The 54,890-nt window shown below is 68.8% G+C and carries 53 protein-coding genes and 1 pseudogene (1 of these 54 running past the window's edge); 25 read left to right on the plus strand and 29 right to left on the minus strand.

All coding sequences use genetic code 11. The annotated features are described in order from the left end of the window. Positions 1 to 4,323, plus strand: a 4,323-nt coding sequence (locus EJP67_RS26910) for a non-ribosomal peptide synthetase (RefSeq protein WP_126024806.1), incomplete at its 5' end; no start/stop codon positions are given. Positions 4,324 to 4,413: 90 nt separating this feature from the next. On the opposite strand, the gene EJP67_RS26915 is transcribed toward EJP67_RS26910, so the two are convergent. The 7 genes and pseudogenes from EJP67_RS26915 to fhuF all read right to left on the minus strand — a co-directional run bounded on the left by EJP67_RS26915 (position 4,414) and on the right by fhuF (position 13,106). Next, positions 4,414 to 6,852: a TonB-dependent siderophore receptor gene (locus tag EJP67_RS26915; RefSeq protein ID WP_126024807.1), complete on the minus strand. Its 2,439-nt coding sequence runs from the start codon at positions 6,850 to 6,852 to the stop codon at positions 4,414 to 4,416. Between the two features lie 167 nt (positions 6,853 to 7,019). Then, a complete protein-coding gene (locus EJP67_RS26920) occupies positions 7,020 to 8,063 on the minus strand; it encodes a FecR family protein (RefSeq protein ID WP_240650795.1) in 1,044 nt (347 codons plus the stop codon). 8 nt (positions 8,064 to 8,071) lie between these two features. Next, positions 8,072 to 8,695, minus strand: coding sequence for an RNA polymerase sigma factor (locus EJP67_RS26925; RefSeq protein WP_126024808.1), 624 nt, complete (start codon positions 8,693 to 8,695; stop codon positions 8,072 to 8,074). Between the two features lie 196 nt (positions 8,696 to 8,891). Continuing rightward, positions 8,892 to 10,211 (minus strand): lysine N(6)-hydroxylase/L-ornithine N(5)-oxygenase family protein, encoded by a 1,320-nt coding sequence (locus EJP67_RS26930; RefSeq protein WP_126024809.1) that lies wholly within the window; start codon positions 10,209 to 10,211, stop codon positions 8,892 to 8,894. After that, positions 10,198 to 10,890 carry a GNAT family N-acetyltransferase gene (locus EJP67_RS34235; protein ID WP_420824284.1) on the minus strand — a complete coding sequence of 231 codons (693 nt, stop codon included), beginning with the start codon at positions 10,888 to 10,890 and terminating at the stop codon, positions 10,198 to 10,200. Before EJP67_RS34235 ends, EJP67_RS26930 begins: the two co-directional genes overlap by 14 nt. A 423-nt stretch (positions 10,891 to 11,313) precedes the next feature. Further along, positions 11,314 to 12,279 (minus strand): annotated as a pseudogene (locus EJP67_RS34240) (alpha/beta hydrolase); the annotation flags it as partial. A 68-nt stretch (positions 12,280 to 12,347) separates the two neighbouring features. Continuing rightward, on the minus strand, positions 12,348 to 13,106 hold the full coding sequence (gene fhuF / locus EJP67_RS26940; protein WP_126024810.1) for a siderophore-iron reductase FhuF: 759 nt from the start codon (positions 13,104 to 13,106) through the stop codon (positions 12,348 to 12,350). A gap of 185 nt (positions 13,107 to 13,291) precedes the next feature. On the opposite strand from fhuF, the gene EJP67_RS26945 reads away from it, so the two are divergent. The 3 genes from EJP67_RS26945 to EJP67_RS26955 all read left to right on the plus strand — a co-directional run bounded on the left by EJP67_RS26945 (position 13,292) and on the right by EJP67_RS26955 (position 15,870). After that, positions 13,292 to 13,531: a hypothetical protein gene (locus tag EJP67_RS26945; protein WP_126024811.1), complete on the plus strand. Its 240-nt coding sequence runs from the start codon at positions 13,292 to 13,294 to the stop codon at positions 13,529 to 13,531. A 60-nt stretch (positions 13,532 to 13,591) separates the two neighbouring features. After that, on the plus strand, positions 13,592 to 15,271 hold the full coding sequence (locus EJP67_RS26950) for a cyclic peptide export ABC transporter (protein WP_126024812.1): 1,680 nt from the start codon (positions 13,592 to 13,594) through the stop codon (positions 15,269 to 15,271). Positions 15,272 to 15,366: 95 nt separating this feature from the next. Continuing rightward, on the plus strand, positions 15,367 to 15,870 hold the full coding sequence (locus tag EJP67_RS26955) for a Fur family transcriptional regulator (RefSeq protein ID WP_165909712.1): 504 nt from the start codon (positions 15,367 to 15,369) through the stop codon (positions 15,868 to 15,870). Positions 15,871 to 15,876: 6 nt separating this feature from the next. Here EJP67_RS26955 and EJP67_RS26960 read toward each other — a convergent pair whose 3' ends face one another. Both EJP67_RS26960 and EJP67_RS26965 read right to left on the minus strand, forming a co-directional pair. Further along, a complete protein-coding gene (locus tag EJP67_RS26960; protein ID WP_126024814.1) occupies positions 15,877 to 17,304 on the minus strand; it encodes an FAD-binding oxidoreductase in 1,428 nt (475 codons plus the stop codon). Then, positions 17,301 to 17,744 carry a DUF2069 domain-containing protein gene (locus EJP67_RS26965; RefSeq protein WP_126024815.1) on the minus strand — a complete coding sequence of 148 codons (444 nt, stop codon included), beginning with the start codon at positions 17,742 to 17,744 and terminating at the stop codon, positions 17,301 to 17,303. The genes EJP67_RS26960 and EJP67_RS26965 overlap by 4 nt, the downstream gene beginning before the upstream one ends. Here EJP67_RS26965 and EJP67_RS26970 point away from each other — a divergent pair. Continuing rightward, positions 17,743 to 18,954, plus strand: coding sequence for a YihY family inner membrane protein (locus tag EJP67_RS26970; protein ID WP_126024816.1), 1,212 nt, complete (start codon positions 17,743 to 17,745; stop codon positions 18,952 to 18,954). The two genes, EJP67_RS26965 and EJP67_RS26970, sit on opposite strands and share 2 nt — an antisense overlap. Here EJP67_RS26970 and EJP67_RS26975 read toward each other — a convergent pair. Beyond that, positions 18,951 to 19,289: an Mpo1-like protein gene (locus tag EJP67_RS26975; RefSeq protein WP_126024817.1), complete on the minus strand. Its 339-nt coding sequence runs from the start codon at positions 19,287 to 19,289 to the stop codon at positions 18,951 to 18,953. The genes EJP67_RS26970 and EJP67_RS26975 overlap by 4 nt on opposite strands. A 102-nt stretch (positions 19,290 to 19,391) precedes the next feature. Here EJP67_RS26975 and EJP67_RS26980 point away from each other — a divergent pair, with 102 nt between their 5' ends. Both EJP67_RS26980 and EJP67_RS26985 read left to right on the plus strand, forming a co-directional pair. After that, on the plus strand, positions 19,392 to 19,784 hold the full coding sequence (locus tag EJP67_RS26980) for a thioredoxin family protein (protein WP_126024818.1): 393 nt from the start codon (positions 19,392 to 19,394) through the stop codon (positions 19,782 to 19,784). 13 nt (positions 19,785 to 19,797) lie between these two features. After that, positions 19,798 to 20,460 (plus strand): NAD-dependent epimerase/dehydratase family protein, encoded by a 663-nt coding sequence (locus tag EJP67_RS26985; RefSeq protein ID WP_126024819.1) that lies wholly within the window; start codon positions 19,798 to 19,800, stop codon positions 20,458 to 20,460. Here the strand turns inward: EJP67_RS26985 and EJP67_RS26990 are convergent. Continuing rightward, a complete protein-coding gene (locus EJP67_RS26990) occupies positions 20,444 to 21,415 on the minus strand; it encodes a LysR family transcriptional regulator (protein ID WP_126024820.1) in 972 nt (323 codons plus the stop codon). The genes EJP67_RS26985 and EJP67_RS26990 overlap by 17 nt on opposite strands. Positions 21,416 to 21,541: 126 nt before the next feature. On the opposite strand from EJP67_RS26990, the gene EJP67_RS26995 reads away from it, so the two are divergent. Together EJP67_RS26995 and EJP67_RS27000 are read left to right on the plus strand one after the other, a co-directional pair. Further along, positions 21,542 to 22,969: a M20 family metallopeptidase gene (locus EJP67_RS26995; RefSeq protein ID WP_126024821.1), complete on the plus strand. Its 1,428-nt coding sequence runs from the start codon at positions 21,542 to 21,544 to the stop codon at positions 22,967 to 22,969. Between the two features lie 8 nt (positions 22,970 to 22,977). Further along, positions 22,978 to 23,967, plus strand: coding sequence for a Bug family tripartite tricarboxylate transporter substrate binding protein (locus EJP67_RS27000; protein ID WP_126024822.1), 990 nt, complete (start codon positions 22,978 to 22,980; stop codon positions 23,965 to 23,967). A 4-nt stretch (positions 23,968 to 23,971) separates the two neighbouring features. On the opposite strand, the gene EJP67_RS27005 is transcribed toward EJP67_RS27000, so the two are convergent. Both EJP67_RS27005 and EJP67_RS27010 read right to left on the minus strand, forming a co-directional pair. Further along, positions 23,972 to 24,778 (minus strand): alpha/beta fold hydrolase, encoded by an 807-nt coding sequence (locus EJP67_RS27005; protein WP_126024823.1) that lies wholly within the window; start codon positions 24,776 to 24,778, stop codon positions 23,972 to 23,974. 1 nt (position 24,779) lies between these two features. Further along, positions 24,780 to 26,090: an O-acetylhomoserine aminocarboxypropyltransferase gene (locus EJP67_RS27010; protein ID WP_093209576.1), complete on the minus strand. Its 1,311-nt coding sequence runs from the start codon at positions 26,088 to 26,090 to the stop codon at positions 24,780 to 24,782. A gap of 167 nt (positions 26,091 to 26,257) precedes the next feature. Here EJP67_RS27010 and EJP67_RS27015 point away from each other — a divergent pair, with 167 nt between their 5' ends. Continuing rightward, complete coding sequence (locus EJP67_RS27015; protein ID WP_126024824.1) at positions 26,258 to 26,710, plus strand: CBS domain-containing protein; 453 nt, start codon at positions 26,258 to 26,260, stop codon at positions 26,708 to 26,710. 134 nt (positions 26,711 to 26,844) lie between these two features. Here the strand turns inward: EJP67_RS27015 and EJP67_RS27020 are convergent, their stop codons facing one another. Further along, positions 26,845 to 27,825 carry a Bug family tripartite tricarboxylate transporter substrate binding protein gene (locus EJP67_RS27020; RefSeq protein ID WP_240650797.1) on the minus strand — a complete coding sequence of 327 codons (981 nt, stop codon included), beginning with the start codon at positions 27,823 to 27,825 and terminating at the stop codon, positions 26,845 to 26,847. Between the two features lie 8 nt (positions 27,826 to 27,833). Then, positions 27,834 to 28,943, minus strand: coding sequence for an adenosine deaminase family protein (locus EJP67_RS27025; protein ID WP_126024826.1), 1,110 nt, complete (start codon positions 28,941 to 28,943; stop codon positions 27,834 to 27,836). An 85-nt stretch (positions 28,944 to 29,028) separates the two neighbouring features. Between EJP67_RS27025 and EJP67_RS27030 the strand changes: the two genes are divergently transcribed. After that, on the plus strand, positions 29,029 to 29,985 hold the full coding sequence (locus tag EJP67_RS27030) for a LysR family transcriptional regulator (RefSeq protein ID WP_126024827.1): 957 nt from the start codon (positions 29,029 to 29,031) through the stop codon (positions 29,983 to 29,985). Here EJP67_RS27030 and EJP67_RS27035 read toward each other — a convergent pair. The 3 genes from EJP67_RS27035 to EJP67_RS27045 form a co-directional block, all read right to left on the minus strand. Next, on the minus strand, positions 29,982 to 30,608 hold the full coding sequence (locus EJP67_RS27035; protein WP_126024828.1) for a GNAT family N-acetyltransferase: 627 nt from the start codon (positions 30,606 to 30,608) through the stop codon (positions 29,982 to 29,984). The genes EJP67_RS27030 and EJP67_RS27035 overlap by 4 nt on opposite strands. Beyond that, the gene (locus EJP67_RS27040; RefSeq protein ID WP_126024829.1) at positions 30,605 to 31,492 is read right to left on the minus strand and encodes a universal stress protein; all 888 of its coding nucleotides are present in this window, start codon (positions 31,490 to 31,492) and stop codon (positions 30,605 to 30,607) included. The genes EJP67_RS27035 and EJP67_RS27040 overlap by 4 nt, the downstream gene beginning before the upstream one ends. Positions 31,493 to 31,850: 358 nt before the next feature. Next, the gene (locus tag EJP67_RS27045) at positions 31,851 to 33,071 is read right to left on the minus strand and encodes a polyhydroxyalkanoate depolymerase (RefSeq protein ID WP_126024952.1); all 1,221 of its coding nucleotides are present in this window, start codon (positions 33,069 to 33,071) and stop codon (positions 31,851 to 31,853) included. 92 nt (positions 33,072 to 33,163) lie between these two features. Between EJP67_RS27045 and EJP67_RS27050 the strand changes: the two genes are divergently transcribed. Next, positions 33,164 to 33,820, plus strand: coding sequence for a glutathione S-transferase (locus EJP67_RS27050; protein ID WP_126024830.1), 657 nt, complete (start codon positions 33,164 to 33,166; stop codon positions 33,818 to 33,820). Between the two features lie 21 nt (positions 33,821 to 33,841). Here the strand turns inward: EJP67_RS27050 and EJP67_RS27055 are convergent, their stop codons facing one another. Then, positions 33,842 to 34,672 carry a helix-turn-helix domain-containing protein gene (locus EJP67_RS27055; RefSeq protein ID WP_126024831.1) on the minus strand — a complete coding sequence of 277 codons (831 nt, stop codon included), beginning with the start codon at positions 34,670 to 34,672 and terminating at the stop codon, positions 33,842 to 33,844. 111 nt (positions 34,673 to 34,783) lie between these two features. Here EJP67_RS27055 and EJP67_RS27060 point away from each other — a divergent pair, with 111 nt between their 5' ends. Together EJP67_RS27060 and EJP67_RS27065 are read left to right on the plus strand one after the other, a co-directional pair. After that, a complete protein-coding gene (locus EJP67_RS27060; protein WP_126024832.1) occupies positions 34,784 to 35,770 on the plus strand; it encodes a tripartite tricarboxylate transporter substrate binding protein in 987 nt (328 codons plus the stop codon). A 25-nt stretch (positions 35,771 to 35,795) separates the two neighbouring features. Continuing rightward, positions 35,796 to 37,112: an aromatic ring-hydroxylating oxygenase subunit alpha gene (locus EJP67_RS27065; RefSeq protein ID WP_126024833.1), complete on the plus strand. Its 1,317-nt coding sequence runs from the start codon at positions 35,796 to 35,798 to the stop codon at positions 37,110 to 37,112. Here the strand turns inward: EJP67_RS27065 and EJP67_RS27070 are convergent. The 6 genes from EJP67_RS27070 to EJP67_RS27095 are packed head-to-tail and all read right to left on the minus strand — an operon-like array spanning position 37,109 to position 41,217. After that, positions 37,109 to 37,456, minus strand: a complete 348-nt coding sequence (locus tag EJP67_RS27070) for a DOPA 4,5-dioxygenase family protein (protein ID WP_126024834.1) — start codon at positions 37,454 to 37,456, stop codon at positions 37,109 to 37,111. The genes EJP67_RS27065 and EJP67_RS27070 overlap by 4 nt on opposite strands. 7 nt (positions 37,457 to 37,463) lie before the next feature. Beyond that, a complete protein-coding gene (locus EJP67_RS27075) occupies positions 37,464 to 38,087 on the minus strand; it encodes a DUF4166 domain-containing protein (protein ID WP_240650798.1) in 624 nt (207 codons plus the stop codon). A 5-nt stretch (positions 38,088 to 38,092) separates the two neighbouring features. Further along, on the minus strand, positions 38,093 to 39,142 hold the full coding sequence (locus tag EJP67_RS27080; protein WP_126024836.1) for an SRPBCC family protein: 1,050 nt from the start codon (positions 39,140 to 39,142) through the stop codon (positions 38,093 to 38,095). Positions 39,143 to 39,184: 42 nt separating this feature from the next. Continuing rightward, complete coding sequence (locus tag EJP67_RS27085; RefSeq protein ID WP_126024837.1) at positions 39,185 to 40,111, minus strand: SAM-dependent methyltransferase; 927 nt, start codon at positions 40,109 to 40,111, stop codon at positions 39,185 to 39,187. 30 nt (positions 40,112 to 40,141) lie between these two features. After that, positions 40,142 to 40,564, minus strand: a complete 423-nt coding sequence (locus tag EJP67_RS27090; protein ID WP_126024838.1) for a thiol-disulfide oxidoreductase DCC family protein — start codon at positions 40,562 to 40,564, stop codon at positions 40,142 to 40,144. Positions 40,565 to 40,623: 59 nt separating this feature from the next. Next, the gene (locus EJP67_RS27095) at positions 40,624 to 41,217 is read right to left on the minus strand and encodes a GbsR/MarR family transcriptional regulator (protein ID WP_126024839.1); all 594 of its coding nucleotides are present in this window, start codon (positions 41,215 to 41,217) and stop codon (positions 40,624 to 40,626) included. Between the two features lie 124 nt (positions 41,218 to 41,341). Between EJP67_RS27095 and EJP67_RS27100 the strand changes: the two genes are divergently transcribed. Next, a complete protein-coding gene (locus EJP67_RS27100; RefSeq protein WP_126024840.1) occupies positions 41,342 to 42,436 on the plus strand; it encodes a PA0069 family radical SAM protein in 1,095 nt (364 codons plus the stop codon). Here the strand turns inward: EJP67_RS27100 and EJP67_RS27105 are convergent, their stop codons facing one another. Then, positions 42,437 to 43,336: a LysR family transcriptional regulator gene (locus EJP67_RS27105; RefSeq protein ID WP_126024841.1), complete on the minus strand. Its 900-nt coding sequence runs from the start codon at positions 43,334 to 43,336 to the stop codon at positions 42,437 to 42,439. Between the two features lie 69 nt (positions 43,337 to 43,405). Between EJP67_RS27105 and EJP67_RS27110 the strand changes: the two genes are divergently transcribed. From EJP67_RS27110 to EJP67_RS27125, 4 genes are all read left to right on the plus strand, one after another. Further along, entirely contained in the window at positions 43,406 to 44,857 is a 1,452-nt protein-coding gene (locus EJP67_RS27110) for an amidase (RefSeq protein WP_126024842.1), read from the plus strand. Positions 44,858 to 44,899: 42 nt separating this feature from the next. Continuing rightward, positions 44,900 to 45,871, plus strand: coding sequence for a tripartite tricarboxylate transporter substrate-binding protein (locus EJP67_RS27115; RefSeq protein ID WP_126024843.1), 972 nt, complete (start codon positions 44,900 to 44,902; stop codon positions 45,869 to 45,871). A 6-nt stretch (positions 45,872 to 45,877) separates the two neighbouring features. Continuing rightward, complete coding sequence (locus tag EJP67_RS27120; RefSeq protein ID WP_240650799.1) at positions 45,878 to 47,341, plus strand: MFS transporter; 1,464 nt, start codon at positions 45,878 to 45,880, stop codon at positions 47,339 to 47,341. 113 nt (positions 47,342 to 47,454) lie between these two features. Then, entirely contained in the window at positions 47,455 to 48,504 is a 1,050-nt protein-coding gene (locus tag EJP67_RS27125; protein ID WP_126024844.1) for an RNA methyltransferase, read from the plus strand. Here EJP67_RS27125 and EJP67_RS27130 read toward each other — a convergent pair. The 3 genes from EJP67_RS27130 to EJP67_RS27140 form a co-directional block, all read right to left on the minus strand. Beyond that, complete coding sequence (locus tag EJP67_RS27130) at positions 48,497 to 49,249, minus strand: alpha/beta fold hydrolase (RefSeq protein WP_126024845.1); 753 nt, start codon at positions 49,247 to 49,249, stop codon at positions 48,497 to 48,499. The two genes, EJP67_RS27125 and EJP67_RS27130, sit on opposite strands and share 8 nt — an antisense overlap. A gap of 180 nt (positions 49,250 to 49,429) precedes the next feature. Next, complete coding sequence (locus EJP67_RS27135; RefSeq protein ID WP_126024846.1) at positions 49,430 to 50,008, minus strand: DUF1569 domain-containing protein; 579 nt, start codon at positions 50,006 to 50,008, stop codon at positions 49,430 to 49,432. Positions 50,009 to 50,071: 63 nt separating this feature from the next. Beyond that, entirely contained in the window at positions 50,072 to 50,617 is a 546-nt protein-coding gene (locus EJP67_RS27140; protein WP_126024847.1) for a MarR family winged helix-turn-helix transcriptional regulator, read from the minus strand. A 327-nt stretch (positions 50,618 to 50,944) separates the two neighbouring features. Here EJP67_RS27140 and EJP67_RS27145 point away from each other — a divergent pair, with 327 nt between their 5' ends. The 6 genes from EJP67_RS27145 to EJP67_RS27170 all read left to right on the plus strand — a co-directional run. Further along, positions 50,945 to 51,913, plus strand: a complete 969-nt coding sequence (locus tag EJP67_RS27145) for a LysR family transcriptional regulator (RefSeq protein WP_126024848.1) — start codon at positions 50,945 to 50,947, stop codon at positions 51,911 to 51,913. A 669-nt stretch (positions 51,914 to 52,582) separates the two neighbouring features. Next, on the plus strand, positions 52,583 to 53,230 hold the full coding sequence (locus EJP67_RS27150) for a hypothetical protein (protein WP_240650800.1): 648 nt from the start codon (positions 52,583 to 52,585) through the stop codon (positions 53,228 to 53,230). Further along, positions 53,227 to 53,769 (plus strand): GTP-binding protein, encoded by a 543-nt coding sequence (locus EJP67_RS27155; protein WP_126024849.1) that lies wholly within the window; start codon positions 53,227 to 53,229, stop codon positions 53,767 to 53,769. The genes EJP67_RS27150 and EJP67_RS27155 overlap by 4 nt, the downstream gene beginning before the upstream one ends. Next, entirely contained in the window at positions 53,766 to 54,161 is a 396-nt protein-coding gene (locus EJP67_RS27160) for a roadblock/LC7 domain-containing protein (protein ID WP_126024850.1), read from the plus strand. The genes EJP67_RS27155 and EJP67_RS27160 overlap by 4 nt, the downstream gene beginning before the upstream one ends. A 97-nt stretch (positions 54,162 to 54,258) precedes the next feature. Further along, positions 54,259 to 54,618 carry a hypothetical protein gene (locus EJP67_RS27165; protein WP_126024851.1) on the plus strand — a complete coding sequence of 120 codons (360 nt, stop codon included), beginning with the start codon at positions 54,259 to 54,261 and terminating at the stop codon, positions 54,616 to 54,618. A gap of 21 nt (positions 54,619 to 54,639) precedes the next feature. Continuing rightward, positions 54,640 to 54,890, plus strand: the start of a protein-coding gene (locus EJP67_RS27170) for a LysR family transcriptional regulator (RefSeq protein ID WP_126024852.1). 682 nt of this gene lie beyond the right edge of the window; 251 of the gene's 933 nt are visible here — the first part of the coding sequence; its start codon is at positions 54,640 to 54,642; its stop codon lies beyond the right edge, outside the window.

The raw sequence follows: 54,890 nt of genomic DNA on the forward strand, positions 1-54,890 counted from the left end.
AGTGCGTGGCAGCAGGTGGTGCAGCGCCATGACGTGCTGCGCACGGGCTTCCTGAGCATGGCCCAGCCTCCGCTTCAGTGGGTGGCCAGGCAGGTGGAACTGCCGATGGCCGTGCACGACTGGCGCGGGCGAGCCGACCAGGCGCAGGCGATCGAGGCGCTGGCACTGGAGCAGCAGGCCGCCTTCGACCTTGCGGCGCCGCCGCTGATGCGGCTTGCCGCGATCCGCATCGACGACCAGCGCCATCGCTTCATCTGGAGCTGTCACCACCTGCTGCTGGACGGCTGGAGCATGTCTCGCCTGTTCGGCGAGGTGCTGCAGGCCTACGACGGCGTGGCGACGGAAGAGCCGGCGTGCAGCTACCGCGACTACATCGCCTGGCTGGCCGCGCGTCCGGCGAAGGAGGGCGAGGCCTACTGGCGCGGCCGGCTGCAGAAGATCGATGCGCCGACGCTGCTCGGCACGGCTCTCGAGCCGCCAGCCAACGGCGAAGGCCACGGCGAAGTCGGTGCCGCGCTGGATGCGGCAGGCACGCAGGCCCTGCAGGCCTTCGCCCGCCGCGAGCGCGTGACGCTGAACACGCTCGTGCAGGGCGCATGGTCGCTGCTGCTGTCGCGCTACGCCGCACAGCAAACGGTCGTCTTCGGTGCCACGGTGGCGGGCCGGCCCGCGGGGCTGGTGGGGGCCGACCGGATGCTGGGCCTCTTCATCAACACGCTGCCCGTGGTCGTCGACGCCGCGCCGGCGCAGCGGCTGGGGGACTGGCTGCGCGAACTGCAGGCGCAGAACCTGGCCTCGCGCGAGCACGAGTACACGCCGCTGCACGAGATCCAGCGCTGGGCCGGGCAGGGCGGCGGACAGGGGCTGTTCGACAGCATCGTCGTGTTCGAGAACTACCCGATCGACCAGACGCTCGCCGGCCGCGCGGACCAGGGCCTGAAGTTCGAGCAGGCCGAGTCGGTCGACGTCACCCACTATCCGATGGACGTGGAAGTCCACTTGGGCGAGGTGCTGACGATCAAGCTCAAGTATCTGCGCGAGCGATTCAAGGAAGCGGACGTGCAGGCCCTCTCGCAGCAGCTCTTCGGCCTGATGGACAGGATGAGCCAGGACAGCTCGCAGGCGTTGCGCGACCTCGACACGCTGACCTCGGCGCAGCAGTCCGAGATCGCGCGCCTGGGCCGCAGCGGGCGCCACGGTTTCCTGCGCACGCCGGTGCACCAGCTCATCGAGCAGCAGGCGCGCCTGCAGCCCGAGGCGATCGCGCTGCTGATGGGCGATGCCGAGCTGAGCTATGCGGATCTCAATGCACGCGCGAATCGCCTGGCGCACGCGCTGATCGAGCGCGGCGTGCGTGGCAATGCGGTCGTTGCGGTGTCGCTGCAGCGTTCGCTGGAGACCATCGTCGCGCTGCTCGCCGTGCTCAAGGCTGGCGCCGCGTACCTGCCGCTCGACCCTGACTATCCGCAGGACCGCCTGCATTTCATGTGCAAGGACAGCGGTGCGCGGCTGATGCTCACGCAGCGCGCCGTGCTGCCGCGCCTGCCCTCGATGGCCGACACGCTGGTGCTGGACGAAGCGGAGCTGGCCGGCTGGCCCGCTCACGATCCGGAGGTCGCGGTTCATCAGGACCAGCTGGCCTACGTGATCTACACCTCCGGCTCGACGGGCCAGCCCAAGGGCGTGGCGGTGTCGCACGGGCCGCTCAGCATGCATTGCCAGGCCACGGCGGAGATCTACGGCATGGTGGCGCGCTCCTGCGAGCTGCACTTCATGTCCTTCTCGTTCGACGGGGCCCATGAGCGATGGCTGACGGCGCTCACCGTGGGCGCGAGCCTGGCGCTGCGCGACAACGAGCTGTGGACGGCGGAGCAGACCTGCGACGCGCTGTATCGCTACGGCGTGACCAACGCGGCTTTCCCGCCGGCCTACCTGAGCCAGTTGGCCGACTGGGCGCAGGCGCTGGGCGAGGCACCTCCGGTGGAGCTGTACGTGTTCGGCGGCGAGGCGATGCCCCGGGCCGCCTACGACAAGGTGCGCCAGTCGCTGCGGCCGCGCACGCTCATCAACGGCTACGGGCCGACGGAAACCGTGGTCACGCCGCTGATCTGGAAGACCAGCGCGGACCGTGGCTTCGAGGAGGCCTATGCGCCCATCGGGCGGCCGGTGGGCGAACGCACGGTCCATGTGCTCGATGCGCAGCTGCGGCCGGTTGCGCGCGGCAGCGTCGGCGAGCTTTACATCGGCGGCTACGGCCTGGCGCGCGGCTATCTGGGGCGCAGCGCACTGACGGCGGAGCGCTTCGTCGCCGACCCCTTCGACAACACGGGCAGCGGCGGCCGCCTGTACCGCACCGGCGACCTGGTGCGGTGGCGCGAGGACGGAAACATCGCCTACATCGGGCGCGCCGACCAGCAGGTGAAGATCCGCGGCTTCCGCATCGAGCTGGGCGAGATCGAAGCGCAGCTGCGCGAGGTTCCGGGCGTACTGGAGGCCGCGGTGCAGCTGCACGAAGGGCCCTCGGGCCGACAGCTCGTCGGCTACATCGCGCCCATGCCGAGCGGGCCGCGCTCGCAGCTGTCGCAACAGGCCCTGCAGCAACTGCGCCGGCGCCTGCCGGAGCACATGGTGCCCGCGCACCTGATCGTGCTGGATGCGCTGCCGCGGCTGATCAGCGGCAAGCTGGACCGCCACGCGTTGCCCGAGCCGGGTGTGGACGCGCAGCGCGAGATCAAGGCGCCGCGCAACGACAGGGAGCGCAGGCTCGCCGCCATCTGGGCCGAGGTGCTGGGCGTGGAGTCGGTGGGCATCTCGGACAACTTCTTCGAGCTGGGTGGCGACTCGATCCTGAGCCTGCAGGTGATCTCCAAGGTGCGGCAGGCCGATCTGGGGTTCCAGCTGCGCCTGCGCGACCTGATGCGCCATCCGACCATCGAGGCGCTGGTGGAGCAGCTTGCCGATGCCGCGCTCGTGCAGCCGACAGAGCCGGCACAGGCCGTGGTCGAGGCACAGGGCACGCTGCCGCTCACTCCGATCCAGGCCTGGTTCTTCGACACGCCCATTCCGCGGCGCCATCACTTCAACCAGGCGCTGATGCTGGAGGCGGCGAAGCCGCTGGACGAATCGTTGCTGCTGAACGCGCTCGATGCCCTGGCAGCACATCACGACGCGCTGCGGCTGCGTTTCGAACAGCAGGCCGACGGACGCTGGCAGCAGCGCTACAGCGCGCAAGCCGAGCCGCGCGACCTGCTGTGGAGCCGCGAGGTCGCCGATGCGCAGGAGATCAGCCTGGTGGCGGACGCGGCGCAGCGCAGCCTCGATTTGTACAAGGGGCCGGCGTGGCGCGTGGTGCACATGCGCCATGCGGACGGCAGCGCGCGGTTGCTGCTGGTGGTGCATCACCTGGTGGTCGACGGCGTGTCGTGGCGCGTGCTGCTGGAAGACCTGCAGGCGGTCTACGGGCAACTCAGCGAAGGCCGCGCGGTGCAGCTGCCCGGCAAGATGGCCTCCTTCAAGGCCTGGGCCGAGCATCTCCAGGCCCTGGCGCAGGGGACGGAACTGGACGATGAACTTGCCTACTGGCAGACGCAGCTGCAGCCGGTGGTCGACATTCCGAGGGACCGGCCGATCGACGCGCTGGTCGATCGCGACGCGCTGACGCAGCGCATGCGCCTGGACAGCGACCGCACGGCCCAGCTGTTGCGCGTGGCGCCCTCGGCGTACGGCACGTCCATCGACGATCTGCTGCTGGCGGCGCTGTCGAGGACGGTCTGGCGCTGGAGCGGCGAGTCGGAGACGCTGGTCCAGCTGGAAGGCCACGGGCGCGAGGCCGATGCCGCAGGGCTCGACCTGAGCCGCACGCTGGGCTGGTTCACGAGTGTCTATCCGGTGCGGCTGCGCCAGGGCAGTTCGCCAGTCGAGTCGCTGATTCTCTCGACGAAGCAGCAGCGCATGGACGTGCCGCATCGCGGCATCGGGCATGGCGTGCTCAAGCACCTGCGGCCGCAGGGTGCCTCGCTGGGTCCGGCACAGGCGCGCATCACATTCAACTACCTGGGTCAGTTCGACCGCAGCCTGGGCGGGGACGATGCGATGTTCAAGCCGGCAGTGGAGCATCCGGGGCCGGTCCACGACGAGGAGGCTCCGCTGGCCAACTGGCTGGAGATCGCCGGCAACGTGTACGAAGGGCAGCTTTCGATGAGCTGGATTTTCAGCCGGGCGATGTACGACGAGGCGACGGTGGAGAAGCTGATCGGCTTCTACCGCGAGGCGCTGGAGGAGATCGTCGACCACTGCGTCGCGGTGGCGCAGGCTGGCCGGTAGGCGCAAGGCAGGCAACAAAAAAGGCCGGCTCCCGAAACGGGGCCGGCCTTTTTGCTGGCACCGGCTGGCGCCGGCGCTGCGTGACAGCAATCAGAGCTTGTAGGTGAGCTTCAGCCAGACGTTGCGCGGGCGGCCGTAGGTGTAGCCGTTGTAGCCGCCGAGCCCGCTGTAATAACGCTTGTCGGTCAGGTTCTCGATGTTGAGCGAGGCGCTCAGCTTCTTGTCGAACTCGTAGCGCGCCATCAGGCCGATGAGCGTGAGGCCACCCTGCGTCGCACGGCCGAGACCGGAAGCCTCGTCGTAATAGATGCTGCTCTGGTAGCTCACGCTGCCGCCGACGGTGAGCTTGCTCCAATCGCCCGGCAGGCGGTAGCTGGTGCTGACGCGGAACAGGCGGTTGGGATAAGTCGGGTCGAGGAGCACGCCGTCGTTGTCGCGCTTGGCGTGGTAGGTATAGCCTGCCTGCATCTGCCAGCCGGGTGCCAGCTCGCCCGAAGCGGTCAGCTCGAAGCCCTTGCCACGTGCGCCGGGAACCGCGCGGTAGGGAATGCTTCCGTCGGGCAGCAGGCCGGCGCTGGTGTCTTCCACCGGCACATTGCTCTGCTTGGTGCGGAAGACCGCGAAGCTGGTGTTGAGCTTGCCGCCGAAGTGCTCGCCCTTGATGCCGATCTCGTAGTTCTTGCCGCGCTGCGGCGAGATCACTTTGTTGGCGCTGTCGCGTTCGGTGTTCGGAAGGAAGATGTCGGTGTAACTGCCGTACACCGAGAACTCCTTGCTCAGGTCGTACACGATGCCGGCATAGGGCGTGATGACGCCGCTCTCGTGCGAGCCCGGGTTCCGGGTCAGCGTGCCCGCCACTTGGTTGCGGTTCAGCGAGTCGTTCTTGTACCAGGTGCCCCGCGCGCCAATGATCACCGACAGCGGGTCCGCCAGGCGCAGGCGGGTCGACGCATAGATCGCCTTCTCGGTCGTCTGGCCGGACAGGGTGTAAGACTTGTAGGGGAAGTACGTGACCGCCGGGAAGGACTGCAGCGTGTAGAAGTTCAGCGGCCGGGTGTCGAAGGCGGTGGACGCCGCCAGGTTGGTGTCGATGGAATAGTCGTAGTCGTTGTAGCTCAGCCCGAGGACGGCCTCGTGCTTGCGCCCGAAGGCCTCGAAGGGGCCGCGCAGGTGGGCGTCGAACGATGTATTTTTCGAGGTCGCGGGGTTGTCCCGGATGTCGATGGTGGATTCGCCTGTGGCGTCGACGGGGTAGAAGGTGTTGAGGTCGCCCGAGGCCCGCTTGCGCTTGGCCTTCAGATAGCTCGCATCGAGCTTCAGGCGCCAGCCGCCGCCCAGCTGCTGGTCGAGGTTGGCGAAGATCTTGTCCGAATACATGTTCCAGTAGCTCCAGGGCGCGCTGGAGTTGAAGGAGCGCGGCAGGTTCGTGCGCGTGCCGTCGCTGAAGAAGAGCGGAGCCTGACCGTAGTTGGCACCGTCTGTCGCGGTCTTCTGGTGTTCGATGCCGACGGCCAGCGTCGTGGTGGGGGAAAGGTCGGCTTCGAGAATGCCGTAGAGCACGTCTTCCGAGGTTTTCTTCGATTCGATGAAGCTGTTGCCAGCGGTGCGGGAGGCCACGAACCGGCCGCGCAGCGTTCCCGCGGCATTGAGCGGGCCGCCCACGTCGACTTCGCCGTTGTAGCGGTTCCAGGAACCGAGGCCGCCGGTCACGTGGCCCGAGAACTCCGTGGTCGGGCGCTTGCGCACCAGGTTGATCGCGCCGCCGGGCGAGCCCACGCCATTGAGCAGGCCGGCCGAGCCGCGGAGCACTTCGACTCGGTCGTAGATGGCGGTGCTGAGCATGCTGGCCTCGCCGGCCACGGAGTTGAAGCCGAAGGTGGGAACGCCATCGATCATGGTGCCCAGCGCGAAGCCGCGGGACGTGAACTGCACCCGTTCGTCGAGCCGGTCGGCCACGATCCCCGGGGTCTGGCGCAGCACGTCGTCGAGCGTGACCAGGTTCTGGTCTTCGATCTGCTGGCGGCCGATCACGCTCACGGACTGCGGGGTCTCGCGCAGGGACAGGTCCATGCGCGTGGAGGTCGAAGCGGAGCGGGCTGCGTAGGAGCCCGTGCCTTCGGTGGTGCCGTCGGCCGTGGCCTGGACTGTCACCGGTGGCAGCGAGGTGCCGGCCGTGGCGGTCGAAGCGCGCTGGATCGTGACCTGCGAGGCGCCGTTGCGGACCGCGACGAGGCCGCTGCTGGCGAGCAGCCGGTCCAGCGCCTGCTGCAGCGTCAGCCTGCCGGATACCGCGGGCGCGCTGATGCCCGTCACCATGTCGCCGGCAGCGAACACCTGCGCACCCGTCTGCCGCGACAGTTCGTTCAGTGCCGCCGCCAGCGGCTGCGCGGGCACGCGGATGTCGAAGGTCGGCGCGGCCGCCTGTTCGGACACCTGGGCGGAAGCAAGGCTGCTCCAGCTGACGAAGATGGTTCCGAAGGCGGCGGCGAGTGCGGCGCTCAGAAGGCGATGGCGAGGCGAAGAACGCATGGGTCAGGGCTCCAGGTCAAGTAAATGCGACGTATTCGTACTTTTGGACGCCATGGCTCGCAAAAACAGCAGCCTTGGCGTTTCTCAAAGTAAGACGTTTGAACTCGCCAAACAGAGACACACTGTTCGGTCCCGGGCACGCCGCGAGGCTGGTGCTGCCTCTTTTTTCAGCGCTTGCGCAGTTCCACGCTGCCGTCAGGGTGGGAGTCGGCGATCACCGGGAGGATCGTCGGCAGCACTTCGACCAGACCCACGGAGTCATTGGTGCGGAAGCGGCCGGACAGGCGCATGGCGTCGATGCGCGCGTCGGCGCTGACGATGGGGCGGATTCGGTAGCTGTTGACCGCCGCGAGGGCCTCGCTCAGCGGCGTGTTGTCGAATACCAGCCAGCCGTCTCGCCACGCCGAGAGGGCGCGGGTGTCGGACTGCCGCACGGCATCGGCGTGGCCGTCCAGCACTTCGACGAGTTCGCCGGCGTGCAGGTCGATGACCTCCGCGGACGGTATGGATGCCTCGGCGTTCTGGCGGGCACGCACCTGCACGCGGACATGCCCCTGCTCCACCCCCACGGTGACCGGCCCGCCGCGGTCGCGCACGGTGAAGACGGTGCCGACGACCTCGATGACAGCATCGCGTGTGCGCACCCGAAAGGGGCGCTGTGAGTCGTGCGCGACTTCGAAGCGCACCTCGCCGCGTGCCATGTCGACGATCCGCTGCCCGCGGTACAGCGTGACCTCGATGGCGCTCTGGGGCGCGATGTCGAGCTGGCTGCCCGATGCGTCGGCGGCGCCGTCGGGCAGCGTCACCTTCAGCATCTGCGCGGTGCGGGTGTTGTAGGCGGAGCGAAATACGGGCTGCTGCCAGTACCACTGCACGCCACGGCCCGCGACGAGGCCGCCGCCCACCAGCCCCACGATGGAAAGCAGCAGCTTTCGGCGCTGGGGCGAACGGGCGGAGGCTGCCGCAGCGGCCGCCGCCATGCCTGCGGCCGGTGTGTCGAAGTGCGCGCGCAGGTCGTCGGCCATGCCGCCGAGCATGTCCCAGCGGCGTCGCGCTTCGAGCAGCGCCGCGGCGTGCTCGGGCGATCTGTTGCGCCACTGGTTCATGGCCGCGCGGGCGTTCTGCGCGGCTTCCCCCGGCGCGACCTCGCCTTCCACGATCAGCGCGAGCGCGCGCTCGATCAGCCGTTCGCGCGGTGCGCCCATTGCCATGCCGCCGCTCACGAGAAGTCTTCGGCCAGCGCGGCGTCGAAGCCCGCGCGGCTTTGAACGTGCGGCGGTTCGATCAGCTCGGTGCGCAGCTCGGCGAACACCCGCGAGCAGTCGATGGTGGCGCGAAGCAGGTGCTTGGCCACGGCCATCTCTGTGATGTCGAGCTGCTGCGCGATCTCGGCGCGCGTGTGGCCGTAGGCCCGGAACAACAGGAACACTTCGCGCCGCCGGGGCGGAAGCTTCTCCATGGTCTCGACCACCCGCGCCAGCACGCGCTGCTGCGCCAGGAGGAATTCGCTGGAGGGCGCCACGAGGCTGGAGCCGATGGTGGCGTGCGAGCCCACCCATTCCTGGGCCACCTTGCGGCGGCGCGCCTCGTCGATGCAGAGATTGCGCGCCACGCGAAAGAGCAGGGCGCGAGGCGACTCGATGCCGCCGCTGCCGCTGTCCTTCGCGTCATCGGGCGAAATGTCGATGCGCGCGGCGCCGGGCGCCTTCGTCGCCTGCGCGTAGACGCGCTCGAAGCTCGACTGCGCGATGTCCGCCGCGTAATGGGGGTCCCTCAGGTCGCGAGTGAGCTGTCGGCGCAAGTCCGCATAGTGAGCTACAAGTTCCTGGACGAGGTCGCGCATCCGGCAGCCTTCTCGCAAGCATCGACGATGGGCCCCGGAACCGGACGCCCGTCATGCCCGCGAGATCGCCGCCTCCTTCAGGAAGCAACGAGATGGCGGCGATGGCTTTGCGTTTCGGTGACCCCGGGGGATGGGGTTAATAAGAACTATTCTTATTAAGTGTATCACCGAGTCATCGAGCCGCATCTTTCCGATATCAGATGACAGCAGTGGCGCGCGACACGCGTTCCGCCGCCTGCGCCTGCGCCTGCTGCTGCAGCGGGCGCGGGTTCGCGTTCAGCAGCGCTTGACCGATCTCGTCCGAGCGGATCGCCGTGACCGACAGCAGCGTGTCGCTCAGCCCGTGGCTGGTCTCGCAGGCACCCTGCAGGAAGATGCCCGGCTTGAGCTCCGGCGTGCCCTGCAGCCGGTAGTGGCGGTCCACCGTGAAGTCGCCCAGGTAGGACGCGAGCGGATCGAGCAGCGTCCGGTGCGCGTCGCGCGCGTAGCCCGTGGCGAGGATCACCACGTCGTAGGCCTGGTTGCCGCGCTCCCCGCTGTTGAGGTCGTGCAGCGACAGGTGGACGCCGTCCGCCGCGGCGCGCACCGCGGTCACCTCGTGGCGGCGCAGGAAGCTGTGGCGCGCCACGCCCGCCACGCGCTGGCGGTAGAACACGTTGAAGATCTGCTGGATCAGCTCCAGGTCGGGCGCCGCGTAGTTGGTGTGCCAGAACTCCTCCAGCAGCTCGGCGCGCTCGGGCCCGGAGCGGTTGAAAACGAAGTCGGTGAAGTCGGCGTTGAAGATCTCGTTGACGAAGGGGCTGTCGTCCGAGGGCTTGATCGAACGCGCCCGCATGATCAGGTCGACCGCCGGCTTGTTCGGATGGCTTTGCAGGTCCATGAAGATCTCCGCCGCGCTCTGGCCTGCGCCGACGATGGCGATGCGCTTCGCGTCGGGGTGTTTCGCGATCGCCTCCAGGTAGCTGCTCGAATGGAACACGCGCACGTCGTCCCTGAAGGGCTGGAAGCGCGCCGGAATGTTCGGCACGCCGCCCACGCTCACTACCAGGTTGCGTGCCAGCCGCTCGCGCACCGTGCCATCGGCCTGGCGCGAGCGCACGCGCAGCATCTGCACCTCGGTACCGCGCATCTCGGGCACCACTTCGAACACGGCCTCGCCGTAGGCGCAGCGATCCTCGAATTGCGCCGCGGCCCAGCCCAGGTAATCGTTGAACTCGTGGCGGCTCGGGAAGAAGGTCTTGAGGTTGACGAAGTCCTGCAGGCGCTGCTTCTCGTGCAGGTAGTTCAAAAAGGTGAAGCGGCTCGCGGGGTTGCGCAGCGTCGCCAGGTCCTTGATGAAGGAGATCTGCATGTGCGCGTTGTCCAGCAGCATGTTCTTGTGCCAGACGAAGCCCGGCTGCTTCTCGATGAACAGCGCGTCCACGAACTGGCCGTGGTGGCGCTTCTCGTCGAGGGCGATCGCCAGGGCGATGTTGGACGGGCCGAAGCCGACGCCGATCAGGTCATGGATTTGCATATGAGGGGTCCTCGGTGGGATGTTCGGCGCGCTCGGCCGAAGTTGGCGAAATGGTCGACTCCCCTTGGGGAATCCAGAGAGCCTCGCCGAAGAAGCGTTCGCGCAGCAGCATGCCCAGCATGGCCCGCTTGTGCGGAAAGTCGAACTCCTTCACGTGCGCATAGCCACAGCGGCCCAGGCTCTTGATCATCTTGTGGTTGTCCGCGCGCGGCTCGATCACGATGCGCTGCGTGCGGCAGTCGTCCAGGAAGAGGTAGTGCGACACCGACGGCATCCACGCCGTGAGGAAGGGCTTGCCGCGAAAGCGCTCCTCGCCGATCAGGGCGTGCCAGCCGCGGTCGTGGTCGCCTGCGTCGTAGAAGGGCGCGATGCGGTCTTCCTTGGCCCAGTACACCTCGAAGTAGCCGAAGGCTTCGCCGTCGAGCCGGCCGATCAGCCCCGTGACGCGCGGGTCGGCCGCGATGGCGTCCAGGTACGCGCGATGCTTCGCGAGATCGCCCTGTTCTTCCCAGAAGTGCGCGACCACGGGATCGTTCATCCAGCGGTTGAAGGCGGGGAGGTCGCGTTCGATGTCGACGGTGTCGAGCGTCAGCGTCTGCGACAGCCACGGAATGTGGCGCTGGTAGACCGTGCCGACGGGCTTGGCGGGCCGCAGCGGATGCCGCTTGCCCTGGCTCATCACATGGCGCTGCGCGAAGGGCTCGCGCGGATTGCGCTGCCACACGAGCGGCAATTGCCAGAAGGTCTCGCGCACCACGCTCGGCAATTGCCCGTCGGCAAGGTCGACCGCCCCTGCGCCGACCAGCCGGGCAATGCACGGCGACGGCACCTGCAACGGCAGCGCCTTGCATTCCGGATGGCGCACGAAGACGGCTTCGATGGCCGCCAGCAGATGGGTTTCCTCAGGCTCCGTGCCCGCGTCGAGCGGCCATTCCAGACGCAACGTGCCGGCCTGCTCGCGCAGCGTCCAGCGGCTGGTCCGCTCGCTGCCGCCTTGCGGGCCGACCGAAAGCTTCGCCGCGTCGAGCCGCACTTCGAGCGGCTGGCCGTCGGGGTGCGCGTGGAAGACCCATGCGCCGATGGCCGAAGGCGTGGTGGCGGCCGCGGCGGCTGCCGGCGCCGGCCGACGGAAGGCCTCGGCCAGTACCTGCGCGAGCGAGCCGCGCAGCGCATCGGCTTCGTCCACCACCTGGCTCAGCCGCGCGAAGTCATGGACCATGCCCTCGTGCACGGCCAGGTGCGTGCGCACGCCGGCCTCCTGCAGGCGCGCGGCGTAGGCCCTGCCTTCGTCCACCAGCGGGTCGTATTCCGCCAGCACGAGGTGCGCGGGCGCGAGGCCGCAGAGATCCTTCGCGGCGAGCGGGGCGAAGCGCCAGTCGAGGCGGTCTTCGTCGCTGCGCAGGTAGTGGCCGAACATCCATTGCAGCGTGCGCTGCTCGAGCAGGTGCCCCTTGGCGTAGCGCCGGTGCGAGTCGCTGTCCTGCCGGATGCTGGTGCAGGGATACAGCAGCAGCTGCAGCAGCGGCTGCGGGCGCCCGGCATCGCGCGCGGCGATCGTCAGCGCCGTGGCCAGCGTGCCGCCGACGCTGTCGCCGCCGAAGGCCACGCGGGAGGTGTCCAGGCCGAGCGAGCCGCCGTGCACCGCGAGCCACTGGGCGGCATCTTCGGCATCGTGGAAGGCGGTCGGAAACTTGTGCTCGGGCGCGAGGCGGTAGTCGACCGCCAGCACCGCGCACGCGGCGTTTTTTGCCAGCGTGCGGCACAGGGCGTCGTGCGAGTCCAGCCCGCCGACGACATAGCCGCCGCCGTGAAAGTAGAGCAGGGTGGGCAGCGGCGCACCCGTGGCTGCGCCGCGATACAGCCGCGCGCGCAGTGGCGCGCCGTCGCGGGCGCGCAAGCCGATGTCCTCCACGGGCAGGTCGGGGCCCACGCCGTCGAGCGCCAGCGTCGACTGGTCGTAACTGGCGCGCGCCTGCGCGGGCGACATGTCGCACATCGGGGGGCGTCCGTCCTCCTCGGCGATGGCGGCAAGTTCGAGGAAGGCTTCCAGGTCGGGATGCAGTGGCATGGTGGATTTCGCGGTTGCATCCATGAACGGATGCTTATCTGCAAAAGACGCACGGCGCGGCTGTTTGTTTAGGCGCGGTCCCGCGCCTTGCGGAACTCCGGCGCCAGCGGACACGCACCGCAGTAGCCCTCTTCGGGCAGCAGGTAATAAAGACAGCACTGCCGGTGCAGCGTGACCGGGACCGGCGTGCCGGACTGCATTCGCACGACCTTGCGCTGCACCGCGAACAACGGGTTGTCGGCGCAGCCCCAGCGCGGCTGGTGCAGCAGGTGGTCCAGGTCCTTCGCGATGGAGGGAGCGTGGCCGCTGAGCAGCAGGCCCTGCTGGAGTACTGGCTCCAGGTAGCGCGCGGCATTGCCCCACAAGATCTTGGGCGCGATGCGCGTGAGCCGGGTCAGCTGCGCGAAGAGCGGCCCGAGGTGCTCGAAGAGCAGCACCGCATAGCGCACTGCGGTGTCGGTGCCGGGGCGCGCGTGCCCTTCGTGCGTGATGTGAAAGCGCTGCGGCACGGCGCCGTCTTCGAAGCTGATCCACGCCCGCTCCGGCGCCATCGGAAATTCATGCTGAAGCAGGCTGGCCGCCGCGGCCACCGGGGGCAGCAGGGCATTCAGGTAGTGCATGCTCCAGGCCGAGGCCACCGGCCGCAGGTCGGGCCTGCGCACACGGCGGTGACGGGCGTGCTGCTGCAGCAGCGCGGCAAGAAGCTCCGGCCTGGCGATCAGCTCGGCCACCTGCACGGCGCCCGCGGGCGGCTGCGGCGCGCAGGCCAGCCTTTCGCCGTAGACGGCCCACTCGCCTCTGAAGATTGGTGCCAGCAGGGGAATCATCGGAAGAAAAGACAGGGCGTGGCCGCGCAAGTCGTGCTCATCCAACAGGAGACGGACGAGCCGCCCGAAGGTTTAGTGCGGCGCAATAGTTCACGAAATTGCGACGTGGAGATGACATGCGCTAAACATCCGACGGCGGGTCGCGTCTATCCACGCATCCACAGCAGTCCAGGCGTCCAGATGCGATGAACTCCCGTCACCACGTTCCTTCCGATCCGGCTTTCAGCGAGGCCTGGCGGCTCTTTCGCGAGCTGCACGATGCGCCGTCGCTCGAGCGCGCGGAGAAGCTGGTCCTGTGGCTGGGGCGCGATGCCCGGCACGTGCGCGCGCTCGACGATGCCCTGACCCTGTGGGCCCTGGCCGGCGCGGTCATGGTCGGGTCCGCGCCCGGCGACGAGCCGTGCCAGAAGCCGACCTTGCAGTAAGCAGCAAGCGGCGGGCCGGCCGCCGGCTAAACATTCCGGCCGCCGCAGCGTCATACCGGCATGCAAACCCAACCCGCCAGCGCCAAGGCCACCGATCTGCTCCGGCTGCTGAAACCCTTCGCTCCCTGGATCCTGCTCTCGGCCGTTACCGGCATCGCCGCCGGCGCAGCCACCGTGTCGCTGCTGGCGACCATCAACGAGGTGCTCAGCCGGCCCGGCGGCATGGCCGGCGGGCTGCTCCTGACCTTCATCGCGCTGTGCGTGGTGGCGCTGGTCGGCCGCGCGCTCTCGGACATGTCGAACAACGTCGTGGGCCAGCGGCTGGTCGCCCAGGTGCGAAAAGACCTGGCCCTGAGGATTCTCGCGGCGCCCATCGACGCACTGGAGCGCTACCGCATGCACCGCCTGATGCCCGTTCTCACGCAGGACGTGGACATGATCAGCGACGTGGCCTTCATGCTGGCCGCCACCATGATCTCGCTGGCCATCGCGCTGGGCTGCCTCGGCTACCTCGCGTGGCTGTCGCCGGCGCTGTTCGGCCTGCTGGTGGTGGCCATGCTGATCGGTGTGGCCATCCAGAGCTGGGCCCACGGGCGCGGCATCGCGGGCTTCTTCCAGTCGCGCGAAAAGGAAGAGCTCCTGCACAAGGCCTATCGCGGCATCAGCGAGGGCGCCAAGGAGCTGCGCATGCACCGTGCCCGCCGCGCCAGGGTGTACGAGGGGCAGATCGCCCAGACCGTCGATGCGATCCGCGACATCAACCGCCGCGCGATCAACACCTTCGTGCTCGCCACCTCCTTCGGTTCGGCGCTGTTCTTCCTGCTGATCGCGTTGATACTCGGCTGGGCCGCGTGGCGCACGACCGATCCCGTGGTGCTCAGCGGCTTCGTGCTGGTGCTGCTGTTCATCAAGGGGCCCATCGACCAGATCGTGGGCGCGCTTCCGCACCTGGGCCGCGCCAAGGTGGCCTTCGGGCGCATCGCCGACCTGTCGGCGCGCTTCGCCACGCCGGAGCCGCACCTGCACCTCGACTCGCCGCCTGCCTCGCCGCCACTGCGCGACGCCATCGAGCTGCGCGGCGTGCGCTACGCCTTCGATGCGCCCGAGGGCGGCGACGCCTTCGTGCTCGGCCCCGTCGACCTGTGCATCGGCCGCAGCGAGATCGTCTTCATCGTCGGCGACAACGGCTCGGGCAAGACCACGCTCATCAAGCTGCTGCTGGGCCTGTACGCGCCGCAGCAGGGTGAAGTGGTGCTCGACGGCAGGCCCGTCACGCCCGAGACGCGCGACGACTACCGCCAGCTCTTCACCACCGTGTTCTCCGACTTCTACCTGTTCGAGGACCTTGTCGCGGGCGAGGAAGGCGGCCACCAGGCGTTGCCCGAGACCGCGCTGCCCTACCTGCAGCGGCTGGAAATCGCACACAAGGTTTCGGTGAAGGACGGCGCCTTCAGCACCACCGACCTGTCGACCGGCCAGCGCAAGCGGCTCGCGCTGGTGCACGCCTACCTCGAAGGCCGCCCGGTGCTGGTGTTCGACGAATGGGCGGCCGACCAGGACCCGACCTTCCGCCATCTCTTCTACACAGAGCTGCTGCCCGAGCTGCGCGCCAAGGGGCACTCGCTGGTCGTCATCTCGCACGACGACCGCTACTTCCACGTGGCCGACCGCATCGTGCAGATGAAGGCCGGGCGCGTCGCGCAGGTCACGGCCACGCCGGCGCAGGGCCTGGCGGCCTGAGCGCAGTCAGACAAGGCAGATCAGGGGCGGACGAGCCAGTGGCAGTTTCGGCAGCAATGCAGTACGCGGCGGCGCCCGCGAACGAGGGTTTCTCTGTGCAACTGCGCAGCATGGGCATACGGCCCACGGTCATCCGCCTGTGCGTGCTGCAGACGCTGGCCGAGAGCGGTTCCGAGTGGCTGGGCGGCGAAGAAGTGTTCCGCCGCATGCTCGCGCGCGGCACCGCCACCGGTCTTGCCAGCGTCTACCGCGTGATCAAGGAGCTGGAGCAGGCCGGCCTCATCCAGCGCGAATGGGAGCGCAGCCTGGGCGGCGTGCGCGCGGTGCATCGCCTGCGGCGGCCGCAGGCGCTCGAAGTCACCGTGCGGCTGAGCTGCGGCGGCTGCAACGCCAGCGTCGAGGTGGTCGACGAGGCGCTGCACCAGGGGCTGATGCGCGCGGCGCAGGCGCATGGCCTCAGCGCCGGTGGACCGGTCACGGTGCATCTGGGTTGCATGAAGGCGGACTGCGCGCGCTGCGACAACGCACTGCCGGCCGCGACCAGCATGCAGAGGGCGGACACGGCGCGGGCCGCGTCCGTCAAGCTCCAGGTCCGATAGGCGAGGCTAGACCCGGATCACCCGCCCGGGGTTCAGGATGTTCTTGGGGTCGAGCCCGCGCTTGATCGCCCGCATCATCTCCAGCGCCACCGGCGACTTGTGCTTCTCGAGCTTGTCGACCTTGAGCGAGCCGACGCCGTGCTCGGCCGAGAACGAGCCGCCGAACTTCTCGACCGCGTCGTACACCAGCGTGTTGATGCGCTCTTCCTCGTTCTTCAGGAAGGCCTTGGTATCGACGTTCTCTGGCGCCTGAACGTTGTAGTGCAGGTTGCCGTCGCCGAGGTGGCCGAAGTTGACCAGCCGCACGCCGGCGATCTCGCGCGCCAGCAGCGCGTCGGTTTCCTCGACGAAGGCCGGGATGCGCGACACCGGAATGGAGATGTCGTGCTTGATGTTCAGCCCTTCCTCGGCCTGCGCGAGCGGAATGCTCTCGCGGATGTGCCACAGCTGGTGCGCCTGCGTGAGGTTCTCGGCCACCACCGCGTCGGTCACGCAGCCGTCCTCGAATGCGGTTTCGAGCAGTGCCTCGAAGCGCGAGCGGGCATGGTCTTCGGATTCGCTGTCGGAGTTCTCCAGCAGCACGCAATAAGGGACGGCCTCGTCGGCGATGAAGGGCACGCGCAGCTGCGGCATGTGCTTGTCGACCAGGCTCAGTGCGAAGCGGCCCATCACCTCGAAGCCGGTGAGGCCCGAGCCCAGGTGCTTGTGGGCAAGGCCCAGCAGCGTCACCGCGTGGTCCAGCGAGGGCACCGCGGCCCAGGCCGTGAGCTGCGCCGCCGGCAGCGGATAGAGCTTCATGGTGGCTGCGGTGATGATGCCCAGCGTGCCCTCGCTGCCGACGAAGAGGTCGCGCAGGTCGTAGCCGGTGTTGTCCTTGCGCAGGCCGCTGGTGCCTTCCCAGATCTCGCCCTGCGGCGTGACCACCTCCAGGCCCAGGCACAGCTCGCGCGTGTTGCCGTAGCGCACCACCTGCGTGCCGCCCGCGTTGGTGGCGAGGTTGCCGCCGATGGTGCAGCTGCCCTCGGCCGCGAGGCTCAGCGGGAACAGGTAGCCGGCCTTCTCGGCGGTTTCCTGCAGCGTCTGCAGGATGCAGCCGGCCTCCACCGTCATGGTGAGGTTGGCGGCGTCGATGGTACGGATCGCGTTCAGCCGCTGCAGGCTCAGCACCACCTGCGTGCCGCTGTCGTCGGGAATGGAGCCGACCGCGAGGCCGGTGTTGCCGCCTTGCGGAATCACCGCCGTGCCGGCCGCGGCGCAGGCCTTGACCACGTCGGCCACCTGCTGCGTGTTGGCCGGCCGCACCACGGCCAGCGACTTGCCGCGCGAGCGCTTGCGCCAGTCCTGCTCGTAGGCGGTGAGGTCGCCCTCGTTCAGCACATGCGATGCGCCGACGATGGCGCGCAGTTGTTCGATCAGGTCGGTGGAAGAAGTCATTGGGCGGAAGCCTCCAGTTGGCGGGCAGCGTTCTTGGCGTGGCGCAGGCGAAGCCGCACATGCCAGGCGCAGGCGGCGAAGAGCACGAGGCACAGCAGGACCTCGACGAGCGCGAGCACCTGGCTCACGCCGCTGGTGTCGCTCCAGGCGCGCACCACGCCCTCGGTGAAATAGAGCCAGATCATCAGGCTGACCCAGCGGTAGGTGTACATGCGGTTCTTCCAGAGCCCGGCGAGCGGAATGACCAGCGGCAGCACCTTCAGCGCCATCAGCGAGCCGCCGGGCCGCAAGGGCGCGAGCCACAGTTCCCAGGCCAGGCCGAGCACGATGAGGCCGACGACGCTGCCCACGGCGGCCCAGCGGGTGGCGCGAACGGAAGATGGAGGAGGCGGGGTGTCGGACACGGGTGGCGGGGACGCTGCGAAAAGAGCGGATGGCATGATACCGGCCATGAATCGTCGGCAACTCTGGAGGGATCTTTCGCGCTTCCCGTGGCGCAACACGGCAGCGGTGCTGGGCGAGCGCTTCCGGGAAGACCGGCTCGGCCTCACGGCCAGCAGCCTGACCTTCACCACCACCATCGCGATGGTGCCCTTCTTCACGGTGGCGCTGGCCCTGTTCACCGTGTTCCCGATGTTCGCGAAGATGCAGGGCCGGCTGCAGCGCTGGCTCATCGAAAGCCTGATTCCAGACAATATCGCGCGGCAGGTGCTGGGCTACCTGAACCAGTTCGCGAGCAAGGCCAGCGGGCTGGGCATCGCGGGCCTGATCGTGCTGCTGATCACCGCCATCGCACTGATCCTCACCATCGACAAGACGCTCAACAACATCTGGCGCGTGCGCACGCCGCGGCCGTTCGCGCAGCGGGTGCTCATCTATTGGGCGGCCATCACGCTGGGGCCGATCATCCTCGCGGTGAGCCTCTCCACCACCTCCTACGTGGTCGCGGCCACCAGCGACGTGGTGGGGCGCGGCATCGTGAAGCTGTTCTTCGACACCTTCGAGTTCATGCTGCTCGCGGTCGGCATGGCTTCGCTATACCACTACGTGCCCAACACCAACGTGCGCTGGTCGCATGCGTGGGCCGGAGGCATCTTCGTGGCGGCGGCCATCGAGATCGCCAAGCGCGTGCTGGGTTATTACCTGAGCCTGGTGCCGACGTACTCGGTGCTGTACGGCGCCTTCGCGACGGTGCCGATCCTGCTGGTGTGGATCTACGTGGCCTGGGTGATCGTGCTTCTGGGTGCGGTCATCGCCGCCTACCTGCCCAGCCTGCTGACGGGCGTCGCGCGGCGCGGCGGCACCGCCGGCTGGCCCATGCAGCTGGCCATGGAAACGCTGCAGCACCTGGCCCGAGCGCAGGCCACGCCTGCCAAGGGCATGGGCGCGACCGAACTGGTCACGCGCATGCGCGTGGATGCGCTGCAGCTGGCGCCGGTGCTCGAGACGCTGGTGGCGCTCGACTGGATCGCGCCGCTGGCGGAAGAGCTCGCCAACGAGGACCCGCGCTACGTGCTGCTGGCCGACCCGTCGACGCCCATCGAGCCGCTGCTGAAAGAGTTGCTGATGCCGCAGGCCGAGCCGCTCGAAGACCTCTGGCAGAAAGGCCCGCTGCGCTCCCTGAGGCTGGGCGACGTGCTCCTGATCTAGATCTTTACTCGCCCCAGCCAGATGTCGCGGTACATCGCCCAGTCGCCCATGAAGGAATAGAGCGGCCGCTTGAACGAGGCCGGCTTGTTCTTCTCGAAGCCGAAGTGCCCGACCCACGCGAAGCCGTAGCCCGCCACGAGGCCCGCCAGCAGCCACAACGGATTGAGCGTGACTATCAGCGCCACCAGGCACAGCAGCGAGATGGTCGAACCGGCGAAATGCAGCCGCCGGCAGGTGATGTTGGCGTGCTCGGTCAGGTAGAAGGGGTAGAACTCCGCGAAGCTCTTGAACTGGCGCGGATCGACGGCAGATGCGGGGGCAGTCGTGGTGTTCATCGTGCGAGTCTCCTGTACCCTGCGGGAGGGCTTTGTCCATAATAGCCACGACCTCCCGGCCGTACCACCCGGTCTTCCGATCACACCACCGACGCATCAGCCTTGAGCGCTCTTCCAAGCCTTCCAAGCACCCCCGAATCCGCCGGTCCGGCCGGCGATGCGCCTTGGGTCGTCTGCCTCTGCGCCGAATGGTGCGGCACCTGCCGCGACTACCGGCCGCTGCTCCAGGAAGTGGCGCGCGCGCATCCGCAGTTCCGCTTCGCCTGGGTCGACATCGAGGACCACGCCGACATCGCCGATGCCTTCGACGTCGAGACCTTCCCGACCCTGCTGGTCGCCGGTTCCGACGGCACGCGCTTCCTGGGTCCGTTGCTTCCGCATGCCGAAACGCTCTCGCGCATGCTCTCCGCGTTGCAGCCGCCACAGCCCTCGAGCCTCGACGTCGACCTGCTGCTGGCGGTGCTGAACAAGAAGCCCGCCGTCTTCGCGGTCTGACCGGAGTCTTCCCATGAAAGTCCTGATCTTCGGCGCCACCGGCATGGTGGGGCAGGGCGTGTTGCGCGAGTGCCTGCTGGCGCCCGATGTGGAAAGCGTCGTTGCGGTCGGCCGCAACCCCACGGGCCAGCAGAACCCGAAGCTGCGTGACCTGGTTCATAAAGACATGTACGACTACAGCGCCATCGAGCCGCAGCTGCAGGGCTTCGACGCCTGCTTCTTCTGCCTCGGCGTGTCGTCGGTGGGCATGAAGGAGCCTGAGTACAAGCGCATCACCTACGACCTCACGCTGGCGGCAGCCACCGTGCTCGCGCGGCTCAACCCGGGCATGACCTTCACTTACGTGACGGGCGCGGGTACCGACAGCAGCGAGCGCGGCAGCAGCATGTGGGCGCGCGTGAAGGGCGCGACCGAGAACGCCCTGCTGCGCTTGCCGTTCAAGGCGGCCTACATGTTCCGCCCCGGCATGATCCAGCCGCTGCACGGCATCCGTTCCAAAACGCCGGTCTACGACGCGGCCATCGTCGTGCTCAAACCCGTGCTCGGACTGGCCTTCCGCCTCTGGCCGAACCGGGTGACCACCACCGAGAAGCTGGGCCGCGCGATGCTGGCCGTGGCGCGCAAGGGCGCGGCCAAGCCGATCCTCGACCCGGCGGACATCAACGCCCTGGGCTGATCTCTTCTTTCTTCGCCGCGCCGGAAGCCCGCGCGCGCCCCAGCTTGCGCCGCCCCGCATTGGCGATGGCATCCACCAGATGCCGCACGAAGTCCTGCGCCAGTGGCGGCAGCGTGCGGCCTTCGAGCGCCAGCACCTGCAGCTGTCGCTGCTGCAGCGGTGCCTCCGCGAAGGGCCGCGCCACCACCGTGCCTTCGTCGATCAGGTGCATCACCGTGAGCAGGCCCGAGAGCATCACATCGGGCGTGCGCAGCAGCGGCAGCAGCACCGAGGAGAAATTGCTCACGAAGAGCGCCCGGTACTGCAGCCCCTGCAGGCTGCAGGCCTGGTCGAAGAGCTGGCGCGCGGTCACGCCCTTGTCGCCCACGGCCAGCGGATAGCGCACCGCGTCGGCCACCGACACCACGCGCTGCCGTGCCAGCGGGTGGTCGGGCCGCAGCACGGCGTACACCGGCGCGGTGGCCGAGTGCTCGATCTTCAGGCCGGGCTCGGGCGCGACCACGTACTTGAGCGCGATGTCGGTCTCGCCGCGCGCCAGCAGCGCACTCACGCCATCGGGCGAGCCCACGTGCAGCTCCAGCTGGCAACCGGGGTTGGCCGATTCGAAGCTGCGCATCACCAGCGGCATGAAGTGCCCCGCGAAGCCTTCGGTGCAGGCCATGCGGATGCGCCGCGCGCTCTGCCCGCCGAGGTCGCGTACCTGCTCGACCACCTGTTCGATGTCGAGCTGCGCATTGCGCAGGTGTGCCGCCAGCCGTTCGCCGGCTGCCGTGAGCGCCATGCCGCGCGCATGCCGTTCGAAGAGCGGCGTACCCAGGCTGTCTTCGAGCTTGGCGATCTGCCGGCTCACCGCCGACGAGGCCACGAAGAGGCGCGCCGCCGCCTGGTTGACCGAGCCGCTGCGCGCCACTTCGAGGAAGTGCCGCATCGGGATGCTGAGCAGCGGAAGCGTCATGACGGGCTGAAATGTCCGGAGTGTTGCCTTCAAGGCAATGGTAGCTTGCCAAAACGATGCTGGAAGCATCGGCCCTCAGGCCTTGTACTTGCTCTCCCGACGGACAGAAAGACAAGGAACCCCTTCATGCAACGCCCGGACAGCCTCGCCGCCGCAGCCGCCTATTTCGACGCAGGCGGCTTCTTCGCCGACCTCCAGCGCCGCGTCGCCTTCCGCACCGAGAGCGACACCGGCGCCGCCACGCCCGCGCTGGAGGCCTACCTGCGCGAGGAGATGATCCCGCCCCTCGCCGCACTCGGCTTCGCCTGCGAGGTGGTCGCCAACCCGGTGCCCGGCGGAGGCCCCTTCCTCATCGCGCGCCGCGTCGAGGATGCGTCCCTGCCCACGGTGATGACCTACGGCCACGGCGACGTGGTCAGCGGGCAGGACGCGCACTGGGAAGAGGGCCTGGCCCCCTGGGCGCTGACGGCACGCGGCGAACGCTGGTACGGGCGCGGCACGGCCGACAACAAGGGCCAGCACAGCATCAACCTGGGCGGCCTCGCGGCGGCGCTGGAAGCCCGTGGCGGCCGCCTGGGCTACAACGTGATTTGGCTCATCGAAATGGGCGAGGAAGCCGCCTCGCCCGGCCTGCACGCGGTGTGCGAGCAGCAGCGCGACAAGCTGCGCGCAGACCTGTTCATCGCCAGCGACGGCCCGCGGGTGAGCGCCGCGCGGCCCACGCTCTTCCTCGGCTCGCGCGGCGCGGTCAACTTCAGCCTGCGGCTGCGCGCCCGGCCGCGCGGCTATCACTCGGGCAACTGGGGCGGCGTCCTGGTCAATCCGGGCACGGTCGTCAGCCATGCGGTGGCCTCGCTGGTCGATGCGCGCGGGCGCATCCTCGTCGAGGCGCTGCGCCCGCCGCCGGTGACGCAGGCGGTGCGCAACGCGCTGGCCAGCATCGCCATCGGAGGCGGCGCGGACGACCCCGAGGTCGACGAGGGCTGGGGCGAGCCCGGCCTGAGCCCGGCGGAGCGGCTGGTGGCCTGGAACACCATCGAGGTGCTGGCGCTCGGCGCGGGCTCGCCGCAGCGGCCCGTCAACGCGATTCCCTCCGAGGCCGTGGCGCACTGCCAACTGCGCTTCGTGGTGGGCACGCCCTGGCAGGACCTGCAGAAGATCGTGCGCGCGCATCTCGACGCGCACGGCTTCGGCCAGATCGAGGTGCAGGTCACGCTGACCGGCGCGGCGACGCGGCTCGACGTCGAGAACCCCTGGGTGGGCTGGGCGCGCAAGTCCATCGAGGAAAGCAGCGGCCGGCGGCTCGATCTTCTGCCCAACCTCGCCGGCTCACTGCCCAACGACGTCTTCGCCGACCTGCTCGGGCTGCCCACGCTGTGGGTGCCGCATTCGTACCCCGCCTGCGCGCAGCACGCGCCCAACGAACACCTGCTCGCGCCGCTGGCGCGCGAGGGCCTGCAGATCATGGCCGGCCTGTACTGGGACCTGGGCGAGCCGGGCCTCGCGCCCTGGGCTGCCGGCCGGCTTTCGCAATCCGCTTCCACTCTTTCCTGACACGCACCATGGACAACGCCATCTCACGCCGCCGCTTCGGACTGCTGCTTTCCGCTTCCGCCGTGCTGGGCGCACATTCGCCCGTCTTCGCCCAGGGGGGCTGGCCCGAACGTCCGATCAGGCTGGTCGTGCCATTCCCGCCGGGCGGCGGCACCGACCTGGTGGCGCGCGCCATGGGGCAGACGCTGTCGGAGCAGCTCGGCCAGCCCATCGTGGTCGACAACAAGCCCGGCGCGTCCACCATCATCGGCACCGACGCGGTCGCCAAGGCCGCGCCCGACGGCTACACGCTGCTGCTGTCGGGCTCGACCAGCTTCAGCGTGAACCCGGCCCTGCGCGCCAAGCTGCCCTACGACACGGTGCGCGACCTCGCGCCCATTGCCATCGTCGCGCGCACGCCCCTGGTGCTGGTGGTGGGCAAGGGCCAGCCCTGGCAGTCGCTGCCCGAACTCGTCGCGGCGGCCAAGGCCAAGCCGAAGAGCATCCGCTACGCCACTTTCGGCTCGGGCTCGGGGCCGCACCTGTCGGGCGAGCTGTTCGCTTTGGCCGCGGGCATCCAGCTGCAGGACATTCCGTACAAGGGCAGCAGCCAGAGCTCGCTGGCGGTGATCGGCGGCGAGGTCGAGATCGCCATCGACACCGTGGCCGCCGTGGCGCCGCACGTGCGCGCGGGCAAGCTGCGCGCGCTGGGCATCGTGGGCGCGACGCGCTCCAGCATGTTGCCCGAGGTGCGCACGCTGGCCGAGCAGGGGCTGCCCGAGGCCACCTTCGACGCCTGGTACGGCTTCGCGGCCCCCGCGCGCACGCCGGCGCCCGTGATCGACAAGCTCGCCCGCACGGTCGTCGCGACCATGGGCCACCCGGCGCTGCAGGCCCAGCTGCGTGCGCAGGGCATGGAGCCGGTGGCCATCGGCGCGGCGGCCTTCCGCACGCAGATGGAAGGCGAGATCTCGCGCTACCGCGCGCTCGCCCACCGGGCGGGCATCGCGGCGGAATAGACGCTCAGGCGCTCAGGAAATCGCGCAGCGCGAACAGCACCGCGTCGGGCGCCTCGCTCATCAGCGCGTGGCCCGCGTGCACCGTCACCACTTTCGCGTTGCGCGCCTTGCCCACCAGCGCCTTGGTGGCGCGCGGCGGCGTCATCTGGTCGGCGTCGCCGAGCAGGAAGAGCACTGGGCACTGCACCTTCTCGATGGCCGCCTCGCCGTTCGCGTAGTCGTTGCAGGCCTTGAAGCCGATGTGGAACACGTTCGCCTCGCGGTTGCTTGCGAGCACGCGGCGCATCAGCGCGCGCGAGCTGCCGTAGAGCCAGGTGCCCGGGCCGAGCGAGGAGGGCGGCGGCGCGAGCAGCGAGTGCGAGAAGGTGTTGACCATGGCGATGGCGCGCTGCGGGTCGCTCACCGAGCTTTCGAGCAGCGCGGGCGACACCGCCATCGGATAGGCCGTGCCGACCATCGCGAGTTGCGTGATGCGCTGCGGCGCGCGCGAGGCCGCCTCCAGCGCGATCAGCGAGCCGAAGCTGTGGCCGACCAGCGCGGCCTTCTGCACGCCGGCCGCGTCGAGCAGCGCGATCACGAACTGCGCAGCCTCCTCCACGCTGGCCGGCGGCGGGCCTTCGCTCTTGCAGTGGCCGGGCAGGTCCACCGCGAGCACGTTCCAGCCGTGGTTGGCGAACCAGCGGCTCTGCAGGATCCACACGCTGTGGTCGTTGAGCACGCCGTGGATGAACACGACCGTGGGCTTTGCCGCATCGAAGGGCTTGCCGCCGGTGTAGCAGTAGGTGGTGTGGCCGTTGACGGTGTAGTTCATCTCAGGCACCTGCCTTTTCCGCGGCCTTCAGGGCGCGCTTGAGGTCGTCGATCAGGTCGGCCGGGTCTTCCAGGCCGATCGACAGGCGGATCGTGCCCTGAGAAATGCCCGCGCCCGCCAGCGCCTCGTCGGTCATGCGGAAGTGCGTGGTGCTCGCGGGGTGGATCACCAGGCTGCGGCAGTCGCCCACGTTGGCCAGGTGGCTGAAGATCTTCAGCGTCTCGATGAAGGCCTTGCCCTGCGCGCGGCTGCCCTTGATGTCGAAGCTGAACACCGCGCCCGCGCCGCGCGCGCCGTGGCGCAGCAACTTCTGCGCGAGCGCATGGCTCGGGTGCGATTCGATCAGCGGATGCCCCACGCGCGACACGAAGGGGTGGCTCGCGAGGAATTCGACCACCTTCTGCGTGCTGTCGATGTGGCGCTCCATGCGCAGCGGCAGCGTCTCGATGCCCTGCAGGATCAGCCAGGCCGTGTGCGGGCTCATCGAGGCGCCGAAGTCGCGCAGGCCCTCGCGGCGGGCGCGCAGCAGGAAGGCGCCCACCGTGCTTTCCTCGCTGAACACCATGTTGTGGAAGCCGTCGTAGGCCTGCGTCAGCTCGGCGAATTTGCCGGATTTCTCCCAGTCGAAGCTGCCGCCGTCGACCACCACGCCGCCGATCACCGTGCCGTGGCCCGACAGGAACTTGGTGGCCGAGTGATAGACCAGGTCGGCGCCCCAGTCGAAGGGCTTGATGAGGTAGGGCGAGGTGAGCGTGGAATCGACCAAGAGCGGCACGCCGGCCTCGTGGGCGATGTCGGCCACAGCGGGGATGTCGAGCACGTCCAGCCCCGGGTTGCCCACCGTCTCGCCGAAGAAGAGCTTGGTCTCGGGGCGCACCGCGGCGCGCCAGCCGTCGAGGTCGCCGGGCTTCACGAAGGTGGTCTCGATGCCGAAGCGGCGCATCGTGTAGTGCAGCAGGTTCTGCGAGCCGCCGTACAGCGCCGTGCTGGCCACGATGTGCGAGCCCGCGCCCATCAGCGTGGCCACCGACAGGTGCAGCGCGGCCTGCCCGCTGGCGGTGGCGATGGCGCCGATGCCGCCTTCGAGCGCCGACACGCGCTGCTCCAGCACCGCGTTGGTCGGGTTGCTGATGCGCGAATACACGTGGCCGGCGCGCTCCAGGTTGAAGAGGGCGGCGGCGTGGTCGCTGGATTCGAAGACGAAGGAGGTGGTCAGGTGGATCGGCACCGCCCGCGCGCCGGTGGCGGGGTCGGGCGCGGCGCCGGCGTGCAGCGCGAGGGTGTCGAAACCGGGGTCGGAATATCCGGGCATGAGGGCCTTTCTCGTGTCTGAGCTGTTGTCTCCTGGCAATGCCCCGTTACGTCTGCAATTCATGCGTGCGCGACAGGGGCGCTCAGGTCGGCGTCGATTGTGGGCTATATTCAAAAACGGCACGCCCGCCGAGATAGCCGAGATTGAGTTCCCAGAGGAGCAAAACGATGAAAGTCAGCGACATCCTTCGCGTCAAGGGCAATACGCTCTTCACCATCACGCCAGACGACCTGCTGGCAGAAGCCGCCAAGACGATGGCGGAAAAGGACATCGGTTCGCTGGTGGTCATGGAGCACGGCGACCTGGTCGGCATGCTCACCTTCCGCGAGGTGATCGTGGCCATCGTCGGCAACGGAGGCCAGGTCGGCACCATGCAGGTCCGCAAGGTCATGGACGACGCCCCCGTCACCTGCACGCTCGAAACCGACCTCGACGAGATCCGCCGCATCATGCTGGAGCGCCACGCGCGCTACATGCCCGTGATGGACAAGCGCATGCTGATGGGCGTGATCAGCTTCTACGACGTGGCCAAGGCCGTGGTGGACAGCCAGAACTTCGAGAACAAGATGCTCAAGGCCTATATCCGCGACTGGCCCGAGGAAGACGAGAAGGCCGGCTGAGCGCAGACAGCCCGGCGCAACGCCCGGCTTGATGCGAGAACACCGAGGAACCGGCTTCGCCGGGCCTCAGGTGTTGCCCCCGGTAGGGGGGGCGAAGCGGACACGAAGTGCCGCGCAGCCTGGGGGCGAGTCCTCTATTCCTTGATGTTTGCGGTCTGCACGATCTTCTGGTTGCGCGCGTACTCGGCCTGCACGAACTTCGCGAACGATTCCGGCGTGCCGCTGCCCGGCAGCGCGCCTTGCTCCACCAGCTTGCTGCGCACGCCTTCTTCCTGCAGCACCGCGTTGAGCTCCTGGTTGATGTGCGCGACCACGGCCGGCGGCGTTTTCGCGGGTGCGAAGATGCCGGTCCAGCTCACCATGTCGAAGCCCTTGAGGCCGGGCATCTCGTCGAAGGTGGGCACGTTGGGCAGCGCGGCCAGCCGCTTGGTGCCGGTGATGCCCAGCGCCTTCAGCCGCTTGCCGTTCACGTGCGGAATCGCGCTGGTGCTCACCAGCATCGCCAGGTCGACCTGCTCGCCGATCACGTCGGTGGCGATCTGCGCGCCGCCGCGGTAGGGCACGTGGGTGACGAAGATGCCGCTGCGCTCCTTCAGCAGCTCCATGGCCAGTTGCAGCACCGTGCCCACGCCCGAGGTCGCGTAGTTGTACTTGCCGGGCTTGGCCTTCGCGAGCTTCACGAAGTCGGAGAAGGTCTGGGCCCCGAGGCCGGGCCGCGCTACCAGCACCATCGGCGCGGTGTTGAGCATGCCCACCGGGGCGAGGTCTTTCAGCGGATCGAAGCGGAAGGCCGAGGGGTTCACCAGCTTGCCGATGGCGATGGCACTGTCGGGGCCCGCCACCAGCGTGTAGCCGTCGGGCGCCGCGTTCACCGCCTTGGCCACGCCGATGGCGCCGCCCGCGCCGGCCACGTTCTCGACCACCACCGACTGCTTGAGCCGTTCGCCGAGGCGCTGCGCCACGAGGCGCGCGTTCACGTCCACGCTGCCGCCGGCCGTGAAGGGCACGATCAGCGTGATGGGCTTGGCGGTGGGCCATGCCGCCTGTGCGAGGGCGGCGGTGGGGAGGGTGGCGCAGAGCGCAGCGGCGAGGAGCAGGCGGCGGGGCGTGTTCATGGCGTGGGTCATTCGTGGTTGGTGGGGACGGGTTCGGTGTCGAGCCGGGCGCGCAGCGCGTCGAACTCGGCGCTCCATTGCGTGCGCCATTCGCGGCGCTGCGCCTCGTCGATCCATGCGCCGTCGAGGCCGTTGAGCATGAAGCCGCGCAGGTCGTCCAGGCCGAAGCCGAAGTCGCGCACCATCATCAGCCAGGCCTGCGTGGGCGTGACCTTGTGCAGCGTCGGGTCGTCGGTGTTGGGGTGGATGCGCAGGCCCAGGCCGGGCATGCGGCGGATGGGGTGATCCAGCGCCCAGCGCTCGGGCGGCAGCGTGCGCAGGTAGTAGGAGTTGGTGGGCACGACGGTGAAGATCACGCCGCGCTCGGCGCAGCGGCGCGCGTAGTCGGGCTGGTCGACCACCGTGTAGCCGTGGTCGATGCGGTCGACCTGCAGTTCGTCGAGCGCAGTGCGCACGTTGGTCCAGGGCATGCCAAACTCGCCGGCGTGCGCGGTGGTCTTCAGGCCGGCCTTCTTCGCCTCGGCATAGGCCCGGGCGAACAGTTCCGGCGGACGGTCGACCTCGCGGTAATCGATGCCGATGCCGATCACCTCATCGCAGCGGTTGGCCTTCACCCATTCGACCATCTCCACGGCCGCCTCGGGGCTGGCCTCGCGGTCGATGGCGGCGACGAGCCGGCCCGAGATGCCGAATTCCGTCTTCGCATCGTGGATGGCGCGCACGATGGCGCCCTGCGCGAGCGGATAGGCGATGCCCGATTCATGCACCGTGCCGGTCGGGTTCCAGAAGAACTCCGCATGACGCACGTTGTGGGCAGCGGCGTCCTGCAGATATTCGAGCGTGAGCTGATAGAGGTCGCCGGCGCTGCGCACCAGCTGGGCGTCGAGCGCGCGCAGCACCCGCAGCACGCCGACCGGCTTCTCGCCGCGCGTGTAGAAGCCCTCGATCTCGTCGTCGGCCAGCGGGGAGCCGGCGCGGCGGTTGAGCTGCTTGAAGGTTTCGTGGCGCACGGTGCCGAACAGGTGGCAGTGCAGCTCGGCCTTGGGCATCGCGTGCAGCATCGCCTCCAGCGTGAGGGGCGCTGCGGAGGCAACGGGCGCGGACGTGGGGCTGGTCATGGCGGCAGTCTAGTAATGGCGTCCTCATAAGGAAAATTTTGAATTTCTATAATTTGATTCACTGAATCAATAACCGAGGTTCGCCATGGCCGCCTTGCCCCTGCGCGCGCTCACGCTGCGCCAGCTCCAGTTCTTCTCGGTGCTGGTGGAAGAAGGCCAGTTCGGCCGGGCGGCGCGGCGGCTGGCCATCACGCAGCCGGCCCTGAGCAACGCCATCAAGCAGATGGAAAAGCTGCTCGGCGCAGAACTGCTCACCCGCTCGACCCATCGACTGGAACTCACGCCCGTGGGCGCCGAGGTGCTGGCGCGTACCGACTTCCTGGTCAACACCTTCGAGGTGGCGCTGCGCGACATCGAAAGCACCGTGCAGCGCGGCCGGGCTTATGTGCGCGTCGGCGTGATCCCCTCGGCCAGCGCGCGCGTGGCGACGGCTGCCAGCGAGTTCCTTCGCGACGGCCACCGAGAGGTCGAGCTGTCGTGGCGCGACGCCCCTTCGAACACGCTGCTGGCCGAGCTGCGCAGCGGCCAGATCGACATGGCCGTGGCCGCCATCACCGAGCCGCCGGGCGGGCTGACCTGCATCGACCTGTTCCGCGATCCGCTGGTACTGGTGGTGCGGCGCGACCACCCGCTGGCGGCGGCCGGCGACGCGAGCTGGGAGGCCATCGGCAAGGAGCGGCTGGTGCTCTTCGAAAGCGGCAGCATGCCCGCGCTGGGCAACCCGGCGCGCGCGCAGTTCGCCCAGGGGCCGCAGCCGTACCGCGTGAGCTACTCCGAGACGCTCTATGCGCTGGTGCGCGGCGGACAGGCGCTGGGGCTGATGCCGCGCCTGTACACCTCGTCGCTGCGCGACCCCGAACTGGCTGTGGTGCCGCTGCTGAAGCCGCGCGTCGAGCGCCGCGTGGTGCTGGCCTACCTGCCGGGGCCGATGCGCAACGTGGTGGCGCAGGAACTCATCGCATTCCTGCGCGAGCGGCTGCCGCAGGCCGGCGAAGCGGCGGTACGGCGCGTGAGCGGCAAGGCCGCGCGGGCGCGGCGCTAAGCCATCTGCGTCTCGAGGCGGAAGCGCTCCAGCGTCCAGCCTTCGCCGAGCAGGAACATGCGCGTGTGCAGCCCGGCGAGCGCTTCACCCTCGACCTCGCGGCCCAGGTAGCTCAGCTGCTTGTTCCGCAGGTCGGCGAAGCCCGTCTCGTAGTGGCTCGACAGGCTCTGCCAGAGCGCATGCGCGCCCGGCGACTGCCGCGCGCCGCTCATGAGGCAGAGGCCCCGGTCCAGCGCCCAGCGGTAGACGGCGGAAGCCAGCCCGCGCCGCTGCCAGTCCGGGGCGTATTGCGAATGCGGTGCGCGGATGTGGCGCTCCGCCCTGCGGCTCAGTTCGATCAGCCGGTTGAACACGGTGTAGCCGACCAGCCTGTCTCGGCGCAGGTCCTCGATGTAGACGTACAGCTCGCCGTCGGCTTCGCGAAAGCGTGCGCGCAAGCCGGGGTCATCGAGCACGAGGCCCGGCATGTCCTGCAGGCGGCCTTGCAGGGCGCGCATGCGTTCGTGGACGGGCGCGAGCGTGGCCTTGCCCGGATCGACGTCGATGCGCAGCTCGGCCGGCCTGGGGCGCCAGTCCGGCAGCGAGGGGATGGAGAACGCGAATGGCAGTGCCAGCGATGTCATGCCGCACTCCGCCGGACCGCCGCCGTGGAACTCGGTGCCTGCATGCCATGAGGCACCACGAGCACGTCGCCCGTGGACCACCGCAGCACGCGCAGCGCCACGCTGCCGAGCAGGAAATCCGTCAGCGCCGAACGTCTGCGCTTGCCGACCACCAGCAGGTCGGCCTGGCTGTACTGCTGCTGCACGGCCGCCTGCCGCGCAGGGTCGCCGCGGCCGACCGACGAGACCACGCGGTTGCGGCGCGCGCTCGACGCATCCGACAGCCACAGCATGCGTTCGCGCGCATGGCGGGCGCAGGTGTGGCGGTAGGCATCGATGGCGTGCGTCGACACGTCCGCACAGCGCAGCTTGCCTTCGTGCATGGGCGTGAAGGCGTGGAACAGCTCGACGTCGGCCTGCGCGTCGAAGGCGCAGGCGAGGTCGACCAGCGGACGCGACGCCTCCATGAGGTCGACCGCGACCAGCATGCGCCGGTAGCCGCCGGGCTGCGCGTCGAGCCGCGCGACCAGCACCGGCCGCTGCGCCGCCCGCAGCAGCCGCTCGGCCGGCTGGCCCCGGAAGAAGGCTGCGAGCGAGCGGTCGGGCTCGTCGCCGATCACCACGAGATCGCACCAGCGCGCCTCGAGCGCGGCGTCCTCGAGCCGCCCGCGCGTGCCGTCGATCTTCTTGACGAGGATGCCGAAGCGCTCGGCCACTTCGAGGCACACCGCGCCGAGGCCGCCTGCCGCATCGGCATCGGCCGTACCCGCGAAGCCCGCGGGCGCGTACATGATCTTCAGCAGCGCGCCGTGCACCGCCGCGATGGTGGCCGCGCGCACCACCGTGCGCAGGCCGTGCGCCGACAGGTCGGTGACCGCCAGGATCGATTGGATGTTGTTGTTCATCGTCCGTGTTCTTTCCGCATGACGAGGCCCATCGCCGGCCGTGGTGAAGCGGCTGGCGACAGGCGAATGAATCAGCGAGGGAAAGCGCGGCGCGCCCGCACGGGCGCGCTACCGCGCGGGGCTTGGGCCCGGCGGTCGATGAAGATGTGCTGAAGAAGGGGGAAGGAAGAGGCTGACCGCCGGGCTCAGAGATCTGCGAGGGTCTGGTGCGACCCCGCGGCGGTCCGCGCAGTGAAGACTGCGCGCGGCGTGCTGCGGATCAAGGGCTGGCGTTGCATGGCGGCCGAGTGTAGGAAGACCGGCGCACAAGGGCAAACAAAGGCCTCACGGCCCTTGCCAGATTGTTTTCTTGTTTCTCTCAGCCGTTCAGCTCGGCTGCCGCATGGATCGTCTCGCGCACGCGCGGATAGATCTGCGCATTCCACTTGCTGCCGCTGAACACGCCGTAGTGTCCGACGCCGGCCTGCAGGTGATGCGCCTTCATGTAGGGCCGGATGCCGGTGCACAGGTCTTGCGCCGCCACCGTCTGCCCCACGGAGCAGATGTCGTCACGCTCGCCTTCCACGGTGAGCAGCGCCGTGCGGCGGATGGCTGCCGGGTTCACGGTGCGCTCGCCCACGGTGAGCCTGCCCAGCGGCAGGTCGTAGGTCTGGAACACGCGCTCCACGGTCTCCAGGTAGAACTCGGCCGGCAGGTCGTTCACGGCCAGGTACTCGTCGTAGAAGGTGCCGATGGTGCGGGCCTTCTCGATGTCGCCCTCGACCAGGTGGCTGTACATGTCCTCGAACTGCTTCTTGTGGCGCTCGGGGTTCATGCTCATGAAGGCCGACAGCTGCAGGAAGCCCGGGTACACGCGCCGCATCATGCCGGCGTGCGGCCACGGCACGTGGCTGATGAGGTTGCGCCGGAACCAGTCGATGGGCCGGTCGGTCGCGAGCTTGTTCACCGCGGTCGGGTTGATGCGGCAGTCGACCGGGCCCGCCATCAGCGTCAGGCTGCGCGGCGTGGCGGGGTTGCCGTCCTCGGCCATCAGCGCGGTGGCGGCCAGGGCGGCCACGCAGGGCTGGCACACCGCCACCATGTGCACGCCCGGGCCTACGGCCTCCAGGAAGCGGATGAGCTGCAGCGTGTAGTCGTCCAGCCCGAAGCCGCCATGCCACAGCGGCACGTCGCGCGCGTTGTGCCAGTCGGTCAGGTACACGTCGTGGTCGCGCAGCAGTGTGCGCACCGTTTCGCGCAGCAGCGTGGCGAAATGGCCCGACAGTGGTGCGGCCAGCAGCACCGGCGGATGCACTGCATCGGTGTCCTTGCGGAAATGCAGCAGGGTGCCGAAGGGCGAGACGAGGGTTTTCTTCTCGTGCACGGCCACCTCGGCGCCGTCGGAGACCACGCTGCGGATGCCGTAGTCGGGCCGGGTGTGGGTCAGCCGCATGCGCGAGAACACCTCGAACTGGGCGGCCATGCGCCGCATCATGGTGCGCTCGGTGCCATCCTTCCACAGCGCCTTGGCCATGTACTGCGCCGCGAGCCGCGCCGGGGAGAGCAGGTCGGCTTGGTTCTGGTAGGCCCGGTACAGCATGAGCATCGCGCAGGCAAGTTGCGGGCCAGCCGCATGGCATGGGGCTTGCACGCGGCACGGGCAAAGGCGCAACGCCCAAGGAGAGCTCCGAGATGGCCAAACCCGTACTCACCATCAGCAGCAAGAACTACGGCGCCTGGGCGCTGCGCGGCTGGCTGATGTGCAGGCTGGCGGGGCTGGACTTCAGCGAGAAGGTGATCCCGCCCGACGACCCGGCCATGAAGGCCGAGATGCTGCTGCTGTCGTCGTCGATGCTGGTGCCCTCGCTGCAGCACGGCGGCGTGAAGGTGTGGGACACGCTGGCCATCGGCGAGTACCTCAACGAGATCAAGCCCAAGGCCGGCCTGCTGCCCTCCGACATCGCGGCCCGCGCCCACTGCCGCGCCATCTGCGGCGAGATGCATTCGGGCTTCGCCTCGATGCGCGGCGCGCTGCCGATGAACATCAAGGCCCATTTCAAGAACTTCAAGGTGTGGTCGCGCGCACAGGCCGACATCGACCGCATCGTTGCCATCTGGCGCGAGTGCCTCAAGGCCTACGGCGGCCCGTTCCTCTTCGGCAGCCAGCCGGGCATGGCCGACGCGATGTATGCACCGGTGGTCACGCGCTTCCTGAGCTACGACGTGGCGCTCGACAGCGTCTGCGCCGCCTACTGCAAGCGCGTGATGGAACTGCCGGCCATGAAGGAATGGGTGGCTGCCGCGAAGCAGGAGCCCGACGAGATCGACGAGCTCGACGCGGAGTTCTGAGCGCCGGCCCGGCTTCGCACTTCATGCATTCGTTGGAGGCGGCGGCCCGAAGCCGGCCTGCGCCAGCTTGCGTTCGATGCTCTGCGCGGCCTGCTGCATGTCGGCCAGGTACGCGGACACGATCTCGCGCTCGCTCTTCACCGCCGGCAGCCACGCGCAGCTGAGGCAGCCCACCACCCGATCTTCTTGCCGCAGCGGCACCGACACCGCGCCGAAGCGGTCGGGCGAATCCAGGCTGGTCGAGGTCGGGTCGCGCGCCACGTATCCCAGGTCGCGCGCATGCGCCACCATGCGGCGGATGTTCTCGGGGCGCCGCGCGCCGCGGTCGAAGTCGTTCGGCGAGCGCGCCAGCGCGGCGAGGATCTCGCGCCGCTCTTCCTCGGGACAGAACGACAGGTAGCAGCGGCCCAGCGACGACAGCAGCATCGGCGGCCGGAAGCCCAGCGCGCGGTAGTTGACCGCAAGGCCGTTGCGCGGCCGGTCGGTGTCGAGGATGAGCATCGCCGTGCCGTCGCGCACGCCCAGGTCGATGGGCCACGGCACCAGCCGCTGCAGCGTGGCGCGTGCAGGGGCAGCAAGCGCCGAGAGCCGCGTGCGCCATGCCGCCACGGGCCCCGACTGGCCGGTGGCCGACGCGGGCACGTAGCGCTTGTCGTGCTCGCTGCGTTCCACCCAGCCCGCCTGCTGCAGCGTCTTGAGGATGCGCAGCAGCGTGGCCTTCGACACGCCGGTCTGCCGGTGCAGCTCCTGCAGCGTCACGGCCGAGGAGCGCTGGATGGCCAGCATCACGTCGAGCCCGCGGCGCAGCGCGTCGATCGACTTCACGCTCTGCGTGCCCATGGTGTCGGACATGTCGGTCTCCAGAAAAAAGGTTCACTCAGTGAAACTATATCTTCTGGCCGCGCAGCCTCGTTCCTACAGTGCGTTCGACCCCAACGTCGTCCCACCGAGAAGGAAAAGAGCATGTTGTTTCACCACCGAAACGCGGCCCGTGCCGCTGCTGCAGCCGTTCTTTCGCTATGTGCCGCCACCGCGGCCATGGCGCAGGCATGGCCCTCCAAGCCCATCACCATCGTCGTGGCCTACCCGGCGGGCGGCGACACCGACGCCATCGCGCGCACCTATGCCGAGAAGCTCTCGCAGCGCACCGGGCAGCCGGTGCTGGTCGACAACCGGCCCGGCGCGAGCGGCATGATCGGCAACGTATGGGTCGCGAAGGCGCCCGCCGACGGCTACACGCTGCTCTTCACGCCCAGCACCTTTCCCATCGCGCAGCATGTGCTGAAGGCCGGCCCGGGCGTGGCGCACGACGTGGTGAAGGACTTCACCCCCATCGTGAAGACCGGCAACATCCCGCTGCTGCTGGTGACCTCGCCCGCGAGCGGCATCCAGAGCGTCGCGCAGCTCGTGGCTGGGGCGAAGGCCGGCAAGACCGTCACCTACGGCACACCGGGCGCGGGCTCGCCGATGCACATCGCGGGCGAATTGCTCAACAAGGACGCGGGCATCTCGGCCACGCACGCGCCGTACCGCGGCGTGGCGCCGGTGGTGAACGACACGCTGGGCGGCCACGTCAGCGTGGGCTGGATCACCCCCGGCGCGGTGGCGGGCCACATCGCCACCGGCAAGCTGCTTCCGCTCGCGGTCGCGGAACGCCAGCGCACGAAGCTGATGCCCGAGGTGCCCACCTTCATCGAACTGGGCTTCAAGGACGTGGACGTGAGCGCTTGGATGGGCCTGCTCGGCCCGAAGGCGATGCCCGCCGACGTGGTGCAGGCGCTCAACAGGCACTTCAACGAGATCCTGAAGATGCCCGACGTGCAGGCCAGGATGGCCGCGCTCGGCATCGAACCCGTGGGCGGAGCGCCGGCCGTGCTGGCCAAGCAGATTTCGGACGACGACCAGCGCTTCGGCAGGCTGGTGCGCGAGTTCGGCATCCGCGCCGATTGAAGACAAGCGACAAGGAGACCATTCGATGTTGAGTGAAGAGAAGAACCGCCTGCTGACCGAAGTGGGCCCTGGCAAGCCGATGGGCGATTACCTGCGCCGCTACTGGCATCCGATCGCGGGCGCGAGCGAGTTCGACGACAAGGCGGTGAAGCCGCTGCGCATCCTCGGCGAAGACCTGGTGCTCTACAAGGACCTGAGCGGCAACTACGGCCTGGTCGATCGCCGCTGCCCGCACCGCAACGCCGACATGTCGTACGGCTACGTCGAGCAATGCGGCCTGCGCTGCAGCTACCACGGCTGGCAGTACGACCAGAGCGGCCAGTGCGTGCACCAGCCCTTCGAGGAAACGCTGGACCCCGGCGCGCGCATGCGCAGGAACACGAAGATCAAGGCCTACCCGGTGCAGGAGAAGGCCGGGCTGCTCTGGGCCTACATGGGCCCGCAGCCCGCGCCGCTGCTGCCCGACTGGGAGCTCTTCAACTGCGCGAACGGCTTCGCGCAGGCGGTGTTCGCCGAGGTTCCGTGCAACTGGTTCCAGTGCCAGGAGAACTCCATCGACCCGGTGCACTTCGAGTGGACCCACAACAACTGGACCACGCGCCTGCAGGGCGACGAGGGGCCCTATGTGCCCACGCACCTGAAGCTTGCCTTCGAGGAGTTCGAGCACGGTTTCGTCTACAGGCGCCTGCGCGGCGGCGAGCGCGAGGACAACGTGATGTGGACCACCGGCCGCGTCACGCTGTGGCCCAACGGCTTCTTCCTGGGCCACCACTTCGAATGGCGCGTGCCCATCGACGACCACAACACGCTGAGCGTGCTGTGGGTGCTGAGCCGCGTGCCGAACGAGCAGGAGCCTTACGTGCAGGAGCGCATTCCTTCCTGGTACGGGCCCATCAAGGACCCGGCGACGGACCGATGGATCACCAGCCACGTCGCCAACCAGGACTTCGTGGTGTGGGTAGGGCAGGGCACCGTCACCGACCGCACGCGCGAGAAGCTGGGCCAGAGCGACAAGGGCATCGTGATGATGCGGCGCCGCTTCTTCGAGGAGCTGGAGGCGATGCAGGCCGACCCGGCGCACGAGCCCAAGGGGCTGATCCGCGATCCGGAGAAGAACCGCGACGTGTTCCTGCCCTCGGCGTGCCGCGACGAGATGATCAACGGCCTGCCGCGCAGGGAGCTGGCGGCGCATCCGCTGCTGGGGCCTTACCTGAAGGACTTCTTCGGCCAGGCAGGGCAGCCCGACGAGGTGCGCGCGGCCTACGAGAAGGCCATCGGGCAGAAGGTGGAGGGCGCCACCTTCTTCAAGGTGCACGGCGCCGGCGCCGAAGAGACGGCCTAGCGGCGGAACAGCCGCAGGTCGAGCTCGCTTTCCTCGCCCAGCCACATGGCGTGCGTCGTGTGGTCGGCGAGGTCGTCGCCCGTCACGCCGTGCACGAACACGTCGAGCCCGTCGCGGTTGGCTTCCAGCCATTCGATGACCTGGTCGAACTCGGCGGCGTCGAAGGCGAGCTGGCAACTCCAGTGCGGATGCGGGCCCACCAGCCGCTCGTGCACGCGGCCGACCACCACCATCAGCTCACGGCCCGCGCGTTCGCAGAGGGCCTTGGCCTGCGCGAGCGTGTCGGGGCCGAAATAGACGTGGGCGTGGTACTGGGCGTAGAGGTTTTCTGGGCGGCGAGGCATGGTGCGCTCATTGTGATCCTGTTCGCGGGCCGAGGTGGAAGCGCCCGCTGTAGCGGAACACGTCGCCGAACCAGCGGTGGCGCAGCAGCATCTTCATGGTGAAGCGGTCGACGTCGGCCGGATCGGGCCGTTCCTCCACATAGGCCGTACCCATGAACAGGCCGAGCGGCAGCGGAATGCGCAGCCCCGCGACGCGCCAGACGTAGCCCAGGTCGCGGAACACCACCGCGCCTTCTTCCGCGCTCACCGCGAGGCGCATGCCGATGCCGAAGCGCACGTACTCGGTCACCTCGCTGCCATGGGCCGCGTCGTGCTCCATGTGCGAGCGGAAGTGGAAGGGCGGCCTGCCGGGGAAGTGGAAGACGCGGTCCCAGTGGAGCGTGGCGTTGTCGGGGCGGCAGCGGTAGTGCACCTCGATGGGCACTTCCTTGCCCTGGTGCGGCACCAGCGCGCCGAACAGCCGGCCGAAGGGCATCAGCAGCGCGGCCCAGGGCGAGTGCCAGACCTCGTCCATGGTGCCGCGCACGCAGACGTAGTCGTCGGAGAACGGCCTCATCGTGTAGTGGCGGCGGATGACCTCGCCCAGCCGTTCCCAGGCGGGGCCGAGCGCCTGCTGGAAGACGGGCTGCATCGTTGTCATCCGGCTGAGGCAGCTGTTGCCGTGGCCTCGCTGCGCGCCTTGTAGAAGCGCAGGATGTTCTCCGAGGCGTCGTTCAGCAGCAGGTGCATGACGCGGTCGGCATACCAGTTGAAGCTGGTGCTCAGCCGCCACGACACCGCCACGCGCAGCTCGGTGCCGCCGTCGCGCGGCGTCAGCGTGTAGGTGGCGTCGCGCAGGTCGAAGTACTGGCCGCCGATCATCACGTGGTCGTCGAGCGCGCCGGCAGGGAAGGAGTCGGGCGAGAAGCGGAAGCGCCACTTCAGCAGGCGATTGGGCTGCCACTCGGTGATGACTTCCTCGAAGTGCACGTTCTTCTGCCACTGCACCTGGCGCACGCGGCCTTCGGGTGTGTCGACGGTCACGCCCGACACCGGCATCGGTACGCCGATGCGGTAGGCCCATGCGTCGCCGACCTCGGCGGGGCGGATGTCGCTCGCGGCATTGAGCTCGTGCCACACGCGCTCTGGCGGCGCGGCGATGAAGAGCGTGCGCGACGTGTCCGAGTAGCGGTCGGGGTTGGGCAGCTGGGGCTCGATGGCGCCCAGCACCAGGGGCAGCATCGCGAAGCTGTAGACCGCCTGCTTCGGCCAGTTGGTAACGCGGCACACGATGCCCATCGCCAGCCCGCCCACGCTGCCCATGGTGGCGAACAGCGGCACGATGACGATCGCGCAGATCAGCCCTTCGATGAACACCAGCAGCGTGCCGCCGACGAAGAGCGAGGTCGCCACCCACGGCGCCCAGATGTAGTAGCCCCAGCTGCGCCGCTCGATGCGCTCGGCCATGTACACCGTGACCGCGCCGCACACCGCGGGCACGAAGTAGACGAACGAAGCCAGCATGGCCGAGTAGGGCTTGCCGGGCGCGCTGCTGAAGAACAGGCGCAGCACCAGCGCGACCGCGGCGCCGATGGCCATCGGCCAGAACCAGCCGAAGGGCATGCCGCGAACGGGCTTGGGTTGTGCTTCCTGCGGTTCGACGGGGGCCAGCTCGGCGAGCCTGCTTTCTTCGGGGACGTTTTGCATGAAAAGCCTCTTCTCCTCTTTCTGTCTGTATTCGTGTCGTGCTCAGTCGGCGCGGCGCGTGGCGGTGACCATGCAGTAGTCGAAGTCGCGCCAGAACATGCCCAGCGCCAGTGCGCAGTAGCTGGCCACGATGTGCTTGCGCCGCCACGGGCTCAGCCTGCCGCGTGCCTTCCAGAGTTCGGCCAGCGTGAAGCGGGTGGCCAGAACGGGGATGTGCAGCGCGCTGGGCGCGACGCGCCAGCGCAGCGACTTCACTTCGACGTCTTCGAAGCCGTTCTCGTGCAACGCGGCGACGAAGTCTTCGCGCACGGCCAGCGTGGGCACGGCCCAGCTGTCGGCCCACAGGCGGTGCAGCCAGCTTGCGAGCCGGCCGGGGTTGCGGCGCAGCAGGAAGCCGTCGACCACCGCGAGACGCGCGCCGGGCTTCAGCAGCCGCGCGGCTTCGCGGATGAAGTCGGCCTTGTCGGTGCCGCCGGCATAGCAGGCGCTTTCTACAGCCCACGCACCGTCGGCTTGGGCCGCAGGCAGGCCGGTGCGGGTGTAGTCGGCTTCGATGTGGGCCATGCGGTCGGCCACGCCGGCCGCGGCATCGAGCTTCGCGGCGATGCGGTTCTGCACGGCGACGTTGGTCACGGTGATGGCATAGAGCGATGCGTGGTCGCCGACCAGCGTGCGCGCTGTGGCGCCGGCGCCGCAGCCCATGTCGATCACGCAGCGACGGGGAGCATCGTCGAGGCGCAGCGCACGGCCGACCACGCGGTTCATCTCGACCAGCATGCCCTCGCGCCGCAGCGGGTTCAGCCCCGCGCGCCAGAAGCCGAAGTGCATGTTGTAGCTGGGGCTCCAGGCGCTGTAGTCGGTCGCGACCTCGGTGAAGTAGTCCTGCGTGTCCTCGGCGGTGATGGGGGCGCCGGTGTGCTCGACAGTTCCGCGCGGCATGCGGAAGTCGGGCTGGAAGACGGTGGGCATGGTGGGTTCCCTCGTGTGGTTGTTTCTTCTTCAGATGCGGCAGTTGCCGTCATCGCATGAAGGGGCGACGCGTCCCGCCAGCCTGGCGGCCAGCCAGCGCGGAATGCGGTAGCGGTTGCGTGCCAGCAGCGCATAGGCGCGATCGGCCAGCGGCGCAACCAGCGGCAGGTCGAGCAGCAGGCCGCCGCTGGACAGGCCCACCGCCGCGCGGCAGATGCGGATGGCCGGCACGCCGACGTGCACCTTGCCGTCGGCGCTGGAGACGTGGATGGCCGCCATCAGCGCCTCGCGCGGTGCCGGGCCGCCGGTGAAGCCGATGGGCGAGCAGTCGACCAGCTGAAGCCGGCCGGCAGCGTCGCGTGCCTTGAGGGCGCCCATTTCGGCGGAGCAGATCGCGCAGCTTGCATCGAAATAGATCGTGAGCGGATAGGTGGGTGTCACGGTATGGCTCATGGCGTTCTTCGTTCTCGATATTTCTGTCAAAACAGAAATTGTTGGGCAAAAAAAGAGACTCAGATCATGGGCAGGCTGGCGTGGTGCGCGTCCGGGTCTTCGCCCTTGCCACCCTTGCCGCCTTGCGACGAATCGCCGCGCACGAACTTCTGCACGCTGGCACCCAGCGTCATCACCTTGTCGAGCGTGCCGGGCGACAGCCGCAGCATCTCGTCGGCCCAGGTGGCGAGCTTTTCCATGAGCTCCATCGTGGAGCGGATGCGGTCCTGCGCGTCGGCGGGCTCCTTCTGGAAGTCGGGGCTGGACACCAGCTCTCGCAGCACGCGCACCGTGGGGTCGAACTCGCGTTCCTTGCGCTCGCGCACCACGGTGCGGAACAGCTCCCACACGTCGACGCTGGTTTCGAAGTAGTCGCGCCGGTCGCCCAGCGTGTGGGTGATGCGGACCAGGTTCCAGGCCTGCAGTTCCTTCAGGCTGTTGCTGATGTTGGAGCGGGCCACGCCGAGCGTGTCGCACAACTCCTCGGCGTTCATGGGCTTGCCGTAGGCGAAGAGCAGGGCGTGGATCTGCGAGACGGTGCGGTTGACGCCCCACAGCGAGCCCATTTCGCCCCAGTGCAGGACGAACTTGCGTTGGATGTCGGTGAGTTCCATGGCGCCGAGTTTAGGATTCTCGAAATTTCTGTCAAGAAAGAAATTAAAAAATCGGCAATGACGGTGAATCAGTGGAATACTGTATGAATAAACAGTAAATCGAGTTGCCAAGGAGTCGCCGACCATGCCAGCCGCCTTCATTCCCATCCACGCCATCAAGGGCCGCGGCGCGGCCACGCACATCGCACACCGTTTCTCCAAGGACGAGCGCGACGCCTTCGACGACGGCTGGGGCACGCTGGAAGAAGGCGCGGCCGAGGCCGAGACGCTGCAGCCCCTGGCCACCGAGGTGCGCTTCGAGGACGTGAAGTCGGCCCTCAACGAGAACGACTCGCCCGACATCTACTTCGACCGCTCCCTCAACCCCTACCGGGGCTGCGAGCACGGCTGCATCTACTGCTTCGCGCGGCCCACGCACAGCTACCTCAACCTGTCGCCCGGCCTCGACTTCGAGACCAAGCTGATCGCCAAGCGCAACATCGCCGAGGTGCTGCGCACCGAGCTCGGGCGCAAGAGCTACCGGCCCAGCTACATCGCCATCGGCACCGCCACCGACTGCTACCAGCCCATCGAGCGCGAACTGCGGCTGACGCGCTCGGTGATCGAGCTGCTGGGCGAGGCGCGGCACCCGTTCGCGCTGGTCACCAAGTCGAGCGCCATCGAGCGCGATCTCGACCTGATCGCGCCCATGGCGGCCGACCACCTGGCGGCCGTGTACATCACCGTGACCACGCTCGACGGCGACCTCGCCCGCAAGCTGGAGCCGCGTGCCGCCGCGCCGCACCGCCGGCTTCGCACGATCCGCACGCTCACCGAGGCCGGCGTGCCGGTGGGCGTGAGCGTGGCGCCGCAGATTCCCTTCGTGACCGAAGACATGGAACAGGTGCTCGAAGCCGCATGGGAGGCCGGCGCGCGCAGCGCCTTCTACACGGTGGTCCGCCTGCCGTGGGAAGTGGCTCCGCTCTTCAAGGAATGGCTGGCGCTGCACTACCCGCAGCGCGCCGACCGCATCATGGCGCGCATCCACGAGATGCGCGGCGGCAAGGACTACGACGCCGACTTCGCCACGCGCATGAAAGGCTCGGGCCTGTGGGCCGACCTGATCCACCAGCGCTTCCAGAAGGCCGCGAACCGCCTGGGCTACAACCGGGAGCGCATTCCGCTCGAGATTTCCGCGTTCCGCCCGCCGGGCGCGGCGGGGCAGGGCAGCCTGTTCTAGCTAGGCCGCCTGTCGCACGGAGGCCCGCGCGCACGCCAGGAAGGGCTGGATCAGCGGGCTATCCCAGTCGCTGCGCCAGCAGGCGGCGATCTCCATCTTCGCGTCGACGTTGCGCAGCGGCCTGAACACCACGCCCGGCGGCCGGCCGATCCGCGCGCATGCGGGCAGGATGGCCACGCCCTTGCCCGCGAGCACCAGCGCCAGCGCCGACACCATGGTCTCGACCCGCTGCGCGACGGGCATGCCGACGCCGTGCCGCCGCAGCATCGAGGCCACCACCGACTTGTCGAGATCGCCCTCGGGCACCGGCAGCCCGATGAGCGGCACGCCCTCGAGCCGCTGCAGCGGAACGCTGGCCATGCGCGCCAGCGGCGAATCCGCGCGCACCGCCAGCATCAGCGGCTGGGTGCCGATGCGCTCGACCGAGATGCCGGCCTGCGCGATGGGCGGAATGCAGATCGCCACCGACACGTCGGAATCGGTGACGGCCGAGATGTTGTTCACCGCGTTGAGCTCCACGTACTGGATCTCCACGTCGGGCAGCTTCGCGCGCAGCGCGTTCTCCAGGCGGGGCAGCACCAGGTAAGAGAGCACCACCATGGTTCCGACGGTGAGCCGGCCCCTGCTGCCCGAGCCTATGGCCCGCGCGGCGTCGAAGCCTTCGTTGGCCAGCAGCAGGGCTTCCTTCGCGCGCCTGAAGAGCGCATTGCCGGCATCGGTGATCTCCATGCCGCGCGCCGTGCGCTGGAACAGGGGCGTTCCCACCGAGGCTTCCAGGTTCCGGATGTGCACCGACAGCGGCGGCTGCGCCATGTTGAGCCGCCGTGCGGCCTTGCCCACGCTGCGTTCCTCGGCAACGGCCACGAAGTAGCGGAGCGTTCTGAAGTCTGGTGCTGCCATACGCTGGTCATATGCCTTTTCGAGAAAACAGTATTGGACTGGCTTTGGGGGCGCATCAATCATTTGCGCATGCAAAAGTATCCCCGTCTTCCGAAGTCCGAGATCTGCGAAATGTCCGCCGTGACGCTGCGCTCCCTCGTCGCGCAACGCAAGCTCTCGCCGGTGGAGATCGTCGCCGAGGTGCTGCGCCGCGCCGATGCGGTGCAGCCGCTGCTGAACTGCTTCGTCACCCTGTGCCACGAGCAGGCCATGGAAGAGGCCAGGAAGGCGGAGGCGGCCCTGATGAAGGGCGAGGCGCAGGGCCTGCTGCACGGCCTGCCCTTCACGGCGAAGGACATCGTCGACACCGCGGACGTCAGGACCACCTACGGCTCGGTGCTGCACCGCGACCATGTTCCCGCGCAGGACGCGCTGGCCGTGGCGCGCATTCGCCAGGCCGGCGGCATCCTGATCGGCAAGACCACCTCGTCCGAGTTCGGCGCCAAGTGCATGACCGATGCGCCCCTCTTCGGCAGCACCCGCAACGCATGGGACGCCACGCGCACCAGCGGCGGCTCCAGCGGAGGCGCGGCCGCCTCCATGGCGGCGGGCGTCGCGCCCCTGGCCATCGCCACCGACGGCGGCGGCTCCACCCGCATTCCCGCCGCCTGCAACGGCGTTGTGGGCCTGAAGCAGAGCCTGGGCGTGGTGCCGCACAGCCAGGTGCAGGACGCCTTCGGCAACTACACCTACGTGACGCCCACCACGCGCGACGTGGCCGACACCGCGCTCATGCTGCAGGCCATGACCGGTGCGCACGGCTGCGACCCGTGGTCGCTGGGTGTGCCCGCGCAGCCTTACTTCGACGCGCTGCGGCCCGCCTCCGACCTGCGCGGAAAGCGCGTCCTGTACCGCGCGACGCTGGAAGGGCGCCCGATCTCCGCCGACGTCGCCGCCGCCTTCGAGGCCGCGCTCGCCACGCTGCGCTCGATGGGGGCGCAACTGGAGGAGATGCCCGACGAGGGCTATGACGTCGAGCCGGTGTGGCGCGTGATCAACCACACCAGCTGGCGCGGCCGCTTCGCTCCGCTGGCCGAGGCGCACGGCGAGAAGCTCAGCCCCTCGCTGCTGCAGCAGCTCGCGCTGGCGCAGCACGTCGACGGCGTCGCCTTCCAGCAGGCCATGTTCGCCAGGACCGCGCTCTTTCGCCGGGTGCAGGCCCAGCTGGAGACGCACGACTTCATCTTCACGCCGACCCTTTCGCGCACGGCGCTGCCTATCGACCAGGACCTGTTCGGAAGCATCGAGATCGACGGCCAGTCCTATGCCGACCTGAGGCCGAACTGGTTCCCATGGACGATGCCTTTCAACCTCACGGGCCATCCCGCCATCAGCCTGCCCTGCGGCGCCGGACGCGACGGCCTGCCCATCGGCATGCAGCTGGTCGGCCGCTTCCGCGAAGACCAGCAGCTGCTGCAGGCCGCGGCCGGCTTCGAGGCCGCGCACAGGCCGGCGAACGCATTGCCCGTGCTGGCCTTCTGAGCCGGCCCTCCACCCGTTCCCAACTCCGCAGGTACTCCCACCATGGCCTCGTTCCTCAAGACACTTCTGCTGGGCGCCTCGATCGCCCTGGCCGGCGCGGCCGCGCATGCCGACAGCGCCACGCCGATCCGGCTGATCATCGGCTTTCCGCCGGGCGGCGCGCTCGACAGCCTCGCGCGTTCGCTGGCCGAGGACCTGCGCACCACGCTGAAGGAGCCCGTGCTGGTGGAGAACCGCCCCGGCGCTTCCACCCGCATCTCCATCGAGGCGGTGAAGGCTGCGAAGCCCGACGGCCGAACCATCCTGCTCGGCGCCACGCCGCCCTTCGTGCTCTTTCCGATGACCTACGCGCGGCTGAACTACGACGTCGACAAGGACTTCGTGCCCCTCGCACACCTGGCGAACGTGCCCAGCGTGATCTCCGCGGGCGCGAACCAGCCGTTCAAAACGCTCGCGGAATACGTCGCGTGGGTGCGCAAGAACCCTTCCGGCGGCAGCGTCGGCCTCACCAACCTCGGCGGCGGCCTGCACTTCAGCCTGCTTCAGTTGTCGAAGGCCATCGGCGTGCCGCTCACGCCCGTCACCTACCGGGGCGGCGCGCCGCTAGCCACCGACATCGTCGGCGACCACGTGCCGCTGGGTGCCGACGCGCTGGCCAGCCAGCTCGAACTGCATCGCGCGGGCAAGCTGCGCATCCTGGGCGTGGCGGGCACGAAACGGCTGAGCTGGCTGCCCGATGTTCCGACGATCAAGGAGTCGGGCTACGACGCCTTCGACCGCGCCAATGCCGCCTACGCCGCGTTCGTGCCTGCCGGCACGCCGAAGGACGTGGTCGCGAAGCTGGAGTCGGCCTTTCTCTCCGCGATGCGCAGCCCGCAGGTGCGCGGGCAGGTCGACCGCATGGGCCTCGAGCCCACGGGGCTGCCCGGCGCGGAAGTGAAGCGGATCATGGCTTCGGACCGCGCGTACTGGCGCCCCATCGTCGAGGCCTCGGGCTTCAAGAGCGAAGACTGAACGCAAGTGACTACCGGCAGTGTGGGCAGCGAGGGTGCGGACGACAGGGCTGGCTGGGCTGTGCTCGCAGCCGCCAGCGCCGGGGCGTTGCTGTGCTTTCTCAACCTCAGCGCGCTCAACGTCGCGCTGCCGGCAGTGGCGCGCAGCCTGCATGCTTCGCCCACGCAGGCGAGCTGGATCCTGCTGTCGTACATGCTGGTCAGCACCGTCTGCATCCTCAGCTTCGGGCGGCTGGCCGACCTGTGGGGGCGGCGCAGGCTCTTCCTCGCGGGGCTGTGCCTCTTCGTGGCCGCCTGCGCGGCATGCGCCTTCGCGCCCGACGCCGGGCTGATGCTGGCGGCACGCATCTGCCAGGCGGTGGGCGCGGCCGGCGTCATGGCCAATGCCAGCGCGCTGGTGGGCGATGCCTTCGGCCGCCGCAGGATGGGGCTGGCGCTCGGCGTGCTCGCCATGGTCGCGGCGCTGGCGCAGGTCGTGGGCCCGCTGGCCGGCGGCTTCGTCGTGTCGTGGTGGGGCTGGCGCGTGCTCTTCATGCTCAACGTGCCGTTGGGGCTGTGCGTGCTGGCCCTGTCGTGGAAGGTGCTGCCAGCGGGCGCAGCCGTGCGATCGGAGCGCTTCGACCTTGCGGGCGCGGCGCTTTCCTTCGTCGGCATCGGATGCGTGACCTACGCGCTCTCGATGGCGGGCACGCGCGGCTGGACGAGCACGCCGGTGTGGGCGTTCATGTTCGCGGGGCTTGGCGCCATCGCGCTCTTCCATAGGGTCCAGGTGCGCGCATCGAGCCCGCTGGTCGATCCCTCGCTGTTCGGTGACCCGGTGCGCCGCACCGCCTACGCGGGCATCCTGCTGCTGTCGATGGCGCAGGCCGCGCCGCTGGTGCTGGTGGCGCTGTATCTGCAGGCCTGCGCGGGGCTGGAGCCCTCGCAGGCGGGCCTGCGCGTGGCCCCGGTCGCATTCGGCATGCTGATGGCCGCACCCGTGGCGGGCATGCTGATCCGGCGCTTCAGTCCCGAGGCGGTGTGCGTGGGCGGCATGCTGCTCGCTGCAGGCGCGCTGGCGATGCTGGCCACGCTGCTGCGGCCGGAGATCGGCGCGGTGCCGCTGTCGCTGTGCTTCTGGGGGCTGGGCCTCGGCATCGGCAGCTTCGTGACGCCGAACAACGCGTCGATCCTGCAGACAGTGACGCCGCAGCGCAGGGGTATCGCCAACGGCGTGCGCTCGACACTGCAGAACACCGGAATCATGGTGGGCACCGCGCTGGCGCTCAGCGTGGCGCTGGCGCGGCTTTCGCCAGGCTCGCAGCGCAGCGTTCTAGGCAACGCAGGTGCGGGGCTTTCCGGCCTTGACGTGGCCATCTTCACCCGCGGCACCAGCGCCGCGCTGACCCTGCTCGCGGTGCTGTGCCTTGCGGGCTCGGCCATGATCGCCAGCAGCCGCCGCCGGGCCATGAGGCTGCAGTCGCAGGGCTGAGGCGGCCGGCGCCGTGCACAATCCGGGGCTTGTCGACCATCCTCCCGTGCGTTCGGCGCTGCTGCTAAAAGGGCAGCCGGCAGGCACGGGAAGCTTCCAGCCCCAGAGGGCGCATGCGAATCCACGAACTGAAAGAGCGGCTGCGAAAAGCCGGAGCCGGCCCGAGCCATGAGCAGCGCATCCTGCGGCTGTGGTCCCACGCCCTGCCCAGGAACAGCGGCAGGCGCCTGCCCGCGAGCTTCTTTCCCGCGCCGTTGATGGAGGCACTGCCAGCCATCGAAGCCGAGCTTGCGGGGCTGGCGCGCGTGGTCGCGGCGCATCCGGGCGCCGATGGTTCCGAGCGGCTGCTGGTCGCGCTCGCCGACGGCCAGACCGTCGAAAGCGTGCTGCTGCCGCGCGACGGCCTCTGCGTGTCGTCGCAAGTTGGCTGCGCCGTCGGCTGCCAGTTCTGCATGACGGGCCGCGACGGCCTGCTGCGGCAGGTGGGAAGCGCCGAGATCATTGCCCAGGTCGCGCTCGCGCGCATGCGCAGGCCGGTGCGCAAGGTGGTCTTCATGGGCATGGGCGAGCCCGCGCACAACATGGACAACGTGCTGGAGGCCATCGAGCTGCTCGGCACCGTGGGCAATGTCGGCCACAAGAACCTCGTGTTCTCCACCGTGGGCGATCCGCGCGTGTTCGAGAGACTGGCCGGGGAGCGCGTCAGGCCCGCGCTGGCGCTCTCACTGCACACCACCAAGGCCGGGCTGCGCAGGAAGCTGCTTCCGCGCGCGCCCAACATGACGCCGGAAGAACTGGTCGCCGCGGGCGAACGCTACGCGCGGGCCACCGGCTATCCCATCCAGTACCAGTGGACACTGCTGGAAGGCGTCAACGATGGGCAGGACGAGATCGACGGCATCGTCCGGCTGCTCTCGGGCAAGTGGGGCGTGCTGAACATGATTCCGTTCAACGCGGTGGATGGCGTGGAGTTCAACCGCCCCTCATGGGAGCGCTGCAAGCAGATTGCCCGCACGCTGCACGAGCGCGGCATCCTGACGAAGCTGCGGCAGTCGGCGGGGCAGGACATCGACGGCGGGTGCGGCCAGCTGAGGGCGCGCGCCGCCGAAGTGGCCGAAGTGGCCATACCGATCCGCAGGATCGAAGAGCTGCGCGTCAGCTGAAGGAAGCCATCCAGTCCCAGACCTGCGCGGGCGCCTCGACCATCACGTTGTGCCCATGCGGCCCGAGGTCGCGCGCTTCGGCGTCGAGCGAGCGGGTCTGCTCCAGCGTCACCATCGCATCGTTGCCTCCGCGCGCGAGATGAACGGGGCAGCGCGCGAGCGTCATCAGCTCCGATAGCGGCGGCTTGCCCACCGCGTTGGCGCGCGGGTCCATCGCAAGGCGCCAGCCGCCGTCGCCGTGCGCGATGCCTCGCGCTGACACCGATGCCGGCGCACCGGCAACCGCGGCGAGGCCCGACACCTTCAGGTAACGCTCGCGCGCTTCCTCTTCGGTGGCGAACAGCTTCGCGGGCTGCAGCGCCAGCGAGTCCATGCGGCGCACTTCCTCGTCGCTCCAAGCGATCTTGATGCCGGCCGCGAAGACGCGATGCGGCAGGAGGCCGAACCAGCCCGTGGCGAGCGCGAGGCCGATCACGCCGCCCAGCGAATGCCCGAGCACCACGAGGCGGCCCTCGGGCTGCAGATGCGGCAGCACGGCGCGCGCGACGCTCGCCGCGTGCTGGCCGATGGCGTAGGAGTCCTGCGTGCCGGAGCCGCCATGGCCGGGCAGGTCGAGTGCGAGCCAGCGGCCTTTCCAGCGGGTGCCGGCATCGGCGCACATGGGCGACCACACGGCGCCCGTCGCGCCCATTCCGTGCAGCAAGAGAAGCAGGTCCGGGCCTTCGCCGCCTTGTTCCGTGTACATGTCCGCCGTCTCCTTCGGTTCTTCGATGGCCGAAGAATACCTGCCGGTGCATGCATGACCGTGCACTGTCGAGCCAGCCGCCAACCCCGCCGCCGCCGCCGCCTCGACGAGGCCGACGCAACGAAGAGGTTGTCGCCGGAACGCGAAACTGCGTCGGGCGCGAAGCCCTCGAAGCGCGCGTCAGCCGGCGTCCACCAGCTCCCAGTGATTCGCCAGGTGCATGAGATGCGCCCGGGTGTACTCCGACTTGCTCAGCACGCCGTAGGCGAAGTGCGGCGCGAGCGCGTTGCCGTGGCGTTCGAAGCGGCCCAGCGCGCTCATCAGGTGCTCCACCGCGGCATCGAGCGGCTGGCTTGATGCGATGGCCGGCGCGCCGGGGATGGGCTCTTCGAGCCCGTGGCTCATCCGGCCGCGCGCCGAGAACACGGCGAACGCCATGCTGCCCAGCGAGGCGCGGAACCACGCGGGCTTGAGCTGGGGGAAGCCGTCCAGGGAGTATTCGACGCTCTGCGCGCTGTGGTGCAGCACCTGGGCCAGGTCCCAGCCGGAGCGGGTGCGCAGCGGCGTCGTGCGCAGGCGCTCGAGGGTGCGCATGGCGCGGGGCAGGTCGGAGAAATCGTCCATGGCAATGGGCTGGTCGGAGTGGGTGAGGACGTAGCCGGCGCCCGTGGCTGCGGCGCCAGCCAGCAGCACGCCGCCGGTCAGCAGGGTGCGCCGGGTGCGCGACGCACGGTTGTCGTCCTTGTTGTCGGTGTTCATGTGGTGCCGGATGGTAGGCACCGGGCCGCGCCGGAACTGTCAAATTTCCGACGATCTCCGCATTCAGGCGCTGCGCCCCGGCCACCTGTGGCGCGTGCCGCCCGAGCGGCGGTCGGCCTTCTCGGACACCGCGCCCAGCGCGCTCAGCTCCTTGCCGCGCAGCTCGAGGCGGCGCAGGCAAATGAGGAAGACGTCGAGGTGCTCTTCGTCGAGGGCTTGGAGCAGGTCCATGTTGAGGCGCGCGATCCGCGGGAACACCGAGTCGCACAGCTCCCGGCCCGCAGCGCTCAGCCGCACATGGACCTCGCGGCCATCGTCGGCATCGCGCCTGCGTTCCACCAGCTTCTTCTCGGCCAGGCTGCGCAGGCCGCGCGAGGTACGCACGCGGTCGAGCTGCAGCCGGTCGGCGAATGCCGAGGAGGTGATCTCGCCGATCTGCGCGAGCATGCCGATCATTCCCCACTCGCGGTGCGTGATGCCGAAGCCGCCTTCGACGAGGCGCGTCGCCATGCCGCTGCCCGGGCGCATGGCACGGGAGAGGCGGTACAGGAGCAGGTCGTCCAGGGAGCGCGGCGAGCGCAGGGCCTGGGCATCGGGGAAGGCTTGCATTGGAAATCCGGACTAGAGGTCTTGGGGGCGGTCAACCGACCTCGATGGTGGGTGATGGATTAGATCAATCGTTTGTTGATATTTATAAACTGCCGGGCAATGAATATTGCCGAAATGTAATTGAGATTCGCGGCATTTCTCCATTGGACGTCCGCCAATTGCGGGAAGTCAGCCGGTGCTCAGTGTTCGCCGCCGCGTTCTTGCGCAAGCCGGCATATCGCACCGCTATTCGCTCCGGATCGATCGCAATTTGAATATCGATCGATAGCAATAGCGGAATTGATGGACCCCAAGCCTTTTACAGCCGTCATTCAAGGAAGGACCACCTTGCTCGATCTGAACGAAGTCGCCATGTTTGTCCAGGTGGCGCGCCTGGGTAGCTTCGCGGAAGCCGCGCGGCACCTGCGCATGCCCTCGGCCACGGTGAGCCGGCGCATCCAGCAGCTCGAGGCGCGCCTGGGCACCCGGCTGATGCAGCGCTCCACCCGCAAGCTCACGCTGACCAGCGCCGGCCAGACCTTCCACGAGCGCTGCGGCCCGGCGGTCGAAGAACTCATAGAGGCGGGGCAGTCGCACGTGGCGGTCAGCAAGGAGCCCAGCGGCGCGATCCGGGTGGCGGCTTCGGCCAGCTTCTTCGAGTATTTCGACATGGGCTGGGTGTCGGCCTTCCTGGCTGCGCACCCGCTGGTGCAGATCGACTTCGTGCTCAGCGACCTGCCGGCCGACCTCATCGCCGACCGCGTCGACGTGGCATTCCACATCGGGGCGCTCGAAGATTCGAGCTACGTGGCACGCCGAATCTTCACGAGCTACGGCGGCCTCCTGGCCAGCCCCGCCTACATCGCGGCGAACGGCGCGCCCGGCAATCTGCGCGAGTTGGCCGAGCACGAATGCGTGACCCAGCCGCCGGAGACCGGCAGCGCCGCCGTCTGGCGCCTGCAGGGCCCCGACGGCACCGAAGAAGACGTGCGGGTGCGCGGGCGCTTCAGCAGCAACACCCATGTGGCGCTGCGCGAGGCGGCCTGCGCGGGCTTGGGTATCGTCGCGCTGCCCGCGATCCTGACCGCGGCCGAAGTGGCGGCCGGCCGCCTCGTGCCAGTGCTGCCGCAGTACATGCGCGCAGGCCGCGGCATGAGCGTGGTCTACCCCAGCCGCCAGCAACGGCCGCTGGCCGTCACCGCCTTCGTCGACATGGCGGTGGAAAAGCTCAGCCTGCAGGAGTGGACGCCTCTCCCGGCCGAGACGACGAGCGAAAGCCGGTTGGAGCGGCCTCTCGACTTCTCGGTCTGCCGCTGAGCTCCGGCGCGCAATTTCGGTTGCTCTTATTTGTCGATTGCGCGCGCACCACATAAGTGCAATTCGCCGTGATTTGGTGCAATTCATTCGACCAATCGTGCGGATTGCATCGAAAGCCGATCGGCTGAAACTCATTTTGTGGGCTAGTGGAGTACAACGGATTTCGTAAACAATTGTCACGACGCCTTTTGGTGGACATCCAAGTCGGCACGTCTGTATTGCGATCCGCGCACAAATAAAGCTCATTCATTTTCATCATTTCCGTATAGGGAAATGGATATTTCAGGTCACGGCAAGGGGGAACGGGTTGAATCCACGGTCGACGAGTGCAGCGAAACAACACGCGGGCCGACGGCTTTCGCGCCAAGCCAGAGGCTTCACGCTGATCGAATCGACGGTCCTTCTGGCTTGCTTCGCCGTCGCCGCATCCGCCGTGCTGCCCCGCTGCAAGAACGAGGTCCTGAGCGGACGACCGCTCGGTGGATCAGACGGTCTCGTGGCATCCCACATCGGCATGCAGCGCTTTCACCAGGCCGCCGCCGGGGCGCTGGACCGCATCTTTGCGCCGTGCCTCCAAGGCTGGCGCGACACGGCCTCGATGGACTGACCAGGCATGGTCGCGGCGCAGGGGACACATCCATGCTGAGGCTCGGCATCCACAAACTGCCCATGGCAGAGGTGGTCCTGATCCACACGATCATGAGGCTCTCGGCGGGCCAGCCCGGCTTCGCCTGGCAGTTGGTCGATGCGCCGCCCTACGACGCGCTGCTGGTCGACGGCTCTTCGCCGGAGCATGAATATCCCGGGGCGGTCGACAGCATGGCCGCGGCCGTGCTCAGGCTCACGCGCATGAACGCAGGCTGGCAGCCCGGCACCATGGAGCGGCCGATCCGTGCCGACAGGCTGCAGCAGTGGCTGCGCAGCATCGAGCAGGCGCTGCGCGAGGCGCAGCCCGGCGGCCTCATGCTGCACGAGCAGACGGCACTGGAGGTGGAGGTGTCCGACGCCGAGCACTTCATGCTGCGCCGCTGGCCGCCTGCCATGCTGCTTCGCAACGACCTCGACAACATCCGCATGGCGAGCCTGCTGTCGCGCCGCGCGTTGAACGCGATCGAGCTGTCGGACATCAGCCAGCTGCCTTTCTCCCAGTGCGTGGCTTTCCTGCTCGAACTGCGCAAGGCCGGCGTGCTGGAGCTGCACGTGGCGCAGGCCCTGCCGCCGGCCATGCCCCGGAGCGACAAGGCGCTGGGCAGCCGCGATCTGGCGCGCAGCTTCATCGATGGCATCCGCCGCCGGCTGGGCCTGCGCGTGCCATGAGGGAGCACAAGATCCTCGTCACGGGCACCGTGGGCGCTGGCAAGACGACGGCCATCGGCCTCGTGAGCGAGGTCGCGCCGGTCGTGACCGACGTGCGCAATTCCGACGCGTCCATCGACAAGGCCCGCACCACGGTCGGGCTGGACTACGGCCAGCTCACGCTGGACAACGGCGACATCGTTCGCCTCTTCGGTACGCCCGGGCAGGCCCGTTTCGACTTTCTCTGGAAGATCCTCGCGAGGAACGCGCTGGGCCTGATCGTGCTGATGGACAACTCGCGGCCCGATCCGCTGGCCGACATGTGCGTGTACCTGGACGGATTCGCCGAGCATCTGCGCACGCTGCCCTGCGTCGTCGGCGTGGGGCGGATGCACTCCCATCCCGTGCCCACCCTCGACGACCATGCCGAGCGGCTCGCATCCACCGGCCGGGTGTTTCCCATTCTCGATGTGGACGTGCGCCGCCGGAGCGACGTGCTTCTGCTGATCGACACGCTGCTCATGCAACTCGAAGCCGACATGCGGGGAGACGAAGAGTGAACTCCATACACGGCCTGTCCAGAACGGCCACGGCGCATGCACAGCGTGAAGTGCGCAAGCTGGTCGACGAGCTCACCGGCGTGACCGCGGCGGTGGTCGCCACCGCGGACGGCTTCGACGTGGCCTCCGCCTGCGTCAGCGACGCAGACCCGGCGCGCGTGGCCGCCATGGGCAGCTCCATCGTGGCGATAGGCGACGTGGTGTCGCAGGAAGCCCGCCTCGGCCGCCGCGAGAGCGTGATGGTGCTCACCGACTCGGGCTTCGCGGTGTTCCACAGCGTGCATCGCCGCGACACCGACCTCGTGATCAACGTGCTGGCGCGAGACAGCGCCGTTCCCGCGATGGTGGCGTACCGCGCCGCCCAGCTCGCCAGGACCCTCGCCGAGGTGTGACCGCCGATTCCCCCGCGCGCGTCTGCGTGGCGCGCGGGTCTCTTCCCGTACGCAGCAATTCCTTCTTTCAACTTCAACGATTTCCCTGGAGAAAAACTTGGCTTCCATCAAGCAGACGCTCGACGACATCCTCACCATCGACGGCGCCATGTGCGCGGCCGTCGTCGACGCCGGCAGCGGCATGATCCTCGGCAGCGTGGGTTCGGGCGTGGACATGGAGATCGCCGCGGCGGGCAACACGGAGGTGGTGCGGGCCAAGCTCAAGACCATGCGCGCGCTGGGCCTGAGCGACGTGATCGAGGACATGCTCATCACCCTCGGCAGGCAGTACCACATCCTTCGGCCCTCGTCGGTGAAGGAGGGACTCTTCCTCTACGTGGTGCTCGACAAGCAGCGCGCCAACCTCGCACTCGCGCGCCGCAAGACGCAGGAAGTCGACAAGCTGATGGACTTCTGAGAAAGCGGCAGGCAGTTTCCGGTGCTGGATCTCAATGAAGTCGCCATGTTCGTGCAGGTGGCGCGGCTGGGCAGTTTTGCCGAAGCCGCGCGGCACCTGCGCATGCCTTCCGCCACCCTGAGCCGGCGGGTGCGGCAGCTGGAGGCGCACCTGGGTACCCGCCTGCTGCAGCGCTCGACCCGCAAGCTGGCGCTGACGAGCGCGGGCCAGGCTTTTCTCGATCGATGCCTGCCCGCGGTCGAGGAGCTCATGGCCGCCGGGCAACTGCAGCT

Origin of the sequence: Variovorax guangxiensis, assembly GCF_003952165.1 — a bacterium.
Classification (GTDB): domain Bacteria; phylum Pseudomonadota; class Gammaproteobacteria; order Burkholderiales; family Burkholderiaceae_C; genus Variovorax; species Variovorax guangxiensis.

Excerpts from the sequence above, each read along its gene's own strand:
- EJP67_RS27050 (WP_126024830.1), top strand. The coding sequence starts at position 33,164 with ATGGCCAAACCCGTACTCACCATCAGCAGCAAGAACTACGGCGCCTGG.
- EJP67_RS26970 (WP_126024816.1), top strand. The coding sequence starts at position 17,743 with ATGATACCGGCCATGAATCGTCGGCAACTCTGGAGGGATCTTTCGCGC.
- EJP67_RS27125 (WP_126024844.1), top strand. The coding sequence starts at position 47,455 with ATGCGAATCCACGAACTGAAAGAGCGGCTGCGAAAAGCCGGAGCCGGC.
- EJP67_RS27000 (WP_126024822.1), top strand. The coding sequence starts at position 22,978 with ATGGACAACGCCATCTCACGCCGCCGCTTCGGACTGCTGCTTTCCGCT.
- EJP67_RS27155 (WP_126024849.1), top strand. The coding sequence starts at position 53,227 with ATGAGGGAGCACAAGATCCTCGTCACGGGCACCGTGGGCGCTGGCAAG.
- EJP67_RS34235 (WP_420824284.1), bottom strand. The coding sequence starts at position 10,890 with ATGAGCCAGGGCAAGCGGCATCCGCTGCGGCCCGCCAAGCCCGTCGGC.
- EJP67_RS27090 (WP_126024838.1), bottom strand. The coding sequence starts at position 40,564 with ATGAGCCATACCGTGACACCCACCTATCCGCTCACGATCTATTTCGAT.
- EJP67_RS26960 (WP_126024814.1), bottom strand. The coding sequence starts at position 17,304 with ATGACTTCTTCCACCGACCTGATCGAACAACTGCGCGCCATCGTCGGC.
- EJP67_RS26920 (WP_240650795.1), bottom strand. The coding sequence starts at position 8,063 with ATGGCAATGGGCGCACCGCGCGAACGGCTGATCGAGCGCGCGCTCGCG.
- EJP67_RS26945 (WP_126024811.1), top strand. The coding sequence starts at position 13,292 with ATGAACTCCCGTCACCACGTTCCTTCCGATCCGGCTTTCAGCGAGGCC.
- EJP67_RS27080 (WP_126024836.1), bottom strand. The coding sequence starts at position 39,142 with ATGCAAAACGTCCCCGAAGAAAGCAGGCTCGCCGAGCTGGCCCCCGTC.
- EJP67_RS26965 (WP_126024815.1), bottom strand. The coding sequence starts at position 17,744 with ATGCCATCCGCTCTTTTCGCAGCGTCCCCGCCACCCGTGTCCGACACC.
- EJP67_RS27085 (WP_126024837.1), bottom strand. The coding sequence starts at position 40,111 with ATGCCCACCGTCTTCCAGCCCGACTTCCGCATGCCGCGCGGAACTGTC.
- EJP67_RS27150 (WP_240650800.1), top strand. The coding sequence starts at position 52,583 with ATGGCAGAGGTGGTCCTGATCCACACGATCATGAGGCTCTCGGCGGGC.
- fhuF (WP_126024810.1), bottom strand. The coding sequence starts at position 13,106 with ATGATTCCCCTGCTGGCACCAATCTTCAGAGGCGAGTGGGCCGTCTAC.
- EJP67_RS26985 (WP_126024819.1), top strand. The coding sequence starts at position 19,798 with ATGAAAGTCCTGATCTTCGGCGCCACCGGCATGGTGGGGCAGGGCGTG.
- EJP67_RS27075 (WP_240650798.1), bottom strand. The coding sequence starts at position 38,087 with ATGCAGCCCGTCTTCCAGCAGGCGCTCGGCCCCGCCTGGGAACGGCTG.
- EJP67_RS27070 (WP_126024834.1), bottom strand. The coding sequence starts at position 37,456 with ATGCCTCGCCGCCCAGAAAACCTCTACGCCCAGTACCACGCCCACGTC.
- EJP67_RS27040 (WP_126024829.1), bottom strand. The coding sequence starts at position 31,492 with ATGAACAACAACATCCAATCGATCCTGGCGGTCACCGACCTGTCGGCG.
- EJP67_RS27130 (WP_126024845.1), bottom strand. The coding sequence starts at position 49,249 with ATGTACACGGAACAAGGCGGCGAAGGCCCGGACCTGCTTCTCTTGCTG.
- EJP67_RS27055 (WP_126024831.1), bottom strand. The coding sequence starts at position 34,672 with ATGTCCGACACCATGGGCACGCAGAGCGTGAAGTCGATCGACGCGCTG.
- EJP67_RS26925 (WP_126024808.1), bottom strand. The coding sequence starts at position 8,695 with ATGCGCGACCTCGTCCAGGAACTTGTAGCTCACTATGCGGACTTGCGC.
- EJP67_RS27035 (WP_126024828.1), bottom strand. The coding sequence starts at position 30,608 with ATGACATCGCTGGCACTGCCATTCGCGTTCTCCATCCCCTCGCTGCCG.
- EJP67_RS27015 (WP_126024824.1), top strand. The coding sequence starts at position 26,258 with ATGAAAGTCAGCGACATCCTTCGCGTCAAGGGCAATACGCTCTTCACC.
- EJP67_RS27060 (WP_126024832.1), top strand. The coding sequence starts at position 34,784 with ATGTTGTTTCACCACCGAAACGCGGCCCGTGCCGCTGCTGCAGCCGTT.
- EJP67_RS26995 (WP_126024821.1), top strand. The coding sequence starts at position 21,542 with ATGCAACGCCCGGACAGCCTCGCCGCCGCAGCCGCCTATTTCGACGCA.
- EJP67_RS27065 (WP_126024833.1), top strand. The coding sequence starts at position 35,796 with ATGTTGAGTGAAGAGAAGAACCGCCTGCTGACCGAAGTGGGCCCTGGC.
- EJP67_RS26990 (WP_126024820.1), bottom strand. The coding sequence starts at position 21,415 with ATGACGCTTCCGCTGCTCAGCATCCCGATGCGGCACTTCCTCGAAGTG.
- EJP67_RS27105 (WP_126024841.1), bottom strand. The coding sequence starts at position 43,336 with ATGGCAGCACCAGACTTCAGAACGCTCCGCTACTTCGTGGCCGTTGCC.
- EJP67_RS26950 (WP_126024812.1), top strand. The coding sequence starts at position 13,592 with ATGCAAACCCAACCCGCCAGCGCCAAGGCCACCGATCTGCTCCGGCTG.
- EJP67_RS27010 (WP_093209576.1), bottom strand. The coding sequence starts at position 26,090 with ATGCCCGGATATTCCGACCCCGGTTTCGACACCCTCGCGCTGCACGCC.
- EJP67_RS27135 (WP_126024846.1), bottom strand. The coding sequence starts at position 50,008 with ATGAACACCGACAACAAGGACGACAACCGTGCGTCGCGCACCCGGCGC.
- EJP67_RS27005 (WP_126024823.1), bottom strand. The coding sequence starts at position 24,778 with ATGAACTACACCGTCAACGGCCACACCACCTACTGCTACACCGGCGGC.
- EJP67_RS26930 (WP_126024809.1), bottom strand. The coding sequence starts at position 10,211 with ATGCAAATCCATGACCTGATCGGCGTCGGCTTCGGCCCGTCCAACATC.
- EJP67_RS26915 (WP_126024807.1), bottom strand. The coding sequence starts at position 6,852 with ATGCGTTCTTCGCCTCGCCATCGCCTTCTGAGCGCCGCACTCGCCGCC.
- EJP67_RS27025 (WP_126024826.1), bottom strand. The coding sequence starts at position 28,943 with ATGACCAGCCCCACGTCCGCGCCCGTTGCCTCCGCAGCGCCCCTCACG.
- EJP67_RS27095 (WP_126024839.1), bottom strand. The coding sequence starts at position 41,217 with ATGGAACTCACCGACATCCAACGCAAGTTCGTCCTGCACTGGGGCGAA.
- EJP67_RS27100 (WP_126024840.1), top strand. The coding sequence starts at position 41,342 with ATGCCAGCCGCCTTCATTCCCATCCACGCCATCAAGGGCCGCGGCGCG.
- EJP67_RS27020 (WP_240650797.1), bottom strand. The coding sequence starts at position 27,825 with ATGAACACGCCCCGCCGCCTGCTCCTCGCCGCTGCGCTCTGCGCCACC.
- EJP67_RS27140 (WP_126024847.1), bottom strand. The coding sequence starts at position 50,617 with ATGCAAGCCTTCCCCGATGCCCAGGCCCTGCGCTCGCCGCGCTCCCTG.
- EJP67_RS26975 (WP_126024817.1), bottom strand. The coding sequence starts at position 19,289 with ATGAACACCACGACTGCCCCCGCATCTGCCGTCGATCCGCGCCAGTTC.
- EJP67_RS27115 (WP_126024843.1), top strand. The coding sequence starts at position 44,900 with ATGGCCTCGTTCCTCAAGACACTTCTGCTGGGCGCCTCGATCGCCCTG.
- EJP67_RS27045 (WP_126024952.1), bottom strand. The coding sequence starts at position 33,071 with ATGCTGTACCGGGCCTACCAGAACCAAGCCGACCTGCTCTCCCCGGCG.
- EJP67_RS27110 (WP_126024842.1), top strand. The coding sequence starts at position 43,406 with ATGCAAAAGTATCCCCGTCTTCCGAAGTCCGAGATCTGCGAAATGTCC.
- EJP67_RS27030 (WP_126024827.1), top strand. The coding sequence starts at position 29,029 with ATGGCCGCCTTGCCCCTGCGCGCGCTCACGCTGCGCCAGCTCCAGTTC.